The sequence below is a fragment of the Microvirga sp. P4_A5 genome (assembly GCF_056402495.1).
The window spans coordinates 1-57671 of record NZ_JBFUHH010000008.1 but is presented as its reverse complement, the minus strand read 5'-3'; the positions used below and the strand labels follow the sequence as shown (position 1 = coordinate 57671).

Below are 57671 nucleotides of genomic sequence, written 5' to 3'. Positions count from 1 at the left end.
AAGAAGGTCATCCGCTACGGGGTCGCAGTCGGCGACGAGGCCTATGGCTGGACCGGCGTGTCGCGGGTGGCGCGAAAGGCGGAATGGCCGGATTGGAACCCGCCTGCCGAGATGAAGGCGCGGTGGCCGCACGTGAAGCACACCAAGGGCGGCCCGGATAACCCGCTCGGCGCCCGCGCGCTTTATCTTTTCGAGGGCAACAAAGATACGCTGTATCGGATTCACGGCACCAACGAGCCGGAGAAGATCGGGCTGAGTGTATCGTCCGGCTGCATCCGGATGCGCAACATCGATGTGATCGATCTTTATAATCGGACCGAGACCGACGCGAAGGTCATCGTCCGCTAGCGCCTCGCGCCGAAGAGAATACGCAGATCCAACGAGCGCCCTTGCGGCGCTCGTTTTCGTTCGGCCTCAGTCCAGCATCGCGCTGATGCGCAGGAGAGTGGGGAAATCGACGGTGGTCTTGCGAGCCGGCTCGCGATAGGCGGGCCTGACGGCGGCGGTCAGGGCCGGCAGGGCGACGGGCTTGAAAGCGGGCAGAACGGCCCGCGGGCGGGCAGCGTCTTTCGGAGGGACTTGGCTCGACGATCGAACGTCGCGCTGGGCGAGGGTCATGGCGTAACTCCCAATGTTGGCCCCGATTCATCACGAAAGACGTGTCGGCTTCGGGGCCACTCTATGATCATTTGCTGGCTTTATGGGCAAATGACGGAGGCAAGCTTAATCCTGTATTAACAAGGTTGCAATTTCGGTTGTCCCGCCAAGCGTCAGGACGTCCGTGGCCTCATGGCGAGAATGGACACGAGCACGAGGGCGCCGACCATTCCCACATGCTCTCCGGCGGTGTGGAACGCCGCGAGCGCCCGCTCCCCTTCCAGGCGCCAGAAAGCGTGCACGATGGGGATGGTCAGAAGGGTGAAGATGCCGAGCGCTCCTGCAGCGAGCCAGGTCCGGCGGTTGAGGATGATGAGCGCGGACCCCCAAAGCTGAACCGCGACGGTCGCGGCATTGAAGAGCCAGGCAGGCTGCAGGCCGAATTGCGCCATCTCGGCCATGCCGCCCGGAAAATCGATCAGTTTCGAAAGGCCGCTTCCCCAGAACGGGAACGTCAGGACGGCCCGCGCGGCAACCTCCGTGAACCGGCTCGACAGGAAGGCGCGGATCCAGCGCGGCGTCATGCTTTATCCGCGCTCCGGGCCCGGAAGGCCTCCTCGGCATTCCTCGCCTTTTCGCGCCAGGCCAGCACGATGCGCTCGAGATCCATGAGGTCGGAGGTGGGCAGGGTGCCGAGGGTCGCCTGCACATAGGCCTTTTGCGCCGCGATCCCTCTTTCGGCGAGGGCGCGACCTTTCGGCGTGAGATGGAGGGCATTGGAGCGGCGGTCTCCGGGGATCGCGCGACGCTCGACCAACTCGGCCTCGACCATGCGGTCGAGCAGGCCCGACACATTGCCTTTCGTCACGTACAGCCGCTCGGCCAGTTCCTGCTGACTCAACCCTTCCTGCTCGGTCAGGGTGGACAGAAGGTCGAATTGCGGGATCGATAGGCCGATCGTCTTCAACACCCCCGCGATCGCGCTCGTCGCGCGCCGGTGAAGGCGGATGAAGCGGAACCAGACGCGGAGTGGATCGGCGTCGGGATCGACGATTTGAACGGGGGCAGGTGACGTCACCAACTCGGCTCCTTCAATCAGAAATAGTAGTTTACATCAGAACAAAGCCGCTCGTCACCTCCGCCCAGCCCCTAAATCCCGACCTCGGCGGGTTCTTTCCCCACAAAACGACATAATATTGCATTTTTATCACATCGTTAGCTTGAATTCCTAACGGAGCCCTGGATGCCGGCCGAACGGGAGTGGCGCGATCCCGAAGAGATTTGTATGACGTGCGCATGCGTCACCTGATCATTGAAGAACCTTTCTCCCGCCCGGCCAGATGGTCTCCGAGGGTGGCGTGGTTTTCGCTCGTCGTTTGCCTCATCGCCGCGCTGATGATCCGGTTCGGATTCATTGGCTATGACGAAGGTTTCGTGGTCCTGGCAGCCGGGATCGCCTTGGCAGCGCTGGCGGTGCTGTTTTCGCTGATCGCCTTCGTCCGGATCTGGCAGGAGGGGCGACAAGGCCTTGGTGGGGCCATCAAGGGGATGCTGATCGCCGCGCTGGTGCTGGCCTATCCGGCCCTCATGGGCTTCAAGGCCGCAACTCTGCCGGTGATCAACGACATTTCCACCGATACGGAGAATCCGCCGGCCTTCTCACGCTCGCGCGTCGCGCTGGAGGCGCGCGGGGGGCGCGTCCCGCCGGATGTTTCGCCTGACGTTCGGGAGGCCCAGCGGCAGGCCTATGTGCTGATCGCCCCCCTGACCCTCGATATCGGACCGGTGGAGGCTTTTGCGCTGGTGCAGAAAGCCGCCGCCGATCTCGGCTGGCAGGTCATCGAAGCGCTGCCGCCGGGCGGACGCCAGGGGGCAGGAAGGCTCGAAGCGATCGATCGGACCTTCGCGCTGAAACTCCCCGACGACATCACCGTCCGGATCCGCCCCCGGGCCGACGGCAGCCGGATCGATATCCGTTCGGCCTCGCGCCTAGGACGGCATGATTTGGGCGGCAACGCCCGGCGTATCCGCGCCTTCCTCGAGGAAACCTCGAACCTGGCGCTCGCCGGGGGATAAGGGGCCGCCGCGCGCCTTGACATGATCACCGTTCCGCCCGATACTTAACCCCATGGTTAAGTATCAAGAGCCCTCGCTGGATCGCACCTTCTCGGCGCTGGCCGACCCGACCCGACGCGCTTTGCTCGCTCGTCTCTCGGAGCGGGATGGCCTCTCGGTGAGCGAGTTGGCGCGGCCCTTTCCGGTGTCGCTTCCCGCCATCATGAAGCATCTCGATGTGCTGTCCGACGCGGGATTGATCAGCCGCGCCAAGACCGGCCGCATCGTTGCCTGCCAGTTGTCCGCAGGCCCCATGGAAGAGGCGCTCGAATGGCTCAATCGGTACCAGGGATTCTGGTCCGGCACCCTCGATCGTCTGGCGGCTTTTGTGGAGGAAGAGACATGCCCAACCGAACGCACCCGGTCCCCCTCGAAGGCTCGGGGCGAATCCTAGGCCGGGACGGAGGCGAGGTCGCGAGCAAAGCTGCGACGCAACCGAGCCTCATGCTCAAGCGTCGCCTGAACACGACACCCGCCCAAGCCTTCGCGGCCTGGACCGAGCCGACGAAGATCGCACGGTGGTTCGGACCTGAGAATTGCAACGTCCATCACGCCGAGAGCGATCCGCGGATCGGCGGTCGCTTCCGCGTCATCATGCGCGAGGATGCAGGCGAGGAACACGACGTCAGCGGCGTCTACCGTGAGATCGTCCCGAACGAGAAACTGGTCTTCTCCTGGGCGTGGCGCAGCACGCTCGAGCGTGAATCCCTCGTTACCGTGCTGCTGCGTCCCGACGGCGACGGCACGATGCTCACGCTCATTCACGAGCGCTTCTTCGACGAGGCCGCTCGCGATGGCCACAAGGATGGCTGGACCGGTACGCTCAATAAACTCGAGCGCTTCTTCGCGTAGCTCTGAAACCCCTTTGGCACGAAAGACAGAGGAGCCCAAACATGGATCAGTTCAAGCACAACGAGCACGACGTTCCCCTCGACCAGCACAAGGTCGTCTCGCCCGACGAATGGGTCGCGGCACGCAAGGCCTTGCTCGCCCGCGAGAAGATGCACACGCGGGCCGGCGACGAATTGAACCGCCAGCGGCGCGCGCTTCCGTGGGTGAGGATCGACAAGACCTATCTGTTCGATACGCCGAGCGGCAAGAAAACGCTCGCGGAACTCTTCGAAGGGCGCAGCCAGCTCATCGTCTATCACTTCATGTTCGGGCCCGGATGGGAAGAAGGCTGTGGTGGCTGCTCGTTCCTCTCCGACCACATCGACGGCGCAAACCTTCACCTGGCGCATCACGATGTGAAAATGCTCGCCGTCTCGCGCGCTCCGCTGGCGGAATTGCTGCCGTTCAAGAAGCGCATGGGCTGGGCGTTCGACTGGGTGTCGTCGTTCGGAAGCGATTTCAATTACGACTTCCACGTCTCTGCCACGCAGGACGAGATCGCCAATGGCAAGACCTACTACAATTACGAGATGACCGAAGGTGCGCCCGGCGGAGAACTGCCCGGCATCAGCGTGTTCTTCAAGAACAGCACAGGAGAGATCTTCCACACGTACTCATCCTACGGACGCGGCGGCGATATCCTCATCGGCGCGCATAATTACCTCGATCTCACGCCGAAAGGTCGCAACGAACACGAGATCATGGATTGGGTCAGACATCACGACCGCTACGAGGACCAGCCGAGCGTCGCAAAGCCCGACGAGACGCCGCTCCCGGGCGGGACCTGCTGCGGCTGATGCGGGACTTGTCGAGGGTGCGCGATCCCGGTCGCGCACCTCAACCCGGCACTGTCGCCCTGACTGCCCAGGCCCTCGTCTTCAGGTGGATTGACCCGTCGTCGCTGCGCGGCAGCGCTTCATGCAGTCTGTCTCTCAATCTCTGTCGGGCGTCAGGATCGAGACTTGCGCAATATCCCGGCGCCGGACCTCCACCGAGCGTGAAGGGGCGCCAATAATCCTCGAAATCCTTGAACACCGTCGGTACTTCGATCGCGATGGAATCGATCGAGGTCAGTCCCGCTCGCTTGGCGAGATCGGTCAAGCCATCCTGCGTGCAGAACGGAAAACGCCTGCCTTCCATGAGATCCATCGCGCCAGGGTCCAGCGCGGTCGCGGCATTCCAGAAGGCGCGCATGAATTCCACGCCTCCGCCTGGATAATCCCAGACATAGAACCCGACCCGCGCGGCGATCCTCCCGACCCGCTTCATCTCGGCGAGGGCCTTTTCCCGGTCGGGTACAAAATTCAACACGAGGGAGGACACGATCACGTCCATGCTGGCCGTGTCCGCCGGGAGAGCCTGGGCGTCGCCGACCTGAAAACGGGCGCGCGCGTCCGGCACGTTTTCGCGGGCCTTTTTCAGGAATCCTTCCGACGGATCGATGGCGAGCAGGCTTTTCGGTTCGCATTGCGCGAGAATGGCCGACGACAGAGCGCCGGTGCCGCAACCGATCTCCAGCCAATCGAGGCCAGCCGGGGCATCGAGCCAGTCGAGGAAGCGCGGCGCGATCTGCCGGCTCCAACGCCCCATGTAAAAATCATAGGGCTCGCCGGCCTGCCAGGCGTCGTGACGGGATGTCTCAGCCATCGGCCGCTCCTCGCGTTGTCGCGCGGAGCAGGATACTCCGGCGGCGGTCGGATTCACAGAAGCCAGTCAGGCAAGCCTGTACCGGCTCTCGAGCGAGGGCACGGTGTCGGCGATGACTTCGCCGCGCGTCACCAGATCCTCCAGATGCGCGAAGACCGAGAGGCCGGCTGCATTGATCAGGGCGGGTTTCAGGTTCTGATAGATGGCGGCCACAATGGCCGGAATGGTCGTATCGCCGGCCGCGAGACGGTTCAGAATCGAGGCCTCGCGCTGCCGGCGATGGTGAGCGAGCGCCCGGACGAAGCGCTGCGGATCGAGCACGGGCCCGCCATGGCCCGGCCAGTAGAGGGACTCGTCGCGCCCGCGAAGTTTGTCCAGCGACGCCATGTAGTCGCTCATGGCGCCATCCGGAGGCGCGACGACGGAGGTCGACCACGCCATCACGTGATCTCCCGAGAACAGGGCTGCTTCTTCGTCGAGGGTGAAGGCGAGGTGATTGGCCATGTGGCCGGGCGTCGTGAGTGCCCCGAGCGTCCAGCCGCGGCCCGCCACGGCATCGCCGTCCGTCATTTCCCAATCGGGCGCGTATTCCTTATCGGAACTGGCTTCGAGGAGATTGATTTCTCCGAGCGCAAGGACCCGCGCGCTACGATGCATTCCACACCCGACAAGGGTCGCGCCGGTGGCGGCCTTGACGGCCCGGGCGGCCGGCGAATGGTCCTTGTGCGTGTGGGTCACGAGAACATGCGTCACCGTCTCGCCGCGGACTGCGTGAAGGAGCGCGTCCACATGCTCCGGCAGATCGGGGCCCGGGTCGATGATCGCCACATGGCCGTTTCCCACAATGTAGCTGCAGGTGCCGGTGAAGGTGATCGGCCCGGCATTGTTTGCCACCACGCGCCGCACGAGCGGGCTCAGCCGCACGCATTCGCCCGAACGAGCCGGGGGGCTGACGTCGAAGGTGAGTTCATCTGACATCCGATATCCTCGCGGGTGGCGGAGTAAAAAACCAGCCCGCTCGATGCGGGGGGCATGAATTGCGAAAACCGCAGCGCTTTGGCGTGCGCAGGATCGACGATGAAAATGGCGCCCCCGGCAATGGCGCTGGGCACGACGCTTCCTGACGCCATGCCTGTACCGCGTGCGACGGCGGGATGGCGAAATTCGGGCGGCGGTTGCGGCTTGAGCCGTGCCGCGCGCGTCCCTATAAGGTCTGCCACTTCCCCGCCGACGGGGACGATCAACCTTCGGAGATTTCTCGATGTCGACAGGCGCTGCGGCACTCTCAACCCCATCAACCCTGGTGGGCCGTCTCTGGCCGGCCCGGAGCGATGTCCGTCTCGCGGCTCTTCGCGCCGTGATCCTGTTGGCCGTGGGCTCCGCCCTCCTGACCGTGTCGGCGAAAGTGCAGGTTCCGCTTCCTTTCGTGCCCATGACGATGCAGACCCTCGTGGTGTTGCTGATCGGCGCCACATACGGCTGGCGCCTCGGCAGCGCGACGGTGGCGCTGTACCTTCTGGAGGGTGCGCTGGGTCTGCCGGTTTTTGCCAATACCCCGCCGATGATCGCCGGTCCGGCCTATTTCGCCGGCCCGACGGGCGGCTTCCTGGTCGGCTTTCTCGCCGCGGCTTTCGTAATGGGTGTCATGGCGGAGCGCGGTTGGGACCGGTCGCTGCTGCGTGTCGCGGTGATGATGACCCTCGGACACGCGGTGATTCTCCTGGCGGGCTTTGGCTGGCTCTCCGTGCTGCTTCCAGTGGCGAAGGCGTGGAGCGTCGGCATCGCGCCGTTCATCGCCGCGACGGTCGTCAAGACCGCGCTTGCGGTTGCTTTGATGCAGGCGGCCTGGACGATCACGCGCCGGGGCAGCCCTTCCGCCTGAGCGCTTCCGAGCGATCTTGAAAAAAAAGCCGCCCGAGGGCGGCTTTTTGTTGTGAGGATAGGCCGTATCAGTGGGCGTGATGCTTGCGCAGATTGTCGAAACTCCACGCCCCGCCGCCGGCTGCTACCAGATACAAGAACACGAAGCAGAACAGAATCGCCGCGTCACCTCCGTTGAGCACCGGGAAAGCGCTTCGCGGGGCGTGGGCGATCCAGTAGGCGAAGGCCATCAGGCCGGACAGCACGAACGCGACCGGCCGCGTAAACAAGCCCACCGCGAGAAGCGCGCCGCCGACCAGCTCCAGAACCCCCGCGATCCACGGCATGGTGAGCATGGCCGGACCGCCATTGGGCGACGCAGGGAAGCCGAGGAGCTTTTGTGTTCCGTGGGCCATGAAGATCAGCGCCGAGACGGTCCTCAGCACACTGAGCAGGCGTGGCGCCCAGACCACATTGAGGTGAGCAGCATTCATCAGGTTGACTCCATTACGCATGGGAAAAATGAGGGATGAGGCGCAGGCACGAGCCGCGCCGGGCACCTCTAACGCGCGTGGAGGCCGGGAACCAGCGGTCCGGCCAATCGGGGCGGTCACGAATTGATTACTGCCGACCGGAATCAAACGCTCTTATGCATCGCGCGAAACCGCACGCCCGGGCCTTGTTCGCCGGAATCGAGAAGAATGACACCGGCCTCCTGAAGGGCCCTCACGACGGATTCCTCGGTGGTGCGGTGCAATTCGTGCCGCCGGCACTCGAAATCGCGCACGGTGCTGCGCGCCACGCCAGCCCGTTCGGCCAGTTGTTCCTGGGTCCAGTCGAGCAGCCCGCGGGCGGCCCGACATTGCTCCGGTAGCAGATTCACCGTCAAACCCCTTGCGTCGAGGGGGGTAAGTCAACCATAAAGGGTGACATTGCGCAATCGTCGGAGGCCGTGCGCCCGAACTTTCCGGAAGGTGAACCCAAAACGATGTCGAATGACATAATTCTGATTGTCATCATCGCAGCACCGTTTGCCGCAAGCCTCCTTGCGGCGTTTCTTCCGCTGAAGGCTCACAATTCCGCAGCGCTGTTGGCCGGCGCAACGGCGCTGGTCGGCGCCATCCTGTCGATCCTGCTCTATCCGGCGGTCGCCGGAGGCGAGGTGATCCGGCTCGTGGTGCCCTGGATGCCCAGCCTCGGGCTCGATTTCACACTCCGCCTGGACGGCTTCTCGTGGCTCTTCACCGTTCTGGTGACGGTGATCGGCTTCCTGGTCGTCCTCTACGCGCGCTACTACATGTCGCCGGACGATCCGGTTCCGCGCTTCTTCTCGTTCTTTCTGGCCTTCATGGGCGCGATGCTGGGCATCGTCTTGTCCGGCAATCTCATCCAGCTGGTGTTCTTCTGGGAACTCACCAGCCTGTTCTCGTTCCTGCTCATCGGCTATTGGCATCACAGCGGAACAGCGCGCGACGGTGCGCGCATGGCCCTCACGGTCACGGCCGCCGGTGGGCTGTGCCTGTTTTTCGGAATCCTGCTGCTCGGCCACATCGTCGGCAGCTACGACCTCGATCGCGTGCTCGCATCCGGCCGGGCGATCAGGACCAGCCCGCTCTATCTGCCGACACTGATTCTCATCCTCCTCGGCGCGCTGACGAAAAGCGCACAATTTCCGTTCCATTTCTGGCTTCCCCACGCCATGTCGGCGCCGACGCCGGTCTCCGCGTTCCTGCACTCGGCCACCATGGTGAAGGCGGGCGTATTTCTCCTCATCCGCTTGTGGCCGGTATTGGCGGGCACCGATGCGTGGTTCAATCTGGTGGTATCGGCGGGGGCGAGCACACTCCTTCTGGGCGCCTACGCGGCGATTTTTCAGCACGACCTCAAAGGGCTGCTTGCCTATTCGACCATCAGCCATCTGGGACTGATCACGTTGCTTCTCGGCCTCGGATCTCCACTCGCTGCGGTGGCGGCGATCTTCCACACCATCAACCACGCCACTTTCAAGGCGTCCTTGTTCATGGCGGCAGGAATCATCGATCACGAGGCCGGGACACGCGATATCCGGCGTCTCAGCGGGCTCTATCGTTTCATGCCCATCACCGCGACGCTCGCCATGGTGGCGGCCGCCGCCATGGCCGGCGTGCCGTTGCTCAACGGTTTTCTGTCGAAGGAAATGTTCTTCGCGGAGGCGGCCGAGAATCACGTCAACACGATTCTCGATCACTCACTCCCCTACATCGCAACGCTCGCGGGCATGTTCAGCGTGGCGTATTCGCTGCGCTTCATTCACGGTGTTTTTTTCGGGCCGCCGCCGAAGGACCTCCCCCGCACGCCCCACGAACCGCCGCACTGGATGCGCTTTCCGGTGGAGTTCCTGGTTCTCGCCTGCGTGGTGGTCGGCACAATTCCATCCTTGACGATCGGCCCGTTCCTGGCCTCCGCGGTGCGGGCCGTTCTGGGCCCGGAGACCCCGGCCTACAGCCTCGCGGTCTGGCACGGCTTCACCCTGCCGCTGCTGATGAGCGTGATCGCACTGATCGGCGGCGTCGTGCTTTATCACAGCCTGCAGACCTATCTTGCGAGCGGCGTCGAGGGTCCGCCTTTCGTCCGGCGCTTCAAGGGACAGCGCATCTTCGAGAACATCATCGTCACCCTGTCGTGGCGGTGGGCGAGGGCGCTCGAGCGCCGGCTCGGGACACAGCGCCTGCAGCCGCAATTGCGCCTGCTCGTGGGTGTGGCGCTGCTCGCCGCTTTCTGGCCGCTCTACAGCCAGGGACTCCTGGCGGGTTTGAAGCCAGCAAGTCCCTTCGACCTGACATTCCTGCTGCTCTGGATGATCGGTGGCGTGTGCGCCGTGGGCGCAGCCTATCAGGCAAAATATCAACGGCTTGCATCGCTGATCCTGATGAGCGGCGCCGGATTGATGACCTGCGTGACCTTCGTGTGGCTGTCCGCCCCCGACCTCGCCGCGACCCAGCTGCTGGTTGAGATCGTCACCACGGTGTTGATTCTTCTCGGTCTGCGATGGCTGCCCAAACGCGTGTTCGAAAGCGGCGACGCCGCTGTCATGACGTTCGATGCCAGGACGCGGCGCGTCCGCGATCTTTCTCTCGCGATCGCGGCGGGAAGCGGAATCGCGCTGGTGGTGTATGCGGTGATGACGCGGCCGCTGCCAGAAACGATCTCGCGCTTTTTCGTCGAGAAGGCCTATTCGGAAGGCGGCGGACGCAACGTGGTCAATGTCATCCTGGTGGATTTCCGGGGCTTCGACACCCTTGGCGAAATCGTCGTCCTGGCGATCGTGGCGCTCACCGTCTATGCCTTGCTGCGCCGGTTCCGCCCGGCACCCGAGAGCGTGGCCAAGCCCGAGCAGCAGCAGCTCCAGAACGCCTATGACGACGCGCGTCCCGAGCGCGAAACAGGCGATACGGTCTCGGATTATCTCTTCGTTCCGTCGGTGCTCATGACGTGGCTGTTTCCCGTCATCATCGTCTTTGCCGCCTATCTGTTCATGCGGGGACATGATCTTCCGGGCGGCGGATTCGTTGCCGGCGTCACCATGTCGATCGGCTTCATCCTGCAATACATGGCCGGCGGCACGCGGTGGGTCGAGGCGCATCTCGACATCCGGCCGATCCGCTGGATGAGTGTCGGCCTGCTTCTCGCCTCCGCGACCGGGATGGCCGCGTGGGCCTTCGGCTACCCGTTCCTCACGTCGCATTCACGCTATGTCGACCTGCCGGTGGTCGGGACCATACCTTTGGCCAGCGCGGTCCTGTTCGATTTCGGGGTCTTTTCGGTGGTCATGGGAGCGACGGTTCTGACCTTGATCGCGATTGCCCACCAATCCATCCGCCGGCCACGTCCGCCGCGACGGTCCGCTCCCGCATACGGGATCGAGACGAAGGGCATGGGCTGATGGAAATCGTTCTTGCCCTCGCCATCGGCGTCATGACGGGCTCGGGCGTCTGGCTGTTGCTGCGCCCGCGCACCTTTCAGGTGATCGTCGGCCTGTCGCTGCTCTCTTATGCGGTCAATCTCTTCATCTTCGCCATGGGCCGCCTGCGCACCAACGCCCCGCCAGTCCTTCAAGGAACCGGATTGCCCGATCCGTCCCTCTACACCGACCCGATTCCTCAAGCGCTGGTCCTCACGGCCATCGTCATCAGCTTTGCCATGACGGCGCTGTTTCTCGTCGTGCTTCTCGCCGCGCGCGGTTTGACCGGCACCGACCACGTGGATGGGCGTGAGGACAGCCGATGACCGGATGGATGGACCACCTGATCGTCATGCCGATCCTTCTCCCGCTCGTCGTCGGCATGGTGATGCTGCTGATCGAGGAGCGACACCGCGCCGTCAAGGCGACGATCAGCATGGCCACGACCTTCGCGCTGCTTCTCATCTCCGTGCTGTTGATGAGGATGGCCAACGCGCAGGCGCCTGCCGGAGCCGATGCCGTGGCGGTCTATCAGCTCGGCAACTGGCAGGCGCCTTTCGGGATCGTTCTCGTGGTGGACCGCCTGTCCGCGCTCATGCTCGCGGTCACGAGCCTGCTCGCCTGCGCGGCGCTGGCCTTCTCGCTCGCCCGCTGGCATCGGGTTGGCCAGCGCTTCCATGTGCTGTTTCAATTGCTCCTCGTGGGGCTGAACGGCGCCTTCCTGACGGGCGATCTGTTCAACCTGTTTGTCTTCTTCGAGGTGCTGCTCGCGGCGTCCTATGGTCTCGTCCTGTACGGTGCCGGAACCGTGCGGGTTAAGGCGGGCCTTGCCTATATCGCCATCAACCTCACGGCCTCGTCGCTGTTTCTCATCGGTGTGAGCCTCATCTATGGCGTGACGGGCACGCTCAACATGGCCGACCTTGCCATGCGAATTCCCAACGTCTCGGCGGATGACGGGATGCTGCTCGAGGCGGGCGCGGCACTTCTCGGGGTCGCCTTTCTGGTCAAGGCCGGCATGTGGCCTCTGGGCTTCTGGCTTCCCACGACCTATGCGGCCGCGGGCGCGCCGGTCGCAGCGATCTTCGGCGTGATGACGAAGATGGGCGTGTACGCGATCCTGCGTCTCTCGACCTTGCTGTTCGGCGAAAGCGCGGGCGCGTTCGCGTTGTTCGGCCGCGACTGGTTGCTGCTGGGGGGCATCGCCACGCTTGCCTTTGCAACCATCGGGGTCCTTGCCTCACAGAGCCTGTCGCGCCTTGCCGGCTACAGCGTCCTTGTGTCGGCCGGTACGCTGCTGGCGGCGATCGGCACGGGGCAAAATGTGGTGATGGGCGGCGCGCTGTTCTATCTGGTCAGTTCGACGCTCACCATCGGCGCCTTCTTCCTGTTGATCGAGCTGGTCGAGCGCCTGCGCGACCCGGGCGCGGACGTGCTGGCCGTCACCATGGAGGTGTATGGCGACATCGATGAGGACGACCTCGACGAAGAGCAGGAGGTCGGCATCGCCATTCCCGCGACGATCGCCATCCTGGGCGGGAGTTTCGTCGGCTGTGCGCTGCTGCTCGCCGGCCTGCCGCCCCTGTCCGGCTTCGTCGCAAAATTCGCCATGCTGGCCGGCATGCTCAATTCCGGACCCGCCTCCATGCCGGACATCGGAATCGCGCCCTCGGCCTGGGTTCTGGCGGCATTGCTCCTTCTGTCGGGGCTGGCGGCGCTGATTGCGCTGACTCGGTCGGGCATCACGACTTTTTGGGCCAGGATGGAAACGGCGATCCCCCGGGTGCGATTGATCGAGGTTCTGCCGATCGCGACGCTGCTGCTCTTTTGCCTCGGATTAAGCATTCTGGCCGGCCCTGCGATGCGCTACATGGAGGCGACCGTTCAGGCGCTCCAGAACCCGCCCATCTACGCGCATTCCGTGCTGGGCGTGCCACCGGTCCCCGAGCCGAAGGGGGAGGGCGCCTTATGAGCCGCTTCCTGCCCTTTCCATTGCTGTCGGCAGCGCTGCTGGTGCTGTGGCTGCTGCTGAACCAGAGCCTTTCGGCGGGCCATCTGATTCTTGGCGCCATCATCGCCGTCGGCGCCGCATGGACTCTCGCGGCTCTGCGGCCGCCGCCGCCTCGGATCCGCCGCCCGGCTGCGATTTTTAAGCTCGCGTCTTATGTGGTGGCGGACATCCTGCGGTCGAATGTGGCGGTCGCGTCGATCATCCTTTTTCGCCGCGAACCGGGGAAAAATGCCGGGTTCATGACGATTCCCCTCGACCTGCGCGACCGCTACGGACTGACGGTGCTGGCTTGCATCGTCACGTCGACGCCGGGGACGATCTGGGTGAATTACGACCCGGCGAAAGGCGTTCTGCTGATCCATGTCCTCGATCTCGTGGACGAAGAGGCCTGGGTTCGGACCATCAAGCATCGTTACGAACGGTTGCTGCTGGAGATCTTTCAATGAGCGCGAACATCCTCATCTGGAGCGTCGCCGTCGCGCAGGTGCTGCTGTGTCTCGCAGCGGGCTGCGCCATGGTTCGCCTCGTCAGGGGACCGCGCGCGCAAGACCGCGTGCTCGGACTGGACACGCTGTACGTCAACGCCATGCTGCTGCTGGTGACCTTCGGCATTCGCACCGGCAGCACTCTTTATTTCGAGGCGGCGCTCATCATCGCGCTGCTGGGTTTCGTCAGCACGGTGGCGATCGCCAAATTCCTCATGCGCGGAGAGGTGATCGAATGATGCACGCATCGGACCTGCCCGTCTGGGCTGCGCTCTTGACCGCTTTCTTCCTGCTTCTCGGCTCGGTCGTGACACTCATCGGCTCGGTCGGCCTGTTGCGGCTGGAAAGTTTCTACCATCGCGTCCACGCCCCGACGCTCGGCACGACCTTCGGCATGGTGGCGGTTCTCGCCGCCTCGATCACCTACTTTTCGGTGCTCGGTTCGCGCGTGGCGGTGCATGAGATCCTGATCGCCGTGTTCGTGACGCTGACGACGCCGGTGACGCTCATGCTTCTCGCCCGCGCGGCGCTTCATCGGGATCGGACGGAGGGGAGCGACGAAGTGCCGGTCGTGGACGCCATGTCGGATGTCAACGAGGGAAGGTCGACCTGAGAGCAACGCAGACCGCGTGGTGATAGATTTCCGAAATCGACTGAGATCAAAGTCTAGCGCTTTATGGCAAAGCACCCGAATTGAATCGTGTCTCTGTTGGGTTCGTGAGGGGTTTCACGAACAATCTCAAACCCGAGATTTTCGACCAGGCGGCGGAAGGCCGAGACATCACGAGTAATGTCCGTATGGCCGTGGTCATGCCCTTCAGTGTGGTAGATGTCGCTCCAGAGGAGAAGCGCGCAACCGGGCGCAGCATAGGAAGCGATGTTCGAAAGGATAAGATACGGCTCGGCGCAATGATCGAGGCAGTTCCTGCAGACGATTGCGCCATCGACAGCCCCTTTCAGGTCTTCATGAAAGACCTCCGCTGGGGTTGAAAATCGAGCGATTCCATCCCACCAACTTCTCCCGAACATGGCGGTGACCGCATCGTCATAGGCATCGGCCAACGGATCAATTACATTCCGTTTCCCGGCCCAAGGCCACATGGCGGGCATTGGAACAGGCCCACTGCCGACATCAAGAACGGATCGGTTCTCGAGGCTGCTTGCGAAGTCATTCCAGTTCTTCGCATCTCCACCAAAAAATTGTTTCAAAAGAAGCTCATGTACCTCACGAGCCGCCCCTGCGCCTTTGTCAACAAGGGGCCAGACCCAATCGGCGTTTTCTCGGACCCAGCGGAGCGTATGTTCCATTTCATATTTCTGAGCTTGCTGGTGGTCGAATTGCTGCGTGGCTCGCAGGGGATTACCAGCCGCCTTTTCGTCCCGCGAATTGAGAGACGCCGTCGCGGTGGCGAGTTCCACCTTAAGGGCGGCATTCTCCCTCAAAGCCCGATCTCGTTGCGTATGAAGAGCGTCAATTCTCCGCAGTAGCCGGGAGGAATATGGCAGACGCCGGGCAATCGAAATGACGAGTGGGTGGGTCATAAATAGGCACAATCGCGATTGGGGCGCGGAGCGCCGAATCATTACTTCTTCCCTAACGTAATTTCATAGACCGAACAATGCCCGCCAACGGTAGCGCTCGAGGGCTGAAGCCGCCAAGTTACTTGGCGGCGAACGCGCTGAGCGCAGCCGCCAATAAGTCTCTCACTCGTTCCTGGTGCCGTTTGGACAGGTCGACGCGCATCTTGCGTCGCTTTTTGAAAAATACGCTTACGGTCTCGCCTGTTCGAAACGCCTTGATATCGCTGTAGGCTGCGAAAGTAGCCGAAACGTCGACTTCGGTCTCCCTGTTCCAGATAATGAAGTGCTCGTCCCGCACATCGAAGTTCCACTGGTGGAACCCTTGGTAGTTCTCCGTCTCCGCTTCGTTCCGGTTGTGAACAAGGCCAAGTCGACCGCCCATTTTTGTCACCAGCAGCATTTCCTCGATTCCTCGCACAGGATCGAACGAGTGGTCGAGTGCGTTCTGGCAATGGACGATATCAAACGACTCGAGCGGGAAGTAAGCTGTCAGATCTTCCGCTGATCCTTGCTGGGTCTCAATAGGTCGCTTTACACGGTAGCGTTTGGCAAATTCGGCATAGAAAGGGGCAAGCGGGTCAACAGCGGTTATGTTGAGGGGCAGGCCCCGGTAGTAGGGTGCAAGGACAGAGATCGGCCCGGCGCCGACATCCAAAATTCTCAGCGACCAAGGCTTTGGAACACGGCCGAATAGACGGATCAGGACTCGAATCAGGCGTGGTGGGGCAGAACGAGGGTTAAGAAACCACGCTTCTGCCTCCCTGGTACGCTGAACCCGTCGCGCGTAATCCTCTGGCCATTCGCGGCCTTTGGTCCGAAACCAACTGTCCCAAAAATCGAGTTCGAAGGCTATACCCTTCAGCCACGAAGAGAATTGTCGGTCGAGTGCTGGCATAGTTTCCTCTCACGGCGGAGTCGCCAGCGGTGTAGCGACCTTTCAATCGCAATGAAAGGTCGCCGGTGCGCACCCGCCCCACCCGCAGTCGTCGTTATATATTTGCTTCGCGGTGTGCGCCTGGGCCCTTCTCGCGGAAGCTTATTCGGCGCTCCCGTGCGAAACGGATGCGGAGGCGCGTGACAATCGCCGGTTGCGTGAATGCGCTCCAAGGTCAAACGGGAGGGATTGGGAGGACGGACGTTTGGGCCGTATCTGTCGGCCGGCCCCTCTGGCATGGGGCTAAGTAATGGTCGGAGTGATAGGATTTGAACCTACGACCCCCACGTCCCGAACGTGGTGCGCTACCAGACTGCGCTACACTCCGACATTCTCAAATCATCGGGAAGGCCGGACTTATAACCGGCGGCGGGGTGCCCCGCAAGCACAGAATGGCGCATTCGGCGATATCGGATTGTCCCTCAGATGCCGGTTGCCAGCGGCGGTCGCGACGATTAAGAACAGCCGCACCGCGCAAGGCATTGGGGCGTCGCCAAGTGGTAAGGCAGCGGTTTTTGGTACCGCCATTCCCAGGTTCGAATCCTGGCGCCCCAGCCAGCATGACTGGCTTGAGAATTCTGGCCGACTGCGGCCTTCTCGAATGCCACTATCTCCTTTCATACGGCCCGAGGTTGCCCCTGAGCCCGTCGCGGATGCCCTGGAGGATGAGCCGGAATCGCGTCGCGCGCTCGCCGGCGAAGAGCGGGTACAGGAGCAGAAACCCAAGGCTGCGGCTGATAAAATATAGCCTCCACGCCCAGGGCGTGTAGCACCGCCGTGCGAGCCAAAGTGCATTTCTGACCCAGTAATAGTTGCGGATGGGTGCGTGGACAGCGATCCGCCGGAATCCCACATGGAGCGTACCGGCACCGAGGCGATGGTCGACCACGGCTCTCGGTGAGATGAAACTGCCGAATCCGGCCGCCCGCGCCCGAAAGCACCACTCCGTGTCGACGACGTCGACGAAAAGCGCCTCGTTGAAGTCCCCGACCTTGTCGAGGACGTCGAGGGGAAGCAACGACCCGGAAGCGATGATGAAGTCCGTCGCAACGGGATCGACCTGCTCTCCAAGGGGGATACGTCGGATGAGAATGCCGTCCGCCCGGTAGGCCCGCGTTCGCTTCTTGCTGTTGATCTCATGGTAGGCTGGGCCGATGGCGGCGGCCTTGTCGAGATTTTGGAGCTGTCGCGACAGATCGGCAACCACCGTTTGTCCCAGCACGGTGTCCTGGTCGAGGAGCAACACGTGCGAAAATCCCCCGCGGCGTGCGCGTCGGACCCCCTCGTTCTGCGCCGCGGCGATCCCCCGGTTGTGATCGTAACCGTGGAAATCGGCCCGCATCGCAGCAGTGAGGGTGGCGATCTCCTGGGCGTTGTCCGATCCGTTGTCCACGACAACAAGACCACCGACTTGGGGACGAACCGCGTTGAGGACGGTCGCGAGGAGGTCCATGTCCGGCTGGTAGGTGACCACGACGGCCAGGACAGGCATCTCACTTCTCCAAGCCGAATGCGGCGCCGATCCGGTCGACTAAAGCAATCCTTGGAAGCCGGCAAGCAATCGATCCGCGGGCGCGTCCAGCCATGCCGAGGCAGGACTGATCGGCAGCCTTGCATTCGCCGACGCGGAGAGTGCCAGAACGGAAATTGGCTCGTGGCTTCAACGGCTTGCGCCCCGATTTCGGGACCAGCCGCCATCCAGGATAAAGTTGTCGTAAGGGTTGCTGCACGCCGTCAGAGCGGGTATAGCGGCGGCCAGTCAGGTTCGCCGATTGCAAGCCGCCGTTCCAAGTCGGCCATCGCCTCGGAGATCAAACCCTGCACAACGTCTAGCTCATCCAGCGGAGACTGGGAACAGATCGGTCCAGGAAGGTCAGCCGGGATTTCCTATGAATCAAGATGCCCTTGTCAAAAAACTGAACGAGAAAACGGCTGTCATCGGGATCGTCGGGCTTGGCTATGTCGGGCTTCCCCTGTCGTTGCGGTATGCCGAGACCGGCTACAAGGTCATCGGGTTCGATGTCGACCAGAACAAGGTCGACCGGCTGAACAGGGGCCAGACCTATATTGAGCATATCGCGTCGGAGGGCATCGCCAAGGCTCTGGAGGGCGGCTTCGCAGCCACCTCCGATCTTTCCCAAGCCCGCGACGTCGACGCGCTGATCCTTTGCGTTCCGACCCCTCTTTCCAAGTATCGCGAGCCGGATCTCAGCTACGTGCTGAACACGGTCGACGCGTTGGTGCCGCATCTGCGCGCCGGTCAGATCATCTCGCTCGAAAGCACAACTTATCCCGGGACGACCGAGGAGGAGCTGAAACCCCGCATCGAGTCGGCCGGGTTCACTGTGGGCGAAGACATTTTTCTCGTCTTCTCGCCCGAGCGCGAGGATCCGGGCAATGCCAAGTTCAGCACCCGCACCATTCCCAAGGTCTGCGGCGGCGTCACGTCCGCCTGCCTCAGGGCCGGTATCGCGCTCTACGACCAGGTGATCGACACGGTCGTGCCAGTGAGTTCCACCCAAGCGGCCGAACTGACGAAGCTTCTGGAAAACATTCACCGGGCGGTCAATATCGGCCTCGTCAACGAGATGAAGATCATTGCCGACCGCATGGGGATCGACATCCACGAGGTCATCCGCGCCGCCGCCACAAAGCCGTTCGGCTTCGTGCCCTATTATCCCGGTCCCGGCCTTGGCGGGCACTGCATCCCGATTGATCCTTTCTACTTGACCTGGAAAGCCCGCGAATACGGCCTTCACACGCGATTCATCGAGCTCGCCGGCGAAATCAACAGCACGATGCCCGATTGGGTGATCCAGAAGATCACGGACGCTCTCAATGCCCGCGGGAAGTCGATCAAGGGCAGCCGCATCCTCGTTCTCGGAATTGCCTACAAGAAAAACGTCGATGACATGCGCGAATCCCCCTCCGTCGAGCTCATGAGTCTGCTTCGGGCCAAGGGCGCGGACGTCGCCTATAGCGATCCCCATGTCCCAAAATTTCCGAAGATGCGCCGCTACGCGTTCCATCTCGACAGTGTTGAACCCACCGAGAAGGAGCTTGCAGGCTACGATCTCGTGCTGCTCGCAACCGACCATGATCGCTTCGACTACGATGCAATCGAGAGGCACGCGAAGCTCATTGTCGATACACGCGGGCGATATCTCGGCGTGCGCAGCAATGTGGTGAAGGCATAGTCTGCAGACGTGACCATATTCAGGATGATGACTAGTCAATTGGTCCTCGGGAGTCGGCGCAAGATTAAAGCCGTTCCCTGTCTCGGATCGACAACTCAAGCTTGATGGAAGCAGGGAATCGAAGTTGAGAACCGACGGTTCGAAAATGTTGGACGTGCTGCGCGAGGTTCGTGACGGCTGGCGGTGGCGCGAACTGTGGATGACGCTTGGATGGCGGGACGTGCAAACGCGCCATCGTCGATCCCGCATCGGACCGTTCTGGAACACGCTCAGCCTGGCCTTTGTCGCAGCCTGCATCGGCAGCCTGTATGGCGGGATCATGGGACGCCCCATGTCGGATTACATCCCCCATCTGGTCACCGGCTACATGATCTGGACGCTACTGCAGGCACTGGTGATCGAAGGCAAAGACGCCTTCGTGAGCAATGCCTCTGCGATCCGCGAGATCGCCGTACCCGCGACGGTATACGTCTACAAACTGATCTGGAAAAACCTGATTATCCTTGGCTTCAACTCCCTCGTATATGTCGCCGTTCTTGTTCTCTTTCGGGTTTCGCCGTTCCCGAATGTCGTGCTGGTTCTCCCCGGCCTGGCGCTCGTGTTGCTGAACGGGATATGGGTTGGTCTCCTGCTGGGGTTGATCAACGTGCGCTATAGAGACCTGGGACAACTAATTCCCAACGCCATGCGCCTCGCCTTCTTTGTGACGCCGATCCTCTGGTATCCGGATAGTGTCAGCGGACTGCGCACGATCTTTGTAGATTTCAATCCCTTCTATTATTTCATAGAGCTGCTGCGCGCCCCGCTGCTGGGACAAGTTCCGAATTCATTGATCTGGTCAGTCACCTTGGCGATCACGCTGATTGGTTGGGGAATCACCGTGCCAGTATACGCTCATTGGCGTAGGCGGGTCGCGTTCTGGGTTTGAGGTGAACGATGGCGCTGATAAAGCTTGACAATGTTACGCTCGAATTTCCAGTTCGAGCCACAAAATCCGACAGGCCGCGCTCGGTGTCTCAGGACAAGCCCGTCGGGGGGCAGCTCTCTGCCGGACAAGCCGGCCAAATGGTCGTGCGGGCGCTCGACCAACTCACGCTGACGCTCGAACCGGGCGATCGGCTCGCTCTCTTGGGACATAACGGTGCTGGCAAGAGTACTCTTTTGCGTGTGATGGCCAACCTGTATGCTCCGACGCATGGCCGCGTCACCGTGCAAGGGCGCGTTGCGCCGCTCTTGAATCTTGGTTTTGGCCTCGACATGGACTCGACCGGCTACGACAACATTTTCATCCGGGGTCTTTTCCTGGGAATGAGCAAGGCCGAGTTGAAGAAAAAAGCCGATATCATCGCCGATTTCAGCGAACTTGGAGACTTCCTCGATCTGCCCATGCGGACCTATTCGTCCGGCATGCGCGCACGCTTGGCTTTCGCCATCTCGACCCATGTGGAGACCGATATTCTGCTGCTGGACGAGGTCGTGGCAACGGGCGATGCCCGATTCTTCAAAAAGGCCAACGAGAAGCTTGAGAACTTCGCGCAGGAATCCAAGCTTCTCGTGTTGGCGTCCCACTCGAACACGGTCCTGCGGTCGCTCTGCAACAAGGCTCTTCTGTTGGAGCACGGCCGTATTAAGGCGTTCGGCCCCCTCGACGACATCATCGAAAGCTACGCGGCGTCCACGGGCGGAGAGGCCAAGTAAGGTGGCGTGTTCCATATCAGTAGGATAGGCAGAAACCCCCATGGAACTGGCCCAAGCGTCTTGCCCTCGCGGGCTCACCGACTCAAGCCTTCCGTGGAAGCGCCGGTCTGTGCTGAGCGGGAAGGTCAGTGACAAATGACCCAGGATGATCTTCATTCACGGGACAAAGATTCTGGCGACGCGAGTTTCCTGAAGGAGCAACTTCGAAGACAAAAGGACGAGATCGCTGAATTGCGGGCCACGATCCGGGGCTTGCAAACAGAGATCAAGTCACTTCGCGGCTCCTTGTCCTGGACATTGACTGGGCCCTTACGCAGTATGGCCCGGCGAATCCCCGGAGTGGCTGCACGGGCGCAGCGCACTCTCGACCGTACGAAGGACCTGTTGGTGACAGGCCTGCCGAAGGCCGCTGCGCAAACCTTATTCGACAATCGCTGGCATATCAGGCCCGATGTGACAGAGCAGATCTCCGCGTACCGTGCCTCTCCCTCAACTGGCCGACGCATCGTCCATTACACGGCCATATTCGGTGAACACGATAACCTGCTTCTTCCGGATCGCATTGATCCCGAGGTAGATTATGTGTGCTTCACAGATCGTCCGCGAAACGATTACGGCGTCTGGGAAATGCGAACGTCCCCCTATTATCACCCTGACCCGACGAGGATTGCCCGCTGGGTCAAGATGCACCCGCACGATCTTTTCCCTACCCATGACACTGCTGTCTGGCTCGATGCCAACATCGTCCTGAAAGGGGATCTCCGCCCTTACGTCGACCGGGTCGAGCAACAAGACGCTGCCCTCGGTCTTATATCGCACCCGCATCGCGCCTGCTTCTATGACGAGGCAGAGGCCTGCAAGCGGCTCAAGAAGGATTCTCCGAAGCTCATCGACAAACAAGTTGAGCACTACAGAAAGGCCGGCCTGCCGCTCAAGCAACCGTTGTTCGAAACCGGCTTTATGATCGTTCCTCTCGGAAAGCGTGAGACAGCGGATGCCCTTCACCTCTGGTGGCAACAGATCGAAGGTTTTAGCCGCCGGGACCAACTCGGCTTGGCATGGGTCAATTATCGATATCCTGATCTCTTGGTGATACCGCTTCTGCCGCAGGGCGCCTCAGTCAGAGATCATCAGGATTTCGTGTATTTCAGGCATAGCTTAGCACGCGCCTTGCTGATTCCGGAGGACCTCCTCCGGCTTGGCACGCTCGCGAGTCCCTTGGCGGGGCGCTCCTTCGCCGATGTGAAGAGCGAGCGGCTTGAACCTCTGAGCGACGTTCCGGTCGATATCGTCGTGTGCGTTCACAACGCTTTGGAAGATGTCCGCCTCTGTCTCGACGCAGCATGGGCGAACCTGCTGCCGAGTCACAGGATTATCATCGTCGATGATTGCTCCGATGAGGAGACAGCCTCATATCTGCGGGGCTTAGCAGTCCGAGACCGGATTGTGCTGATCGAGAACGATGAAAACCTAGGCTACACCCGTTCGGCCAATCGCGGGCTTGCCGCCGCCGAAGCAGGCTTTCGCATTCTTCTCAACAGTGACACGATCGTAAGCCCGAACTGGGCCTTGAAGCTGCTCGATGCAGCCAGACGAAGCGACAGGATCGGCATTGTGGGCCCGCTCTCGAACGCGGCCGGCGCTCAGTCAATTCCTCAAATCAAAGGCACTGGAAAGAACACTGCGATCAACCCATTGCCGGTGGGCATGAGACTTGCGGATCTCGACATAGCCTGTGAGTCGTGGAGCGATGCGGATCTCCTTCCTCGCGTGCCGCTGATCCATGGCTTCTGCTTTGGGATCAAGAAAGAGGTCGTCGAAAGCATCGGCCTCTTCGACGAGGAAAATTTCAAGCTCTTCTACGGTGAAGAGAACGACTACTGCTTCCGGGCTCTTGCAGCCGGCTTCGAACTCGCCGTTGCGACCAACACTTTCGTTTATCATCGCAAGTCACGGAGCATCGACGAGGAAAAGCGCGTGGTCCACATGGCCGAGGCCTGGAAGCGGCTGCGGGAACTCTACGGCGCCGAAAGGATCCGAGGCGCCTACCGCCAAGTGGAGGAGCATCCCGCGCTGGGGCGGATACGCAAGGAGGCCGGGTGCTTGTTCCAATCGGCAGCGGTGAGGAGGAGATCGAGGGCCGCTACCTGAAGTTGAAACGCCACTTTGAGCGTGGCTTATCGCCCCTCGAGTCGGGAGGAGGCCGGAAGCCGTGGACGATATTACCGTGATAGGCTAGTACCCTGCACGTGATGCAGGAGCGGGGCGCCCTTGCTAGGCGAGGGCTTTGCCCAGCCCCTGGGGACAAAGGCGCGCAACGATGACGGCAAAGAGATATTTGGTCACCGGAGGCGTTGGGGTCATAGGATCGATCGTCGTCTGCAAGCTAGCGCAAGAGCATCGACGTCGTTTGCTCCATCTGTCAGCTTGTGGAAGAGGTGGCGCCGAGTCTCTCGATCCGGCGCGAAATGGAGATTTTCCACGTGTCCGCTCTGCCCGGTCACGATCGTCGGTCTCCCGATTCGAATGACGAGCTGCGAAGCCTAATTCTCGGGAGTGGCAATAGATTGAGGAGGGATGCTGTGCTGACAGTGGAGCCGACGGCGTTGCCGGATGTCAGGATCATCAATCCGCAGCGCATCGGCGATCAGCGCGGCTTTTTTTCCGAGATCTACAATCGGCAACGATTTGCCGAAGCGGGGATCGATTTGGAGTTTGTGCAGGACAATCACTCCTTCTCTGCCTCCGCTGGCACGGTCAGAGGCCTGCATTTCCAGAGCGAGCCGTTTGCACAGGCGAAGCTCATTCGCGTGATTCGCGGCCGGATCCTCGATATCGCCGTTGATCTTCGACACTCGTCGCCGACTTTCGGCAGGCATGTTGCGGTCGAACTATCCGCCGAGACTGGCCACCAACTCTTCGTGCCTGTGGGATTTGCCCATGGCTTCTGCACGCTCGAGCCCGATACCGAGATCCAATACAAGGTTTCGGCCTATTACTCCGCGGCTCATGATCACGGTCTGCGGTGGGACGATCCGGCTCTCGGTATCACGTGGCCCGTCGAACCATCCCGCGCTGTCTTGTCCGACAAGGATCGCCGCCACCCAACGCTGGCCAAGTTGCCAGCCCATTTTTCATAGCCAGCAATGTTGAACGAGGTACGATCATGAAGGGCATTATCCTCGCCGGAGGCAGCGGCACCCGGCTGCATCCGATGACCTATGTCACTTCGAAGCAATTGCTCCCGATCTACGACAAGCCGATGATCTATTACCCGCTGACAACGCTTATGCTCGCGGGCATCCGGGACATCCTGATCATCTCGACGCCGGAGGATCTGCCGAGATTTCGGCAACTTCTCGGCAGCGGCGATCAATGGGGGGTTCGTCTCTCCTATGCAGAGCAGCCGAAGCCGGAAGGGCTGGCCCAGGCGTACATCATCGGTGCGGAATTCGTCGCCGGCGGACCATCGGCTCTGATTCTGGGCGATAACATCTACTACGGACATGGCCTCACCGAGTTGCTGGGATCGGCAGCGAAGAAAAGTGAAGGCGCCACCGTTTTTGCTTATCACGTCACCGATCCGGAGCGTTACGGCGTCGTCGAGTTCGGCCGGGACGGGAACGCACTTTCCATCGAGGAAAAGCCGAAGGATCCTCGATCGAACTGGGCGATTACTGGGTTATATTTCTATGACCGACAGGTGGTCGATATCGCGGCTGGTTTGAAACCGTCAGCGCGGGGAGAACTCGAAATCACAGACGTGAACCGTGTGTATCTTGAGAAGGGTGAACTACAGGTCCAGGTCATGGGGCGCGGCTATGCTTGGCTCGACACGGGAACGCCGGACAGCCTCGTTGAGGCAGCTGAGTTCGTGCGTGCTCTCGTGAAGCGCCAAGGCTACCGGATCGCTTGCCCTGAGGAGATCGCCTACAGCGCACGCTGGATCGACCGGCAGCAACTCGTCGCCCTCGGTACCACCCTCGCTAAAAGCACCTACGGGCAATATCTGCTTCACATTGCGCGGGATGCCGAACAGACGCATCACGTCTAAGGAAAATGCAGGTCACCTCCCGCATGAAACGACTCGTTCGAAACGCTGCAGCGCAACTCAAAAAAAACGCCTTTGTGCGGGGCGCGGTCTTCCGGTTGAGAGCGATGTCGCCCGATCGCCAGACGGCAGCGTTGGGACGTGCGGGACAGTTGATGCAAGCCGGCAATTTCAACGCCGCAGCAGACTATCTGGCATCGCTCGAGGGAAAGCAGTTACGCGGCTGGAAAGCGCTGCTCAGCTGCTATTTCACGTCTCACCGGTTTGACGAACTGTCCGAGGCCTACAGGGCAATGCCGGTCGAGTTTAGTCGCGATTTGGTTTGCCGCTACGTCTATCTCATCGCGTCGGCGAATCTCAGGAACATGGACATTGTTAAAACGACAATCGAGAGCACGCTGAAGGAGCCCGAGAGGGACGGGGTGCCGGAATTTCTCTGCAGGGTGCACCCCATCGCGGAGGCGTTGGGTGGTGCCATAGGCCGCGCAACGGTCGAGCGCGTGGCTCACCATGCTTCGGCACTTGCTGCAAGCCACTTCGATGACCTTCTGAAATGTGCCCACTATCTCCGCGCGAGGGGTCGTGAGTCAGAGTCGCGAAGGATTGAGAACTCGCTCCGGAATGAGGCCCACGATGCCCGTACTGCGATGAAACTCGACATCTTTGACGCGCAGCTTCATTTTCTCGCCGGTCGCTTCAACCGGCAGTGCGAAGCGTTGAACAGGGTTCTCGCAAGTCAAGATCTCGGCTTGGTCGCGCTGAAGGATGATGCCGCGCCGCTCGCTTGCGAGAACCTGCGACCGGGTTGTCAACCTGCGGCGGAAGTGGAAGGGCCGCTCGTTTCGATCATTGTGCCATTTCATAACAGCGCCGGGACCATCGGATACGCGCTGGAATCCATCTGCAACCAGAGCTACCGAAATCTCGAAGTAATCGTCGTGGATGATGGCAGCTTCGACGGTAGCGCAGAGATTGCAGCGCGGTTCTGCGATGGAGACAGTCGCTTGCGCCTGATATCCATCGAGAAGAATTCGGGCGCGTTTGTTGCGAGAAATACCGCCCTCGCGACGGCGGCCGGAGCTTTCGTCACCAACCAAGATGCGGACGATTGGGCTCATCCGCAAAAGATAGCGAAAGCGGTTGCCGAGTTGCAGCGCGATCATGCGATTATCGCGACCTGGGTTGAACATATCCGCTGTTCCGCCCAACGCGGCTTTCGCGCGCTGAACGGCTATCTCAGGCCCGATGCTTCGTCCCTGATGTTCCGTCGACAACCGGTGATGGACAAGATCGGGTGGTATGATTCCGTCCGCGCTGCCGGCGACGGGGAGTTCCATTTGCGCCTGGAACGCGCATTCGGTCGACAGGGCATCCGAAAACTCGACAAGCTTCTCTCATTCGTCAGTTGGTCGGATGCCACGCTCTCAGGCAGCGGTGTTTTCGAGATCGATAGCGAACTCGGCCTCTTCAGCCCGGCGCGAAGCGCGTATCGCAGGGCGTTCGGACAATGGCATGAATCCAACTCGCGGCTCTTTATGCCGTTTCCACTGGAGCGGCGCCCATTTCCGGCTCCTGACGCGTTATTGCCTCAGCCGGTGATCGGTGCCACGAGCGCTTGAATGTCGAATGTCTCGATCGCGGTGGCGGCGTGACCGAACACGCGCAGCGCAGTGAGCTGCTGCTGTTCGGATATTTCCTTGCCCAGGACAAAAACACGCTTCGCGCGGACTTCCGCGAGAGGGGCGGGCGGAATGTCGAGCAGGTAAGCGCTCTCCACAACTACCGTCTCGCACGCAACGATCTCGCCAGGTACGATGTTCTCGAGGAGGTTCGCGGCGATTGCCGCGCGGATCGGCGACGCAATATTGGCCTCGGCCCGTCGAAAGGTTGGCCAGTGCAAGATGCCGAGCCTAAGGCCGGCATCCGACATTTTCTGCCAAGCGGCGATGTCCTGCTCAAACGAACGGTCGCGATCGGCGAAATTACCCACAAAAATCGCATCGATGTCCTCGATGACGCCCTTGAAGCCCAGCATCACGCGCGGCGCGGGGAAACGCCGATCCTCGGTCATCTTCAGGTTGGGCTCGGCCTTGCTCAATTCAGTCGCATGCCAGAACCGATAGGCTTCCTTGTACTGACGACGCGCGCCATAATTAACGGTGGCGAGACCTGCGGCCTTGGTTTGAGTGAGGGAGGTTCCGCTGAACAGGATCAGTGTTAGCGGAACGCCAGGAAACAGCTTGTTGGTTGGAAGATCGTGCTTGGCCTTCACGCGTTCATATAGTTCGGAATCCGCCCCCATGCGGGTCCTGTCCCATCCACCGAGATCGACCAGAATTTGACGCCTTAAGAGCAGCGAAGACGTATTCTCCATTAGCATTCCAGCCATGTTGGCCTTCACGTCGAACCTGAGATCTTGCGACACGCGAACGCCGATGGTGGTATTGAGGGTCAGCGGCTCCGCCATCGCGGCAATCATCTGCGCGGCGAATTTCTCCGGGTGCGACCAGTCGTCCGCATCGTGGACGGTGACGAACTCGCCGGTGGCGTTTGCGAGCGCAGTGTTCCTCGCCGCATAGGCACCCCCGTTGCGGTCGTGGCGAATGGGTATGATACGAGTGTCGAGGGCGGCAAAACCTTGTATGACGCGCCAGGTGTCATCCTGACTCTGATCGTCCACGACGACGACCTCGAGGTTGCGCCAGGTTTGATCGAGAATGCTCTGTAGTGCGATAGACAACGTGCCGGAGCAATTATAGGCGGGCATCAGGATGCTGAGCTTGACGGGGGAATCCGCGGGCCGGGGCTGAGCGGCCTCAATGTTGTCCAGGGCCAGCGCCGCCGCCTCGTTCTTTTTCCGAATGATCGAGAAGCCTGCTTCGGCGTAGGCTCGGTTGAGGAGATTCAAACGTGCGGAATCGGCGGCTACCGGGTTTCCTCCCTTGCTCGCGAGGGCATAAAGGATATTCGCTTCGGAGTAGTGGAGTTCGGCTTTTCCCTGCGTGCGTTTCGAAGCCCATTGCAGCCAGGTCTGCGCTTCTTGGGGTCGGTCGAGTTTGAGCAGGCAATCGACCACCATGAGTTGCGTGTAGACGCTCCGGCGGTACTTGGGGGAGGCCGTCGTCAGAAGGAGAAGATTGTCGAGTGCCCGGCGGTAATTTCCCTGGTGGGCATGCCACAGGGCAAGGGACCACGCGACGGGAGCGGTAACCCAGGATCGCCCGCGCGCAGAGAGCTTGAAATCTTCAAGCATATCAGCGGCCGCATCGCCGAAACCGCACCACATCTTGCTGGAGAGGGGGTGGGGCAGGGGCCTTGGGTTGAGCAGTCGCGGCCAGTTCCGGGCGTCCAGAACAAGCGGAATGAGATCGAGCCCAATCGCCAGTTGCTCGACGGTTTTGGGTATTTTTCTCTTTATGTAGACACGTGCCCCAGTCGGAACGACGTGCTTCATGTGCTTTGCAATTGACATCTATCAGGATCTGTCTGGCGTACGACCGGGCTCGGCGGTTCAGGGGAGACCCTATAGAGTCGCGATCCATATACGCAAGCGTAGCTCGCGCCCGAGTCGCCGGCAGGCTATCGGCCGTACGAATCCTCGATTCGCACGATATCGTCCTCACCCGTGTAGCTGCCTACCTGCACCTCGATGATCTCGAGTGGGATCAGACCCGGATTGACGAGGCGGTGTACTGCGCCGATGGGGATCTGGGCCGCCTCGTTCTCGTGGAGAACAAGGACTTTCGCGTCAACCGTCACTTCAGCGGTCCCTTTGACGATAATCCAATGCTCAGCCCGATGATGATGCTTTTGGAGCGACAGCCGGCCGCCGGGTTTGACGAAGATCCGCTTGACCTGGAAGCGAGGCCCGAGGTCGATCCGCTGATACCATCCCCAAGGACGATACATCCGAAGATGCTCGTCCGATTCGGGGCGCTTGCTGGCCCTCAACTGCGTGACGAGATCCTTGACCCGCTCGGATTTTTCCCGGCTCGTAACCAGCACTGCGTCCTGCTGGGCGATGACGACGATATTGTCCAACCCGACCACGGTCGCCAGGAGGTGTTCGCTGTGAACGTAGTTGTTCTTCGCATCCAGGAGTTCGACCTGACCATGGATCACGTTGCCGTCGACATCTTTATCCGAAGCTTCCCATAGGAGACCCCAGGTTCCGATGTCTGACCACGGAAACTCAACCGGAAGAACACCCGCTTTCGTGGTCTTCTCCATGACCGCATAGTCAATTGATTTCTTTGGAGCGCGTTGGAACGCGGTCTCATCGAGCCTCACGAAATCCAGATCCGAGACGGCTTGCTCAAGCGCCGACCGCGCGGCGTCAAGAATGGCCGGCGCGAACTGCTCCAGTTCGCCCAGCATCGTCAGCGCACGAAAGGCGAAGTAGCCGCTGTTCCAGAGAAAACCCTCCTCGATGTAACGCTCGGCAACCGCTGCGTCGGGTTTCTCGACGAACCGGTCCACGAGAAACGCACCGGTTTTGGCGATCTGCTCCCCCGGCTTGATATACCCATAACCGGTCGCCGGAAATGTTGGCCGGATACCCATCGTCATGATCTTGCCTGTTTGCGCTAGCCGTCCAACTGCTTGGCAGGCTTCAACAAAGGCGGCGTCGTCACCGATGATATGATCCGCCGCGAGAATCACCACGACGGCGTCCCCCTGCCGTTTGGCAGCCTGACAGGCCGCCACCGCAACGGCAGCCGCTGAATCGCGCCGGGTCGGTTCGAGAATGATGTCGGCGCTCAGGCCGATCTCGGCGAGCTGTTCGGCGACGATAAAGCGAACGTCGTTGCTGGCCAGGACGACCGGACGCTGGAACACGCCGGTCTCCGAGACGCGCCTTGCAGTCATCTGGAAGGTCGACAGGTCGCCCAGCAGTTTAAGGAACTGTTTGGGCAGACTCTCGCGGGAGGCCGGCCACAGTCGGGTACCGGAGCCACCGCACATGATGACGGGAACAATGTCGGCACTCGAGGCGGTCATATGGCGGATTCCCAGGGGCTGCCACCCGTACGGAAGGTGCCAGGCGACGTCGGATCATCGACCTTCTTAGCCAATTTCTCCGCGCCTGCAACTGCGTCCGAGGCCACCGAAACGACGCGAACGATATCGTCGTTAGGCAACCCGCAGGGAGGAGTGATGGTCGAGGAACCACGCATAGGTCTTTTCGAGCCCGTCCCGGAGTTGGTTCTTCGGCTCCCAGCCCAATGAACGCAGGCGTGTGATGTCGGTCACCTTCCGAGGGGTGCCATCAGGCTTGGAGCTGTCGAATTCAAAATCACCCTTGTAGCCGACCACTGTGGCGATCTCACCGGCAAGCTCGGCAATACTGACGTCGGTACCCGTACCGACGTTGATATGGAGCCGATCCGAATAGCGTTCCATCAGGAAAACGGCCGCATCCGCCAGATCGTCGACGTGCAGGAATTCCCGCCGTGGCGTGCCAGTCCCCCAGATCGTCACCACCTTGCTTCCAGCAGACTTCGCATCGTGGATCCGGCGCATCAGCGCGGGTAGCACATGACTGTTGGCGAGATCGAAATTGTCGTTAGGCCCGTAGAGGTTGGTCGGCATGGCGGAGATGAAATCCCGCCCGTGCTGCACACGATAGGATTCCGCGAGCTTGAGGCCTGCAATCTTGGCGATGGCATACCACTCGTTGGTCGGCTCGAGCGCGCCTGTCAGGAGCGCCTCTTCCTTGATCGGCTGCGCGGCGAATTTCGGATAGATGCAGGTGGAGCCGAGGAAAAGCAGTTTCTCGGTGCCAATCGCATGGGCGGCGTGGATGACGTTCGTCTCAATGGCAAGGTTGTCGTACAGGAAGTCGGCCGGATAGGTGGAATTGGCGAGGATTCCTCCGACCTTGGCCGCAGCGAGGATCACGGCCTGCGGCCGTTCCCGTGCCATCCAAGTCTCGACATCGCTCTGACGGCGCAGATCCACGGCATTGCGGTCCACCGTCAGGACGTGAACGCCTTTCAGCGACAATGCCCGCACGATTGCCGACCCCACCATTCCCCGGTGGCCGGCGACCCAGACGCGTTTATCCTTGAGCCGAAAGTCCGACATGTCGACTGCTCCAAATGTCGCCTGCGCGCTTGATAGAGACAGGCGGGGGTGAGTTCTACAGGCAGCGACGGTCTAAAAGCAAGGTAACGACAGGTGGCCGTTCAACGCCCCGCTGCCTGCGTCAACCAAACAAAGGATGTCTAGAACCGGGCGGCCATAGCGACTGCACGGGGTGGCGTTCGAAGCAACGACCCGACCAGCATGGCACTATTAGCTCCACGGATGCGCGGCCGCATTTTCGATTTAGTTCGACACCGAAAGGGTGATATCAGGCGTTTTTTCAAGCGAGAGTGACCCACCCTCATGCCCGATGCGCTCAATACCTACCTCTCCGTGTGGGATCGAAAGCCTGTACTAAGGATCGTCTACAACGATATTTTTGATCGTATTGCCCATCGCTGCGTCCCTGGAACCACGCTGGAGATCGGCGGGGGAATTGGAAATTTCAAGGACCGACTGCCGGACGTAATCTCCTCGGACATCCAGTTCGGCCCCTGGTTGGATGTCGTGGCTGATGCCCAACGACTTCCCTTCGCCGACGGCTCTCTCTCGAATATCGTGATGCTGGATGTGCTGCATCACATCGAATTCCCGCCGCTGTTCTTCCGAGAGGCGAGCCGAGCGTTACGTCCGGGGGGGCGCGTGGTTATGGTCGAGCCTGGCATTTCATGGGGAAGCAGCCTTTTCTTCCGCTTTATTCATCAAGAACCTGTCGTTATGTCAGCGGATCCGTTGCGCGTCGGAAAACCGGATCCGAATAAGGATCCCTATTTTTCAAATCAAGCGATACCAACGCTGATTGCCGGGAGGTATCGGGATCGCTTCCACAAGGCTTTTCCAGATTTGAGTATCATTGAGGACAGCTGGTTTGCGTTCGCGGTTTACCCGCTGAGCGGTGGCTTCAAGCCATGGTCGCTGATTCCGGAGCGTGCTGCCGCGCTTGGCTTGCGGCTGGAAAGAAAACTTGAGAGGGCTCTGGGTCGCCTGCTTGGCTTCCGGGTTCTGATCGTGATCGAGAAATCTACCTCCGGAACAGTGTCCATCTCTCGGGACGCCGTTTGAACCTCGACCCAATGGCGGCTAGGACTGCGTACCGAAAAACGCCATAGGCTGGTTGTGCCCATCATCGTTCTGCTGCCAAAGCTGGTTCCTTGCAGAAGCGGATTCTAGAAATGCTGAAAACTCTTACTCCCCCCGGCGCTGCTGCTGGAGCACCTGACTCTGTTGCGAGGTCACCGGCACGCGATGAAAGTCATTGGCTTCCGCTTGCGTTCATCGTCGTGTTGATGGCGCCGAGCGTCATATGGATATTTGCAGACCGTACGGTGTGGCCTTGGGACCAGGCGTGGTACGGCGAAGTCACCCTCGATCTGGCTTATGCCTGGACGCGCGGTCCGCTGGCGTGGGTTCAGGGGATGTCTACCGCGATTGGCTCAAAGCCACCGCTCCTGGTGTGGCTAGCRCAAATCCTGGTACCACTCTCGGGGCTGCTCGGTGGCGTCGAGCGGGCACTCTTGCTGGTGAACGTGGCGGCGAACGCGGGTACGTTGTGGATAATCTATGCAACGGCCCGGCAACTGGGCGCGTCCCGCGCCGCCGCCTTGGCAGGAATGTTGTTCTGCGGCGGTGCGTCTTTGTTTGTGGGGATGTCCCATCAATTCCTGGTCGAGCCACTTCAGAGCCTCGCGGTGGCGGGCCTCGTGTGGCTTGCGCTTCGCGCCGCCTCGGCCCCGTTGCTGCAGCTGCTCGGACTAGGCGTCATCCTGACTGCGATGAATTTAGCGGCGAAGACGTCCAGCGTCGCATTCGTCATGCCGATGCTTTTCTATATGACGCTCGTTCTGGCTGTAACCTGGCAAGCTGAACGACCCGCTGCAACCCGGGGTGACCGAATTGTTCTTTGTTTGGGAGCGGGTTTTGCGGTCTTTACCCTCTTCTGGTACGTCAGAAACTGGAATGCGGTGGTCAAGCATGTTATCGCCGCGACCGTCGGACCCGAGGTCTTGCTTTACGGCTCGCAAGGAGCGCTGGCGACCAAACTCTCGTTTTGGATCGCCGCATTGGCTCAGGCTGTTTCCCCTTGGTCAATTGCAGCGGCTGGAATGGCGTTGGTTGTTGCCGCAGCGATTGTGGTGGAGATCATCCGCGAGGTTCGACGGCCGCCACGGGATTGGGTCGGAAACGTAGTCTCCTCCCATCTTCTCTTTGTATTGGCATTGGCCGGGACGACCCTCGCGAGTATTTTGGCATATTCGCTGCAGATTAATGAAGAGACTCGCTTTCTCCTGCCAATCATTCCGATTCTTGCAGTCTTACTTTCTTGGTCACTTGAGAAATTTGATCGACCTGCATTGAACGTGGGCGTAATCGTTGCGCTCATAGCAGGCTACATTGTGGTGGAGAGCACCCTCTTCGGAGTGAACTGGGCAAGCGCTCGGGTCTCACCATGGCTGAAACCGTATCAGGCCGACGCCGCGCCTGCTGAGCGGTTGACGCAAGCCGTCCGGCAGACCTGCGCGCGCGCTTACGCCAACAGATATACCATCATCGGTGTCGAGCTTCCCCATCTGAATGCGAACTCCGCAGCCTTTTATTCAGCCAAGGCACGGCGAAACCTTGGTTACAGATGTTACTATACGTCACTCGGCTACGCAGAATCCGACACCGAAAAGGCATTTCGTCGCATCGGCGACATAAAAGCACGATTCGTGGTCACGATCTCGCCGGATCACCTTGCGTCGGAGGCCGACCCATTCAACCGAGTTGCGCGGCCAGTTTCGGAACGGCTCGCGTCTGATAGCGGGTTCGCCCCAGTGGCTGACCTGGGAGCCGGCCTCCTTGTCTACAAGCGAGTAAGCAGCGGAGCCATGTTGCATACCGGCCGGTGAGTTGAATGCGGGACTGTTTTCATATAGTCGGATGCCCATGATCGAAGAGGCAAATCCTGCGGCAAGGGTGTCGCGACGCGGCGCGGCGCTACCTCCTGAGGGAGGAGAAATCTCCAGCAGAAAGCAGTCCCGCCGGGTCCTGATAGCGGCCAAGATCGGCTTCACCGTTCTGGCATTCGTGCTGCTTGCGCGGGTGATCGATCCGTCTGCCCTTCTGGATCGGATCCGCCGAACCGAGCCCATTTATTTCCTGGCCGCCCTCTTGCTCGCAATTGTACAAATACCTTTCGTCGGAGTCCGGTGGCGTCTGATCGTTCAGACGATGAGCAAGGATGCTCGGACCATTCCCGGAATGGGTCAATTCCAACAGATCAACTATATTGCTCAGTTCTTTGCTCAGGTTCTTCCCTTCGTGGCGGGTGATGGGGTCAGGGTCCTTTTCCTCAGAGAAGCCGGGGCAACTCTGCGGGTGGCATTCAAGAGCACGCTTCTCGACCGGGGCATAGCCGCCCTCGTTTTGTTTGCCTTGACGCTCCCAGGCATCCTGTTTTCGCCGGTTCTTCAAGCAAACAATCGATTGTTGGCGCCCATTGCGGCTTTTGCCGGCGCGGGGCTGCTTGGCGCAATTCTCGTGATCGCTTTAGCACCGCACCTGGGACGAATTGCCGGGCGCTCCCGCGTCCTTGGCGCGATCATCGAAACCTTGCTCGATCTACGGGGCATTCTGCTGGGTTGGGGTTCCTCGGGCAGGATCGTGGGCCTTTGTATTCTCGTCCATGCGATCAGCATCGTCGTATTCTGGCTCCTTGCCAGAGGTCAGGATATGCCCATTCTCTTGGTGGACGCGGCGGCCGTGGTTCCTCTCATGCTCCTCGTTTCAATGATACCGGTCGCGATCGGCGGCTGGGGTGTTCGCGAGGGATTTCTCGTGGCGCTGCTTGGCGCTGCTGGGATCGGCCCAGAAAGCGCTCTCTTGCTGTCCGTTTCATTCGGAACAGTTTCATTTCTTGCTTCGCTGCCGGGCGTTGTCCTTCTTGGTCTTTCCGCCCGGACAAGCGCGAACGCCGCAACTTCCTCGGAGACTTGACAATATGCTGGATCTCACGCCAACCGCGAGGCTCGCGCCGCGCAAGCAGGCGACATGGGACAATTCGGAGCGAGAAGCTGCCCGGCGAGGAGACTGGCGCCGGAAAGCATCGTTTTTCCATGAGGAGGATTCCCGGTACCTGAAATTCCTGATCCCACCCGGCTTGCGCGTGCTCGAGCTTGGATGCGGTCGAGGCGATACTCTAGCTATGCTGAAGCCCTCTTTCGGGGTTGGGGTCGATTTTAGCCCGGCCATGATCGCTGAGGCAAAACAGACCTATCCGGATCTCGAGTTCAGGGTGGCTGACATCGAGGATTCGGATTTCCTGCCGGATCTCACGGAGCCCTTCGACGTCGTCCTCATTGTGGATACGCTCGGATCCGTGGAGGATTGTCAGGCATTGTTCGAGCGCCTGCATCGATTCTGCAGCCGTGAAACTCGACTGATTGCAGTTTATCACTCTCATCTCTGGTACCCCGTGCTCAAGCTCGCCGAGAAGGTGGGCTTACGCATGCCGCAGCCGCCGCAGAACGTGTTGTCTCCAGCGGATGTAGAGGCGCTTGCAGAACTTGGCGGGTTCGATTTCGTGAAGTCCGAGCGACGCCTCCTATCGCCGATTCGCATGCTTGGACTCGGGCGGCTCATCAACCGATTTCTGAGCCCAATGCCACTCCTTCGGCATTTGTCGCTCCGCCATTACGTCGTTTGCCGCTCTGCCCGAACCGTGGACGACGGGCTCAAATCTGCGACAGTTGTCGTACCGGCACGGAACGAGCGCGGAAACATCGAGGCTGCAGTCAAGAGGGTTCCGCGCTTCTGCGATGACATTGAATTCATCTTCATCGAGGGCCATAGCAAGGACGGCACCTACGAGGAGATGCAGCGCGTTCAGGCTGCCTATCCGGAGATGGATATCAAGATCATGCGGCAACCGGGCAAAGGGAAGGCCGACGCGGTCTTTACCGCGTTCGACGCTGCGCGGGGCGACGTCCTCATGATCCTTGACGCGGACCTTACAATGCCACCAGAGCAGCTCCCCAAATTCTGGGACGCCATTCGGTCAGGCAAGGGCGAATTCATCAACGGGTCTCGGCTTGTCTATCCGATGGAAGACGAGGCAATGCGGTTTTTAAACCTAATTGCCAACCGCATCTTTTCCATCCTCTTCAGTTGGCTCCTCAATCAACGCTTTACCGACACCCTGTGTGGGACCAAAGTCATGCGCCGCGAGGACTATCGCCGGTTGAAGGAAGGACGTTCGTATTTTGGCGATTTCGACCCATTTGGCGATTTCGATCTGATTTTCGGTGCGTCTAAGCTCAATCTCAAGGCCGTGGAAGTTCCTATTCGCTACGCGAACCGGACCTATGGCGAGACGCAGATCTCCCGCTTCAGCCATGGTTTCATGTTGTTGCAGATGGTTTCGTTCGCCTTTTTCAAGATCAAGGCGTTGTAACTCTTCCTCTCCAGTCCAGTGATCAGCGATGGGTCGCCGCTGCGGGTGCCATGTTGCTATCTTGTACGGCGGCGGTTATAGGCGCGAGTTGATCCGTGGCCGCAATGGGACCCGCGAACCCTCGGTCTTCCAATAGGCGAGCGACATGACGCAAAAGATTGCTCTTATCACCGGGACGACGGGACAGGACGGCGCTTATCTGGCCGAACTGCTGCTTGCAAAGGGTTATATCGTCCACGGGACTAAGCGGAGATCCTCTTCGTTCAACAGTGAGCGGATCGACCACCTGTATGCGGATCCGCATCAGTCGGGCGTGCGGTTTTTCCTGCATTACGGAGATATGACCGATTCCACGAACCTGATCCGTATCATTCAGGAGGTCCAGCCTGACGAGATCTATAATCTTGCGGCCCAAAGCCACGTCCAGGTCTCGTTCGAAACACCCGAATATACGGCGAACGCCGACGCTGTTGGTGCACTGCGGGTCCTGGAAGCCATTCGGATCCTGAAACTCGAAGACAAGACCCGCTTCTATCAGGCCTCAACCTCCGAACTATACGGCAAGGTCCAGGCCGTGCCGCAATCCGAGACAACGCCATTCTATCCGCGTTCTCCGTATGCCGTCGCCAAGCTCTACAGTTACTGGATCACCGTGAACTACCGCGAGGCCTATGGGATCCATGCCTCGAACGGGATCCTCTTCAATCACGAGAGCCCGCTGCGCGGTGAAACGTTCGTCACCCGCAAGATCACCCGAGCGGTTGCGGCGATCGAGCACGGCTTGCAGCAGAGTCTCTATCTTGGAAATCTCGATGCAAAGCGCGACTGGGGCCATGCGCGCGACTATGTAGAGGGCATGTGGCGCATCGTCCAGCATCCCGAACCTGACGATTATGTCCTCGCCACTGGGCAGACCTACGCCGTGCGCGAGTTCGTAGAGCGGGCATTCGCTTGCGTCGACCGCAACATCGAATGGACAGGCTCGGGCATCGATGAGAAAGGGATTGATCGAAAATCTGGAGAAGTCCTCGTGCAGATCGATCCACGATACTTCCGACCGACGGAGGTCGATCTCTTGATTGGTGATCCGTCCAAAGCCAAGCGAGTGCTTGGCTGGGAGCATCGGACAAGCTTTGCGGATCTGGTGCGAGAGATGATGGATGAGGATCTCAAAACGGTCCTGAGAGAGCGCGAGCGCAAGAACCGACACGATTAGGTTAATCCATCGGCGCGCGTGCCGGCACGTTGATAATCCATGCCTCCCGACGGGGTCAGGCTGCACCCGGGCGTGAGGCAGTCATTCGTTCGCGTCTTCCCCTTCTACATCCCGATCCGACGTCGCAGGCGTCGCAGGAAACGTGCGGGTACTGAATCACCCCTCACAAACCTGATATAGGATTCGGCGAATCGATGCGCCCTCGAACCCTCGATCCGTTTGCGAAGGTGATCAAGCTTTGCGTCCCTGCTGGCGATTTGCTCCTTCATGGCCACTAGCCGACGCTCCAAGCCGACGATGATCGTGGCTGCCTGTTCGCGTTCTATCGATGAGACCCGTCGAACCTCCATCGCCCGCGCCTCGGACAAATGCGCCAGCGAGCGCGCGCGCTCCGCCGCCTGCTGAAGACGCGCTCGATCCGCTCCAAGACTATCGAGTTCCAGCCAAGGCTCCACATAGGCACGGCGAGAGAGCGGCGCGTGCACCAGCGTGGTGGCGATCCTGCCATTCCAGATTCCCATGAAGAAAGAAGCAACGTCGGGAGAAACCCGCTGTGCCGACTGAGAAGGAATCCCGACCGCATGGGGAGTTGAAATCATCTCCAAACATTTTTCCATCGACTGATCCGAGTTCGTCAGGCGAGGATCACCCTCTTCATGGATGCCGACGCCCGTCAGTGGCGACGCGATCAGCCATTGCGAGGCCTCTCCAAGCGCTGATTGGGTGGTCTCCTTGAACTCGGCGAAGGAGTAAGTCCGAGAATGGAACGGGTTCACGATACCGCGCTCGGCTTCGAGGGCGTCGTTCGGGCAACTGATGACGATGGATCCGCCGGGAGCAAGGTTCCGTCGTAACTCGCGAAGAAAACGGTGGGGATCTTCAACGTGCTCGATGGTTTCAAAACTGACAATCGCATCGAATGGCCCGTCGTCGATAAGGAAAGAGAGGTCGAGCGCATCGCCGACGTCGAACTTTATGCCTTCCCCAGCGAATCGCGTGTTCGCAATCGAAATCGCTTCCTTCGAGAGATCGACGCCCCGAACGAAGGTCGCACCAGCCTTTTTGAGGAGAGCGGATCCGTAACCTTCACCGCATGCTATGTCCAGAACGCGCTTGCCCGCGCATAAATCCTGTAGGGCGAAATACCGCGCGATATGCTCAGCTGCCAGCATGGAATCGTAGGGCATGGCACTCGAAACGAGGCTGATTCTTTCGGCCATTGTGGTTTGATTCCTCTCGACGCACTCGCCATCCCAGTCGTAACAAGTTGCCGCAGACTGCCGAGTGYGGGTTGCTCGTACTCCTGATTCAGGAGTTCTCCTCGAACTGACTCAACAGCCGCGCATAGCCCTCTCGCATGGCGCTGCTGGTCATCCCTGAGGCTGCAAGGGATTCGACAGCAGCCGCACGCATCGTCGCTGTCCGATCATCGCGGATGGCCTCGTGGATCTTGTCTGCCAGTAACTCAACTTCATCGACTGGTGAAAGAAACCCGTTCTCACCATCGGTCACAATCCTGGCGATATCGCCCACACGGGTGCTGGCGACCGGCGTGCCGCACGCCAAGGCTTCGAGGGCAACGAGCGGCATGCCTTCAATCGTCGAAGTCATGATGAGGAAATCCAGGGCGGCATAGAAAGCTGGGAGGTCAGCACGCTCGACTTTTGGCCGGATGACAACCGGCAAGTCGCTGCCTTCGATTCTCTTCCGAAGCTGTGCTTCCTCACGGCCAGAGCCGATCATTGTCGCCTGGACAGGCATTGTGCGAGCAAGCTTCGCAACGACATCGAGAAACTTGTCGGGTCTCTTTTCGCCGCTCAACCGACCCACAAAACCAAGAACGACGTGGCTCGGGCTGGCGCCAAGCTTCCCACGCAGATTTTTGCGATCCTGGGATGCGGCAAAAACAGCGAGATCGACGCCGTTAGGTATCTCACATATGCGCCGGGTCGGAACTCCACGCTGGAGTAGAGACTCGCCAATCTTCCTGCTGATGGCCACATGTTTAGTGAATGCTGCGGAGTATTTGACTGCGCTGCCGAAATGACCCTGTTGAAGATCGTTATGGATGATGTCCACAAGGGAGACATTTGGAAGGCGTGCCACCAACTCGGATGCACGTTCATACATGAGAGCCGAGTTGCTGGTGAGAATGACGCGAGATTGCTTTCGAGCGGCTAGCCCGCCAATGATGCCTGCCACACGGTCTGGATCGAACATGTTGCCGAGATGGAAGATGTCCGGGGTAACTTGCGTGAACGCATCGTGCATGGCGTGAGTGTCCGGCAGCGTCGTCACGATGCTGAGGCGCCACCGCTCAGCGAGGCCTTGCAGTACCTCGAGCAATACGACCTCCGATCCCCCAACGGGGAGCCAAGAGACCACCACAAGGCAATGCGGGCGCTTGTCGTCGCAGGGTGGGGCGACATTTCCACCAACCGCCATCTCGAGGCGCTCCGCGCCGCGGATGGGATCAGCAGACCAAAGACCATGCTTCGGTCCGAGCGTTCGGGGCGTCGTGTGAGTGTCGCCAGCGCGCAGTGCGCCGTAAGAATACGTTGCAAGCGCTTCCCGCAGCAGCCGCATCCACTCGCGGATAGAGACGCCGTATTTCGGGCGCATTCCGGAGGGGAAGATCTCCGCCAGGCTGCTGCGTCTCACCACAAGTGTGCCGAACTCGGCAGCGTTGCTAGAGCACATTGCGTCGATACTCGATTCTGCCTGCATCAGAGCGATAACAAGGTCGAGGATAGCGCGATCGTCTCCAGGCGCGTCGGTTGTGAGGACGAGAAACTCTGCGGACGAGTCCTCGATCGCCTGCCCTGGATCCTGGCTCGGGTCGAATGTCTGGATCAGGTGGTTGGTTTCCTTTGCGCTGAAGCTACCAACCGCCGAAAGAGGGAAGGGCGTCGGTCGAGAGACCGGTGCCGGTTCGGTGTGCCCGGAGGAATTGCCTCCCTCAAGTGCTGTAGACGGCACCCGTCGCAGAAATCGATTGGCGATGCTTTTCACCGCCTGCTTTCCTCGTCCGAGCGCGTCCCGATACCTGTATTGATTCAAGRCCAGGATCATCGGCTCGATATGCGCCTTCGAAAGTTGCGATCCGGGCCCAAGGAGACGTCGCAGAACCCGAAGACCGAACAACAGACTCCGAGATGTCAGTCGATGAGGAATGCGGCCCGGCCCCTCGTTGTACGCGATGCGAAGTGCGGCCTCCGCTTTGATCTTCTTCTGTCGCTTCAGATCCTGAACCGATCGCGTTAGCCGCCTGTTTTGCTTCTCGGCGGCGGCCAGAGCGGTTGATACTTCCTCCAGCTGGGAGATGACCCGGCTCTTCTCCGAACTCGTTCGTATCAGCAATTCACCAAGATTGTTCCAGCGACTCCAAACATCCTTCAGTTCTTCGGCGGCATTAATCGCGATGCTTGCGTTGCGCCGCAGCATTACATCGCGCTGGCGCCGCGCTTCGTCGCTATATCCGAACGTTGCAGACGCACGCGCGAGACCCACTCCCTCGAACCGTGACCAGAATGGTTCGCTGCTCCAGGGGGCAAATGGTACGAATTTCGCAGTTTCGAAATCGGCCAGCGACGTCTGCTGTTCCTTTTGCGCGAGAATCGCCGCCATTCGCGAGAAGCTCGAGTTACAGACAGCAAGGTGCGCTGCCCGGCGCATAATCTCGAAATCGACAATTGTCGGTGAGAAAGTGTTCTCGATTCCGAAATCGTCCAAAGTCTTGATCCGGAAGCCAGCGAATGCCGGAAGAACTGCTTCGGGCGAATCGGTTGCGACGTAGATAACCGCATCGGGCGTGGCGGCAAGAACGCTCTCAAGCCATGTCACGTACCATTCCTCGGGAACGGGCCGGTACCAAGGTAGGCCCTCTCGATGTAGCGAGACATAATCCCCACGCCTGACATGAACGGCAACGAGCGGACGCTGTCCGCCCTCCGTCAGTCGGGAATAGAATACCGCGACATCGGACAAAAGTGGGTCACGAAGAAGGAACATCCTTCTTAGCAGACTCCTATGTGGCAGCAGCGCCCGGGGAAGCTCTTGAAAGTAGCCCCACAAGTTCGCCTCGAGCGGAGGATCTTCCATCCGCCAGAGCTCAAGGTCGTCATCATCAAAAGCGAAATAGCGGAGCTCTTTTGGAAGCGGTGTCACGGGACGGTGGCTTGGGACGCCGTAGATCGTCTCGCCGATCCATTCAGGAACCCCCATCCTGCATCCGAGGCGAAGGCTGTAGAACCTGACATAGGCGTATTGGAAAAGCTGGTTTGCGAAAGCACCATTGGCGCCAAGGCTCGACATGGTGATTTGGCCGCGAGTCTGTCCTCCCAGCCGCGACAGGTCCGTCACAAGATCGGAGCGCAAGAAAAGGTCGCCTTTCCCTTCATGCGCGACCGCCACGTATCCGGCGTCGAATGCGATCGGCCAGAAAGCCCAGACAGGTTCCTCGTTGAATTCCCGCCGCACCAGAATCGCGTCGACATTTTGCGCCGAAACCCCAAGGCGCGGGCACGACCCAAGCTCGTTTGCCTCAAGCACGATAATCGCTGCGGAAGAGTCGACGCCGTGGGCGGCGAGGCTACGAGAAACTTCTTCGTTCGTGACCATCGTTCTATCCGTGATCCCTTCTCAAGCGCGCTCGATTGGAAATGCTTGTCTGCTTGACCGCCGGCTTCCGCGTCGTGGATTTATCGCGTGCCGACGTTGCTTTCTGGCACCGTCCACGCCGTCTGATCGCATTCAAAAACCTCCGCAATCCTGGCGCGATAGACTGCGTTGGAGTGTCGGTCGCCAAACAGTCTTTCGATTCCTCGGAACAAACCGCGACGACATTCAGGTTGATTGTAGAATTGTGCGATAACAGCAACGTAGTCCGATAATGACGGCGCCGAATCGCCTGTGGAACTGGCAACAGCGAGGTGCTGTTCGGGGAGTTCTCGCATTGCATCGGTCGCGGGGCCGATCAGCGGATGACCCTGGCTTAGGAATGTCACCAGGTCGGCATAGGTCGCCTCGTCGGTCCCGCCGACAATCACCGCATCGTACGATGACGCATCGTCACCCTCGTGCATAAGGACGACCACATCCAGAGAAGTGTCTCTGCAGAGCCGTTCAAGGTTCCCCGCTTCGGCCTGGGAAAACCCGATCGCCAACACCTTTTGGTCGAGAGCATCGGGGTCGGGCAAATCGTGATTCAGTGTCATTGGCGAATAGATCTGGCGCCACGCCAGAGGGCGGCGATCGAGCCTCGCGCGATCATGCGCCTGTCCCGACCGAGAACTGTGAACGACGATATCCGCGTCGTCGAAAAATTCGGACAGGAAATCAAAAGGTGCGCCTTCAAGCATGAATCCTGAGGATGTCATGTACGAGCGGTCATCATCGCGGTAAAACACTTTTGGGCGGCCCTCCAGCAATCGGCCGTAGCGTCCAAGAAATTGGGCTGAGGTCGCGTCCGCCGCGAAATGAATGCGGGCGTCTGGTGCTGAAATTTCAATCAATCGAAAAGCCAGCAGGCTTCGTTGCTCCACAGATAATCCATTGCCGAGTAGCGCAAGGTTGATCACGGTTGCGTTGCGCAGAGGCTGCCCTGCGGAATCGTTTTGATCGGGATCGTCTATGAGGACCAGATTGTTAGAAACTTCGTTTATTTCAGAGAGAGCCGTCAGCGCGGCTATGGCCGACCTGCCGGTTCGGGCCGACCGCATCAAGGCGACTTCATTGTATTCTTGGCCGACGACGCGCCGACAGGCCTCAAAATAGGCGGCCCCTGTTGCGAAATCGCCGTTGCTCATGCACATCACCGTGCAATCATCAACTGTACTAAGCGTTATCGCGGGGTCGATCCGGTTGGCGCGGCGAACCTCATTCACATTCGCTTTGCTGCGAACGAAACGTGCTCTTTCGTCCTCAGGAGCACTTTGCTGCTGGCCGCTTCGTTTGAATTGGCGAGCGCTTGTTGCATTCATTGCGAGATAAATAGGGGGAGAGAAGAGCGGCGACGGCGGGATCAGCCGTGCCGATTGATTGGTCATGCTGGCTGAAAGACTGTTGGCCCGATGCCGATAGAAAAGAATCACACCTCGCGCGACCGCGAACCGGTATCCGGAAGCCAATGCGGTGGCGTTGAACCACCAGTCCTCGTAGGCATATCCGGGGCCCAGTCGAACGTCGATGTATTTGACCGTGTTGGCGATTTCGTGATGAACGAAGATCCGGGAGATATAGGGATGCTGCGCGAGGAAAGCCAACGGCGGTATGCGGTCGCTTCCCTCGTATACGGCCAAGAGATGAGTTGTACCAAATCCATACAAGTACTCGGGCACAACAATCGTGCGGGGGCCGTATTCCCTGGCAGTGTTAAAGCATCGGAGCGTTGTGTTGCTCGACACCAGGTCATCTTCGTCGCAGAACTGAACATAAGTGGCTCTTGCTGCTTCCAAGCCCATTTGCCTGGACAATCCCAACGACCCGTTGTCCAATTCTAGTACGCGAATGCGCTCGAACGCATCCGAGTCGTACGATGCAATCCATGATTGAGTTTCGGGCGGAGAGCGGTCGAGCGCGAGAAGCAACTCGACTTTCAGACCCGCCGCAGCGGCAACCCGGGCAGACGACTCAAGGGACGACATGGTCCGGCGTAGATAGCCGGCGCCCGCATGGATGTTGACCACCATGCAGACATCAACCGAAGGAAGGTCGTGATCATTCATTCCTAGCGATCTGCCATTCGTTTTCCATCGCGTTGAGGTCGTCTAGCGTCTCGATGAAAGTCAAGCAAGATGATATCACGGAGCCGCCCGCCGCCCGCGACGACACTAGTAATAAAGTCCTGTCTCGAGCTTGCTCTTCTTCCGCGTTTTGCTGGCAGTCCTCGAAGCGGGGGCCGGTGTCCCCAGCCGGGGCGGTCGCTCCCACTTGCGGCTTAATATGGTGGCTGATACGACGGGCCTTTTCGGGGGAAACAATTTGAACGGCGGTTACATCACAGCTGGAATAGCCTCCTGTCAGATCGCCCAGTCAGATCACTTGGAACGAGTGATCTTTTGACGATCTGTATCTATGGCGGCACTGGGTTTGTCGGGCGGCATCTGTGTCAGGCTTTCTCCGAGCGCGGGATTGCCGCGGCAAGTATCTCGCGGAACCCGGATAGAGCATTTCTGGCTCGGTTCGCCCCCAGCGTCGAAGGTATCGCCCTCAACGACTCGGCCTTGCCCGGCATTCTGCGGCGCGCGGAGGTCATCTTTTATCTCGCTTCGAGCACCCGCCCCGCGTCGAGCCCGCTAGACCCAACCCACGAGCTGGAAGAAGCGGTCGAGAGCGCAAAACTCGTCAACATGGTGCGCGAGCTGAACCCGACCTGCCATCTTGTCTTTACGTCAAGCGGCGGCCAGATTTATGGGCGCGGCCAGTCGGTTCCCATAACTGAGACGACGCCCCCTCTGCCGGCAACAGCCTACGCGTTCGGAAAGCTGGTGATGGAAAACCTACTTTCTTTCCACGCCCGCACGAGCGGACTCGGGTTGACCATCCTGCGACTCGCTAATCCGGTCGGGAGATGGCAGATGGGAAAAGGCCATGGCTTCGTCGCCGCGGCCATTTCATGCCTCCTCCAAGGCAGGCCCCTGACGATATTCGGCGACGGCGGCAACGTCAGAGACTATTTCGATGCCGACGAACTGGGCGAATTCCTCTCCCGTTTCCTTGACCCTACGTTTCGGCGAAACGGAATCTACAACATTGGGTCAGGGCATGGCCTGACGGAACTGGAGGTCATCACCACCCTCGAACGAATTACGGGCCGACATCCGACGGTTTCCCACGCGCCGGCGCGACCGTTCGACCTCCGCTACGCCGTTCTCGACATCGAGCGTGCCCGGGAGGAACTAGGGTGGAAACCAAAATGTGATCTGGCCGACACGGCAAGGAAAATGTTCAGCTCGCTTTCGTAGCAGAGAATCTGCGACGAGCGGCCGTCGTGCCGGGCCGCGGACGCTTCAGGGTGCCACGGCTCAGTTGGGCGCAGGCGAACAGAGCCCCGCTTGACACTCCGAGCCGTGGAATTCAATTGAGAATTCTGCGGCCCGGTTTCGCCTCTGGGCTGTGGTGGAGAATTTGCATGAAAGTCGTCATTCTCGCCGGCGGGCTTGGAACGCGCCTCATGGAGGAGACGCAAAGCCGGCCGAAACCCATGGTGGAAATCGGCGGAAGTCCGATTCTCTGGCACATCATGAGTCACTATTCCTCCTATGGGTTTCATGATTTCGTGATCTGCTTGGGATACAAAGGCTATATTATCAAAGAGTACTTTGCGAACTTCGTCCTCCATCGTTCCGATGTGACCGTCGATCTCGCGGCCAACACCCTTGCTTTCTCACGGAATGAATATGTTCCGCCATGGCGGGTTAGCCTGGTCGATACCGGCGCAGAGACCATGACGGGCGGTCGCCTGAAACGCATCCGGCATCTTCTCGACGATGAGCCGTTCATGATGACCTACGGTGATGGTCTTTCGGATGTGGACCTGCAGGCCCTCGCGCGTTTCCACAACAGTCACGGTCTCGATGCCACAGTGACCACGGTGCGCCCGCCCGGACGTTTTGGTGCCACCCAAATAGAGGATGAGCGGGTGGTTCGCTTTACTGAGAAACCCCTTGGGGATGGTGGATATATCAACGGTGGATTTTTTGTCCTTCAACCGCGCGTCATCGATCGGATTGAAGCCGATGAAACGGCATGGGAAGCCAAACCTCTCACGGGCCTTGCAGCCGACGGGCAACTCGCCGCCTTCACCCATGAGGGATTTTGGCAGGCGATGGACACCTTGCGCGACCGCCAGCAACTTGAGCGTATTTGGGCAGATGGTTCTGCCCCCTGGGCCAGACCCCTGCGGGACGGGGACGCCCCTCGATGATATCTCGCTCGTTCTGGAACGGTCGCCGGGTTCTCCTGACCGGACATACCGGCTTCAAGGGATCGTGGCTCGTCAAATGGCTTGAACATCTCAACGCAGAGGTGTTCGGCTTTGCCTTGGAGCCCGAGACCGACCCGAACCTCTTCGATACCCTGAAACCGTTCCCCAACCTCACCTCGGTGATTGGGGACCTGCGGGATTCTGCCGCGCTCGCACGGGTTGTGAAACAGGCAAAGCCATCGGTCGTCATCCACATGGGCGCTCAAGCGCTCGTCCGACGTTCCTACCGCAATCCCCGCGAGACCTTCGACGTCAATGTCACAGGCACGATGAATGTGCTCGAGGCGCTTCGAGCAAACGAACACGCGAAAGGCGATCTCGCGGCTGTCCTCGTTGTAACAACCGACAAGGTCTATCTGAATTCGGGAACCGGAAACGCCTTTCGCGAGGGGGACCCACTGGGAGGCCACGATCCATATTCGGCGTCGAAGGCCGCCGCAGAGATGGTAACGCACTCCTGGGCGAAAAGCTTCTTCGCCGCCTCGGGGACCCCCGTTGCAACGGCAAGGGCCGGAAACGTGGTGGGCGGCGGCGACTGGTCGGTTGATCGTCTGGTGCCGGATTTGTGGCGAGCCGCGCATGCGCGCGCGACGGTGACTCTCCGTAACCCGAGCGCGACACGCCCGTGGCAATTTGTGCTGGACCCGCTTGCAGGCTATCTGTCCTACATTGAGACGCTTGCCGGATCGCGCGGAACGGATGTGCCGACTGCGATGAATTTCGGTCCGGAAGCGAGCGATATCCTCACGGTCGCAGAGGCGTCGAAGATTTTTCTTTCGAGCCTGGGCAACCCATGCGAATGGCGACTCACCGAGGGCGCACAGCCACACGAGGCGGCGCTCCTGACCCTTGACGCGACGCTCGCCGAACGGACCCTGGGGTGGACCTCGAAGCTGAATGCGCGCGAGGCCCTTCGCTGGACGGCTGAATGGTACGAAGCGTGGTCCAGAGGGGAAAATATGCGACGGTTGACCTCCGAACAGATCGAACGCTACGAGGCGATCCGATGAACTGCTTCCCGCTCTGCCTGAGCTGCAAGGCGCCCCTGACCACCACACTGGTCGATCTTGGCCGTCAGCCTCTTGCTAATTCGTATCTCATCCCGGACTCGCCTGCGGATAAGGAGCCAAAATATCCGCTTCATGCCCGTGTGTGCGACAGGTGTCTTCTCGTTCAAGTCGAACATGTCGTTCCGCCCGAAGAGATTTTCGACGATTACGCCTATTTCTCGTCGTTCTCCGATTCATGGCTCGTTCACGTGAAAGCCTATGTCGACATGGTCATCGAGCGGTTTCACCTCGACGGCACCAGCAAGGTCGTCGAAATCGCAAGCAATGATGGCTATTTGCTCCAGCATGTTGTTCGCGCCGGAATTCCGTGTCTCGGTGTGGAACCTGCCGGCAATGTCGCAAGGGCCGCACAAGCAAAGGGAGTACGCACGGCGGTGGCGTTCTTTGGGCGCTCCGTCGCAGAGCGTCTGGTTGCCGAGGGCGAGGGGGCCGATCTTGTCGTTTGCAAGAATGTGCTCGCCCATGTCCCCAATATCGATGACTTCGTACAGGGTATCGTGGCACTGATGAAGCCGGAGGCGGTTCATACCGTCGAATTCCCGCATCTCCYCAATCTTATCGAGAAGACGCAGTTCGATACGATCTATCACGAGCACTTCTTTTATTTATCCCTCCTTGCCGTCGAGCGCTTGTTCGAACGGCATGGATTGCGCATCTTTGACGTGGAGCAGGTTCCGACCCACGGTGGTTCCTTAAGGATATTCGCGTGCAAGAACGAGGCGAGCCAAGCGTTGTCTCCGAGGGTGCAGCGCGTACGAGAGATGGAACTTGCGGCCGCCCTCGATAGGCCAGAGGGGTATTCAGACTTCGATGCCAGAGTTCGCAAAGTGCGAGACGAATTCCGCTCTTATCTGGACGCGAGCAAAGCGGAGCAGCGCGTTGTTGTCGGTTATGGCGCCGCCGCCAAGGGGAATACCTTGCTGAACTACTGCGACGTTTCTGCCGACGACCTCGCTTTCGTCGTGGATCGCAACCCCGCCAAGCAGAACAAGCTCCTTCCCGGCAGCAGAATTCCCGTCCGTTCACCGGAGGCGATCGAAGAGCTTAGACCCGACGACATCGTTATTCTGCCTTGGAACCTGCGTGAGGAGGTCGTCGGACAACTCGCCCATGTTCGTCAGTGGGGCGCCCGCTTCGTGACCGCGATCCCACGCCTGAGCATTTTGGAATGACGCAGGATCAACAAGCAATTCGTGGGCGTATGGCCGATTCGCCCGGACTTTTCGCGGGTGGTTCATAATGAGAATCGAGCCTCTTTCGCTTTCCGGTCTTCACCTTGTGCATCCCGACCGTCATGCGGATGACCGGGGCTCGTTTGCGCGCACATTTTGCCGAGCCACTTTTCTGCAACACGGATTGGCCGATTGCGGATTGGAATGTTCGCTCTCGCGCAACAGACTGCGCGGTACCTTGCGGGGAATGCATTGGCAGCGCCCCCCCCACGGAGAAGCGAAGCTTGTGCGCTGCTCGCGCGGCGCCATATTTGATGTCGCGGTCGATATCCGGCAGGGTTCTCCGTCGCGAGGGTCCTGGTGCGGCTTCGAACTGAGCGCAGAGAACGGTCGTGCCTTTTATATTCCGGCCGGCTTCGCCCATGGGTTTGTAACCCTGACCGACGATGCGGATGTGTTCTACCAGATCGCCGACCCCTACGTGCCGGAGGCTGCAACAGGTTTTCGATGGGACGACCCCGACGTCGACATCGACTGGCCAATCCCACCACTCCTCATGTCTGAACGAGATGCTTCGTTACCTCTGCTGAGGGAGCTCGTGATTGGATAGGGCAAGACACGTACTGGTGACCGGAGCACGGGGATTTATCGGACAGCACGTTTGCCGTGAACTGATTGCAGCGGGCTGTCAGGTCACGGTTATCGGCCGCCGGAGCAGTGGCGTTCCTTGCAACGCGCGCCTCACGTTTGCCGAGTGCGATCTGCTGGATGCCGCGGCACTTCGCACCGCATTGTCCGGCCGTAACCACGATACGCTGGTTCATCTGGCGTGGGAAACCCGTCATGGACAGTTCTGGCGAGCTCCGGACAATCTGGATTGGGTCGCTGCGAGCCTACAGCTTCTTCGCTTGTTCGCCGATCAAGGCGGACGACGGATCGTTGCTGCGGGCACGTGCGTCGAATATCGGCCCCCCGAGGTCGGTCCCTGCGTCGAAGGTTCAACGGAGGTCGCGCCGGTTCACCTCTACGGTGTGGCAAAAGATGCGTACCACCGATTGGTATCCGCGTTTTGCGCAGAGCGCGGAATCGACTACGCATGGGGGCGTGTTTTCATGTTGATCGGGCCTGGGGAGCATCCCGATCGTCTTGTTCCGAACGTGATACGCAGCCTATTGCGCGGCGAGGCCGCTCGCTGCAGTTCAGGCGTCCAGGTTCGCGACTTTATGGACGTGCGAGATTGCGGCTCCGCCTTTGCGACGTTGGCCCGTTCCGAACTATCCGGCCCAGTGAACGTCTGTTCGGGCAATCCGATTTCGATCGGCGACGTGGTGAATCACATCGGCCTATCCCTCAACCGGCCCGACCTTGTTTACTTGGGAGCTCTGCCTGACCGGCTGGGCGAAGCCAAGAATTTGTGGGGAGACGCAACCCGGCTTCTGCAGGAAACCCATTATAGACCCTGCTATTCGCTCGCCGCCTCGATCAACTCATCGATTGACTATTGGCGGCGGAGCGCCTTTGAAACTCGTGACGACACTCGGAGCGTCGAATGACCACCACAATTGATGAAACCAGAAACCTCATCGTGATTGAGTCTGCGGAAGGCCGCCGTGAAGTGCCTCTCTACTCCGAGGAGGGATTTCGCGAACTTGCGCGACTTTATGTGAAGGTCAACTGGAACCAGAAATATTCCTATACCTTCAGCTGGCTCGGCAGACCCATCATTCAGTTGCCGGATGACGTCTTGCGAATGCAGGAATTGATCGCTGCGGTCGAACCGGACGTGATTATCGAAACGGGCGTCGCGCACGGCGGGTCACTGATATTCTACGCCACTTTGTGCTGCGCCTTGGGCCGGGGGCGGGTGATCGGCATCGATATTGAAATTCGACCGCACAACAGAAAGGCCATCGAAGCACATCGCCTGAGTCCGTATATCGAGCTGATAGAGGGAAGCTCAACTGATGCTGCCACGCTGCAATCGGTCCGGGACAGGATCAAGCCCGGCGAGCGCACGCTCATTATCCTCGACAGCAACCACTCTTATGATCATGTGCTCAAGGAGTTGAACCTCTACAGCCCGCTCGTGTCTCAAGGATCCTTCATTGTTGCTACCGATGGAATTATGTCGGAGGTTGCCGACACGCCGGGCGGGAACCCGGAATGGCGACAGGACAATCCGACTCGCGCGGCGCAGGAATTCGTTGCAGCAAATCCAGCCTTCAAGGTCGAGCCGCCCAATCCACCTTTCAGCGAAGGGACAACAGTCGAAAATCTTACCTATTGGCCTTCGGCCTACATCCGCAGAGTAGAATGAATCCGATGACGTGTCCGGTCTGCTCGTCAGAGTCGTATCAACTGATCTTTCATCGTAAAAAGACGCCGGTCCTCCAGAACGCAGTTTATCGTTCGGAGCGGAGTGCTCGCGAGGCGCCGACGGGAGATTTGCGAATACTGAAGTGCGACCATTGCGGATTCGCGTGGAACGGATCGTTTGATCCGAAACTCATTGCTTATACGGAGGAATACGACAACAGCCAGACACACTCGGAAGCCTTCTCGCTGCATCTCGCTACCCGGGCGGCGCGGATTATCGGGACGATTCCGAAATCGGGTTCGGCGCATATCGTAGAGATTGGTTGTGGCCAGGGGGATTTCCTCAGGAGTCTCCTTGACCTGACCTCGGCAACTGACGCCATTCGCGCGACAGGTTTTGATCCTGCGTATCGTGGAATGGAACCTCATCGAACGAACCTTGATATATTCCCGGAGTATTTCACAGCGGAGTCGGCCGCTCGTCTTGTGAGCGAGCCTACGATCCTTCTCTCCCGCCATACCATCGAACACGTCCCGGACCCGATTGCTTTTCTCAAGGCAATTCGCGCCACGCTACCCGATGATAGTGATGCCAGATTATTCATCGAAACCCCGGACAACGGCTGGATCCTCCGCCACAATGCGTTCCAGGATTACTTCTATGAGCATTGCTCTCTTTTCGACTTCGGATCGATCAGCGTCGCCTTGCGTGATGCAGGTTTCTCGCCGCAGAAGGTTGAAACCTGCTTTTCGGGGCAGTACCTCTGGGTCGAGGCGCAAGCTTCGCCAGTAGCGGTTGAGACACCAGCGCCGAGCGAGCATTTCGACGCATTCCTTCGCTCGTGGAAGACGACCCTGAAGCATGCTCTCGCAAAGGGCCCGGTGGCATTGTGGGGAGCCGGCGCCAAAGGCGCAACATTTGCGCTGATGATGGATCCGGCCGGAGAGATACTTAAGGTCGTGGTCGACTCGAATCCGGGGAAGCAGGGTGGCTATATCCCGATCTCGGCTCACCCAATCGTCGCTCCCGAGCAGCTTTCCCAATACAACATCGCCTCTGTTGTTCTCATGAACCCCAATTACGAGGCAGAAATTCGCGCAAAACTTTCAATTCTTGGATTGAGTCTAGATGTGATTGTTCTGCGATGAAAGGGCCACGTCCGAGGTCAAAAAAACCTCTCCGGGCCTGGGGGCTGCTTTCACACCGTGGGAGGTGCGCCCTGAGATGGACGCCATGGTGCTGGGCGCTTCAGTTTGAAACGCCAGTACAGGACGTCATAAAGATAGCGGATGCGAACGGCAGCTTGCGTAAAAAGCTGATATGGCGTGCCGCGAGAGACGTCGATGATCGCGCCGTAATATCGACCAGCCCACTCCCACGGCACGATGTGCTGCCTGGGGTCCACCGGCAGAAAACCCACTTCCCGCGTCGCCAGCCGCTTGCTGAAGTATATGAGAGGGTCGACTTTGATGTTTGCCCTGCACAGGAACGCATACAGGAAAATCATGTCGAACCCCCAAACGGCAAAATAGCGTTGGGCCTTCTCGATTGCCGTAGCCAGCTTGGCACGACGAAAGACGCTGTAGAAAAGATTTGCCTTCCCCAAACATTCCGGATGAGCGACAAAGCGCGCTAGATCCACTGATTTCGAGCGCGAGGAGTTGAATCGCGCCAGGTTGGGTATCTCGCGGACTACCAATCCCGCCGGATCGATGACGTTGATGTGGCACATCCAGGCTGAGATCGAATCGTCGTGGTCGAGCGCCGCGACAGCCTTTTCGAGAAACGCATCGTTCCAGAGGTCGTCATCCGCCGCCCACMTGAATAGAGGGGCCGATGTCATGCGAAACACGGCAAGGAAGTTATCGGTCGCGCTCCGTTGCAAAGGTTGCCTGATGTACGTTATCCGGGGATCGCGCTCCGCCCATTGGGCACAAAGCTCGGCAACTTTGGGATCTGTCGAGCAATTGTCGGAGATGACCAATTCGAAATCCGCGAATGTCTGCCCCAATATCGAGTTCACTGCCTCACGCAACATGTCCGGGCGATTGAAGGTTGGTAACCCAACCGAGACAAGTGGGGGCCTGTCGGCGGGCGCAGCCTTGGTCGCAGCGCGGTCGGCTACCTCGTTGCGGACATACAAGCTGTTGATGTGATCCTTGAAGTAGATTTGATACCCCGCGTTTTCAATCGCGTGACGGATGGCGCTGACGGAATCCACGACGCGAGTGTTGTCGCGGAAATCGGGATGCTCATCTTCCAGTTCAATCAAAATCGCCTTCGGGCGCCATTTGTCGATATCGAACCCTTTGACGACCTTTTCCTCTGCGCCTTCGACATCGATGACAAGGACGTCGAATCCAACCGGTGCGTTCTGCTCTTCAAGAATCGTGTCGAGTCGCGCAGTCTGAACATCGCGGCTCTCGCCTTGGTGAAGCCCTTTGGCCCAATCGATCTTTTCATAGTCCGCAACCTGATCACCCACAAGTGTGGTCAAGGTGTCCCCGATAAAAATCCGGGCCGTACCAGCCGTGTCCGAAGCAGCACAGTTGAGGACGAAAACGCGCGGATTTCCCGCATGTCTCGCCCGGCACTTGTCGGAAAATTCCTGAATTGGCTCGATGTAAAGACCTGCCCAACCGGCATCGGCGAGGCAACTTGTGTTCGAGAAATTCTCACCATCGTAAGCGCCCACCTCGACGAAGTATCCCTCGGTTCTGCGCCCGAAAAGGGTCTCCCATACTTTTCCGAGTTCAGGTACTTGGCAGTTTGCTGGAGGAGAGTAGAACAGTTTGGTCATATCAAACTCATCTGCGCGCGCCAGAGGTCTCGCGGCTTCAAGGGCTGTGTCGTAATCAGGTTGGAGACACCCGACGGGTTGCGAATCGCTCTGTATCCGGTTTTCGCGGACGACCGTGGCGCAAAAGTCATCGGGGGTCCCTGGGTTATCATGGTGTCGAAAATCTCGCCCCTGCAACGCCGCGCCGAACAATTCCATGAACCGTTCGGTGAACGCAGACTGAAGAAGATGAATGGGCGCTCTTGAACCGCAGGTCTGGACCAATTTGAGGGTAATCAGGCACCGGGCTGAGAGCGGAAGGCCGCGACAAAGCAGGCTCATGTCGATGGTGACGACATTCGGCGGCAACCGACTCAACAGGGACGAATTCACGAATTCCTCTCCTAGGACCACCAGTACATCTTGGAACGGATCATCTCGGTATGTCTGTTCGAGGTGCGACAGGATCTCTTTACCCGCGGGATCGTCCAACAAGCGCGGAAGCAAGTATACGTGCGCGAACTGGCGCTCCCCAATGGCGTCGCAAATGGTGTGATAGGAAAGCCCAACGCGGAACGACCCAGGCTGGTTCGTCGAAATTAGCACGGGCGCGAATTTCTCTGGATCGATCAGGGGCTCGATGGCGTGAGCATCCTCGATCATCCGCATCACCTCGGGTGACTCGGACAACTTGGCCTTCGCAGGACGCTTGTTCCTCGTCTCGGAGTTTCTCAGCTTCTCGACGTATGGCTCCGAGACCTTTAGAAATGTCGCAGGCACAAAAAGGGGATTTGGGGGAATTTGACGCGTGGAAATCGCCTCCTTGGCGAGGACGAGGCTGCCTTCATGCCGTCGGTAGAACAGGATCGTGCTTGGCACGGTCCTGATGCCAATCCCGGCCGCCACGGCCTCAGCATTGAAATGCCAGTCTTCGAAAGCATAGCCGCTGGACAGCCGGAGGTCCGAGTACTTAACCTGCTGAAAGACATCCCGCCGGGCGCAGAAACGTGAAATATAGGGATGGGCGTCGATGAAAGAAAGTGGCGTTGAATCATCTAAGCCGACGTACTTTGTTGCGTAATACCGGTCGCCAAAGCCAAGCACATACTCGGGAAAAAAAAGCGTTGCGCGCTCCTCCCGCATTGCGACTTTCAAAATCTCCGAGATATAGTTTTCGGACAGGAGATCGTCGCCATCGGCCGTGAAGATGAACCGTCCGCCTGCAATCTCGATGCCTGAATCGCGCGAAAGTCCCAAGGACCCATTGTCGACGTGGATCACCTGCAGCCGATCATAGTTGCTCAAGTCGAATGATGTGACGGCGTTGTGCGTTTCATCGTCCGATCGATCGAGTACAACAACGAGTTCAAGTGTGTAACCGACTGACTTCGCAAAAACCGCGGCGTTCCGAAGCGACAGGAGCGTTCGCGGCAACACGCTCGCGCCCCGGTGGAGATTGAGGATGATCGACGCGTCGATATCTCGATCAACCATGATTCATATCCCTGGCCCGTGCGAGTACGATTACCATGTCCTCGGCCTCGCCATCGCTCGCGCAACCGAATATCTCGGTGGCGCCGTCGCCGTAGTACTCGACCGGCTCGAAGGTTGAGTAGGTGGACCAGCCATTCTGCTGCAGCCAATCGGTGAACCTTCGACCTCTGGATCGCCATCTCGCCGGCCGCCAGGTCGCAGGCGATGAATCCAGTGCGAAGAATTGCCGGCCGTCTGCCGTCAGCAAGGCATCGGCGCGCCGCAGCGCCTCGTGAGCGGAAGGCCCTCGGTTGAACCCATGAGCATGAACGCAGCAATCGATGACGCCTTGAAGTTCAGATGGCACCTGAGCGATGGTCTCCGCGAAGGTGACATGTTCCATTGTCTCAGACAAAAACTTCCGGACGACGCCTGAACCCAGCACCAAGACTTTGTCGGAGGATCCGTCGACGTTGGCATACACTGCGAGTGCCAACCGTCGCTGATGCGGTTTCGATCCACAACCGGAGYAGACCCCCGCTTTCTGTTGCGGCCCCGCCGGAAGTGACATGCCGCAGATGGGACATTGAGGTCTCGCGGGGACGTACCTTTCCTTGGCAAGACTCGTGCCGGACTTCTTCTGCGGAACGGGCGTAGTTGCCACAGCGCGCACCAGCCTCGCCGGCAACTGCTCCTTCAGGAGACGACGAAGCGATATTGGTGCGAGGTTCTTGATGGATCTGAATACGGTCACGAGATGAACTTCATTTCATCTGTGCGGGGGACGGCACAGATGGGGTTCATGTCCATCAATGCAGTCTCACCCGGCGCAAAGGGGTGGCCAGCATCCCGAAACGCCATCAGGCGGGAGATCGCAAGACAAGCCTCCGGGGAGGTGTCATTTCCCGCCGAAAGAAGCCTTGCCAGCCAGAAATCCGGCAAATCCTCGACTTTGGCTGTGTGCTCGTGCCTCTCGGCGAGGAAGATCTCGAGACCCGAGGACTGCGGCAGGGACGACGAAAGGTCATTAAAAGTCTTGCCCAAAAACGGCGCCTGGATGCCGATGTTGACGGCCGCCAAAAGCGCCGTGAGGCGAGCGAACAATTCCGCCTCCTCCCGCGTCAGATCATGGATCGGAAGCACAATACTGCCGACGCCAAGGTCTTCTGCGAAAAGGACGAGAGCCGCCATGGCAGGAACGATCCCGAGGAGTTGCCCGTGACCAGGGACGAACAAGCCGAAATTGGACGCGACTGTTACGTTGCGCGGTCCGATTGACGTCGTATAGGCGCTCTCGTTCACCCTGAAAACGAGGTCCGTCTCTTGGGCTCTGAGCAATGCCGCCGACCGGTATGACCCGTCGCAGAGAATGGCATGGCGCGTCCCCGATGGGATGCGGGCAGGCGACAACTCGACGCCTTCGATGATCACGTCGCGTGGCGCGAACAGCTCCCGCAACGGTCGGGCGACGTCCACACCGCAGCCGCCGTCAGGGCAAAGTCGTCCGGACACAAATGGCAGCAGCAGGAGCGCGTGTGCGGCGGCCGCACGATCCCGATTGTGCTCGACGATGCGACCGTCCAGCCACGCAGTTGGCGAGGGGGGAAACGCGTCATAATGCTCGGGCGTGAATCTGATTGTGATCACCCGTTCGGCGGGATCGATAGCTGTCTCAATCTGCAACACCGACCTCCAGTTCTGAACGAGCGTTAGTGTGGAAACGTCGTAATTTGGCGCGGACGAGCGCGCTGAGGGCCGGATGGAGGGGCGGCAATCGGAGGTCGTAGTGTGATTCACCTGTCGCAGACAGCAGGCAACTGCCGCAGTGCCTTTCCAGGACCCGCAACATATCCCCCACGTCGCCGCGGACGTTGAGCGTCCGGGGCTCGTCCTGCGCGATGCCCTGGAGATCGGTTTCCAGCATCGACGGGGTTGCATACGCCGCGGGCAAGACGACATCACTGGCGTGCGCAATCCTGGCAACGCTGGCAAAATCCGCCACGATATCTTCGCGTCTTCGGTTATCGCCGAACGCTCGGCTGACCGCCGTGATCCCCCTCGGGCCATCGACGCTGAATTCGATATCGATCTCGTCCTGCGCCGATATCGCGGAAGCGAGGTTCGCAAAGGAGG

General features: G+C 59.7%; 52 protein-coding genes and 2 tRNA genes (1 of these 54 running past the window's edge). 33 read left to right on the top strand and 21 right to left on the bottom strand.

Annotated elements, in window-relative coordinates; translation table 11 throughout:
• Positions 1 to 348: the 3' portion of a L,D-transpeptidase gene (locus tag AC1DVM_RS04570; protein WP_477252404.1), read on the top strand. The gene continues 240 nt to the left of window position 1, outside the view; 348 of the gene's 588 nt are visible here — the last part of the coding sequence; its start codon lies off the left edge, out of view; its stop codon occupies positions 346 to 348.
• A gap of 66 nt (positions 349 to 414) precedes the next feature.
• Here the strand turns inward: AC1DVM_RS04570 and AC1DVM_RS04565 are convergent, their stop codons facing one another.
• From AC1DVM_RS04565 to AC1DVM_RS04555, 3 genes are all read right to left on the bottom strand, one after another.
• Positions 415 to 618, bottom strand: coding sequence for a hypothetical protein (locus AC1DVM_RS04565; protein ID WP_477252402.1), 204 nt, complete (start codon positions 616 to 618; stop codon positions 415 to 417).
• 152 nt (positions 619 to 770) lie between these two features.
• A complete protein-coding gene (locus tag AC1DVM_RS04560) occupies positions 771 to 1181 on the bottom strand; it encodes a DoxX family protein (RefSeq protein ID WP_477252400.1) in 411 nt (136 codons plus the stop codon).
• Positions 1178 to 1675, bottom strand: coding sequence for a MarR family winged helix-turn-helix transcriptional regulator (locus AC1DVM_RS04555; protein ID WP_477252398.1), 498 nt, complete (start codon positions 1673 to 1675; stop codon positions 1178 to 1180). The genes AC1DVM_RS04560 and AC1DVM_RS04555 overlap by 4 nt, the downstream gene beginning before the upstream one ends.
• Positions 1676 to 1893: 218 nt before the next feature.
• Here AC1DVM_RS04555 and AC1DVM_RS04550 point away from each other — a divergent pair, with 218 nt between their 5' ends.
• The 4 genes from AC1DVM_RS04550 to AC1DVM_RS04535 are packed head-to-tail and all read left to right on the top strand — an operon-like array spanning position 1894 to position 4400.
• Entirely contained in the window at positions 1894 to 2673 is a 780-nt protein-coding gene (locus AC1DVM_RS04550; RefSeq protein ID WP_477252396.1) for a DUF1499 domain-containing protein, read from the top strand.
• Between the two features lie 52 nt (positions 2674 to 2725).
• Positions 2726 to 3106, top strand: coding sequence for an ArsR/SmtB family transcription factor (locus AC1DVM_RS04545; protein ID WP_477252394.1), 381 nt, complete (start codon positions 2726 to 2728; stop codon positions 3104 to 3106).
• Between the two features lie 50 nt (positions 3107 to 3156).
• Complete coding sequence (locus AC1DVM_RS04540) at positions 3157 to 3564, top strand: SRPBCC family protein (protein ID WP_477252392.1); 408 nt, start codon at positions 3157 to 3159, stop codon at positions 3562 to 3564.
• A gap of 41 nt (positions 3565 to 3605) precedes the next feature.
• Positions 3606 to 4400: a DUF899 domain-containing protein gene (locus AC1DVM_RS04535; RefSeq protein ID WP_477252391.1), complete on the top strand. Its 795-nt coding sequence runs from the start codon at positions 3606 to 3608 to the stop codon at positions 4398 to 4400.
• 40 nt (positions 4401 to 4440) lie between these two features.
• On the opposite strand, the gene AC1DVM_RS04530 is transcribed toward AC1DVM_RS04535, so the two are convergent.
• Both AC1DVM_RS04530 and AC1DVM_RS04525 read right to left on the bottom strand, forming a co-directional pair.
• The gene (locus AC1DVM_RS04530) at positions 4441 to 5250 is read right to left on the bottom strand and encodes a class I SAM-dependent methyltransferase (protein ID WP_477252389.1); all 810 of its coding nucleotides are present in this window, start codon (positions 5248 to 5250) and stop codon (positions 4441 to 4443) included.
• 66 nt (positions 5251 to 5316) lie between these two features.
• On the bottom strand, positions 5317 to 6228 hold the full coding sequence (locus AC1DVM_RS04525; RefSeq protein WP_477252388.1) for an MBL fold metallo-hydrolase: 912 nt from the start codon (positions 6226 to 6228) through the stop codon (positions 5317 to 5319).
• A gap of 283 nt (positions 6229 to 6511) precedes the next feature.
• On the opposite strand from AC1DVM_RS04525, the gene AC1DVM_RS04520 reads away from it, so the two are divergent.
• Complete coding sequence (locus AC1DVM_RS04520) at positions 6512 to 7132, top strand: biotin transporter BioY (RefSeq protein ID WP_477252386.1); 621 nt, start codon at positions 6512 to 6514, stop codon at positions 7130 to 7132.
• Positions 7133 to 7199: 67 nt separating this feature from the next.
• Here the strand turns inward: AC1DVM_RS04520 and AC1DVM_RS04515 are convergent, their stop codons facing one another.
• Both AC1DVM_RS04515 and AC1DVM_RS04510 read right to left on the bottom strand, forming a co-directional pair.
• Positions 7200 to 7604 (bottom strand): DoxX family protein, encoded by a 405-nt coding sequence (locus AC1DVM_RS04515; protein WP_477252385.1) that lies wholly within the window; start codon positions 7602 to 7604, stop codon positions 7200 to 7202.
• Between the two features lie 143 nt (positions 7605 to 7747).
• Complete coding sequence (locus tag AC1DVM_RS04510; protein ID WP_477252383.1) at positions 7748 to 7993, bottom strand: helix-turn-helix domain-containing protein; 246 nt, start codon at positions 7991 to 7993, stop codon at positions 7748 to 7750.
• Between the two features lie 105 nt (positions 7994 to 8098).
• On the opposite strand from AC1DVM_RS04510, the gene AC1DVM_RS04505 reads away from it, so the two are divergent.
• From AC1DVM_RS04505 to mnhG, 6 genes are read left to right on the top strand one after another with little or no spacing between them, the layout of a single operon-like run.
• Positions 8099 to 11032, top strand: a complete 2934-nt coding sequence (locus tag AC1DVM_RS04505; RefSeq protein WP_477252381.1) for a monovalent cation/H+ antiporter subunit A — start codon at positions 8099 to 8101, stop codon at positions 11030 to 11032.
• Positions 11032 to 11376 carry a Na+/H+ antiporter subunit C gene (locus AC1DVM_RS04500; protein WP_477252379.1) on the top strand — a complete coding sequence of 115 codons (345 nt, stop codon included), beginning with the start codon at positions 11032 to 11034 and terminating at the stop codon, positions 11374 to 11376. Before AC1DVM_RS04505 ends, AC1DVM_RS04500 begins: the two co-directional genes overlap by 1 nt.
• Positions 11373 to 13022, top strand: coding sequence for a monovalent cation/H+ antiporter subunit D (locus tag AC1DVM_RS04495; protein ID WP_477252378.1), 1650 nt, complete (start codon positions 11373 to 11375; stop codon positions 13020 to 13022). The genes AC1DVM_RS04500 and AC1DVM_RS04495 overlap by 4 nt, the downstream gene beginning before the upstream one ends.
• Positions 13019 to 13507, top strand: a complete 489-nt coding sequence (locus AC1DVM_RS04490) for a Na+/H+ antiporter subunit E (protein ID WP_477252376.1) — start codon at positions 13019 to 13021, stop codon at positions 13505 to 13507. The genes AC1DVM_RS04495 and AC1DVM_RS04490 overlap by 4 nt, the downstream gene beginning before the upstream one ends.
• Positions 13504 to 13785, top strand: coding sequence for a K+/H+ antiporter subunit F (locus AC1DVM_RS04485; protein ID WP_477252375.1), 282 nt, complete (start codon positions 13504 to 13506; stop codon positions 13783 to 13785). The genes AC1DVM_RS04490 and AC1DVM_RS04485 overlap by 4 nt, the downstream gene beginning before the upstream one ends.
• Positions 13782 to 14159, top strand: coding sequence for a monovalent cation/H(+) antiporter subunit G (gene mnhG, locus AC1DVM_RS04480; RefSeq protein ID WP_477252374.1), 378 nt, complete (start codon positions 13782 to 13784; stop codon positions 14157 to 14159). Before AC1DVM_RS04485 ends, mnhG begins: the two co-directional genes overlap by 4 nt.
• Positions 14160 to 14212: 53 nt before the next feature.
• On the opposite strand, the gene AC1DVM_RS04475 is transcribed toward mnhG, so the two are convergent.
• The 3 genes from AC1DVM_RS04475 to AC1DVM_RS04465 all read right to left on the bottom strand — a co-directional run bounded on the left by AC1DVM_RS04475 (position 14213) and on the right by AC1DVM_RS04465 (position 16389).
• Positions 14213 to 14965, bottom strand: coding sequence for a hypothetical protein (locus AC1DVM_RS04475; protein ID WP_477252373.1), 753 nt, complete (start codon positions 14963 to 14965; stop codon positions 14213 to 14215).
• 241 nt (positions 14966 to 15206) lie between these two features.
• Positions 15207 to 16022 (bottom strand): class I SAM-dependent methyltransferase, encoded by an 816-nt coding sequence (locus AC1DVM_RS04470; protein ID WP_477252372.1) that lies wholly within the window; start codon positions 16020 to 16022, stop codon positions 15207 to 15209.
• Between the two features lie 290 nt (positions 16023 to 16312).
• Positions 16313 to 16389: transfer RNA gene (locus AC1DVM_RS04465), tRNA-Pro, on the bottom strand.
• Between the two features lie 155 nt (positions 16390 to 16544).
• Here AC1DVM_RS04465 and AC1DVM_RS04460 point away from each other — a divergent pair.
• Positions 16545 to 16619, top strand: a tRNA-Gln gene (locus AC1DVM_RS04460).
• Between the two features lie 49 nt (positions 16620 to 16668).
• On the opposite strand, the gene AC1DVM_RS04455 is transcribed toward AC1DVM_RS04460, so the two are convergent.
• A complete protein-coding gene (locus tag AC1DVM_RS04455) occupies positions 16669 to 17553 on the bottom strand; it encodes a glycosyltransferase family 2 protein (protein ID WP_477252371.1) in 885 nt (294 codons plus the stop codon).
• A gap of 397 nt (positions 17554 to 17950) precedes the next feature.
• Between AC1DVM_RS04455 and AC1DVM_RS04450 the strand changes: the two genes are divergently transcribed.
• The 7 genes from AC1DVM_RS04450 (at position 17951) to AC1DVM_RS04420 (ending at position 26626) form a co-directional block, all read left to right on the top strand.
• Positions 17951 to 19258 carry a nucleotide sugar dehydrogenase gene (locus tag AC1DVM_RS04450; protein WP_477252370.1) on the top strand — a complete coding sequence of 436 codons (1308 nt, stop codon included), beginning with the start codon at positions 17951 to 17953 and terminating at the stop codon, positions 19256 to 19258.
• A 145-nt stretch (positions 19259 to 19403) separates the two neighbouring features.
• Positions 19404 to 20186, top strand: coding sequence for an ABC transporter permease (locus AC1DVM_RS04445; protein ID WP_477252368.1), 783 nt, complete (start codon positions 19404 to 19406; stop codon positions 20184 to 20186).
• 83 nt (positions 20187 to 20269) lie between these two features.
• A complete protein-coding gene (locus tag AC1DVM_RS04440; protein WP_477252366.1) occupies positions 20270 to 20956 on the top strand; it encodes an ABC transporter ATP-binding protein in 687 nt (228 codons plus the stop codon).
• Positions 20957 to 21091: 135 nt separating this feature from the next.
• Positions 21092 to 23107 carry a glycosyltransferase gene (locus tag AC1DVM_RS04435; protein WP_477252364.1) on the top strand — a complete coding sequence of 672 codons (2016 nt, stop codon included), beginning with the start codon at positions 21092 to 21094 and terminating at the stop codon, positions 23105 to 23107.
• A 431-nt stretch (positions 23108 to 23538) separates the two neighbouring features.
• On the top strand, positions 23539 to 24096 hold the full coding sequence (rfbC, locus tag AC1DVM_RS04430) for a dTDP-4-dehydrorhamnose 3,5-epimerase (protein WP_477252362.1): 558 nt from the start codon (positions 23539 to 23541) through the stop codon (positions 24094 to 24096).
• A 26-nt stretch (positions 24097 to 24122) separates the two neighbouring features.
• The gene (gene rfbA, locus AC1DVM_RS04425; RefSeq protein WP_477252360.1) at positions 24123 to 25010 is read left to right on the top strand and encodes a glucose-1-phosphate thymidylyltransferase RfbA; all 888 of its coding nucleotides are present in this window, start codon (positions 24123 to 24125) and stop codon (positions 25008 to 25010) included.
• A gap of 23 nt (positions 25011 to 25033) precedes the next feature.
• A complete protein-coding gene (locus tag AC1DVM_RS04420) occupies positions 25034 to 26626 on the top strand; it encodes a glycosyltransferase family 2 protein (RefSeq protein ID WP_477252358.1) in 1593 nt (530 codons plus the stop codon).
• On the opposite strand, the gene AC1DVM_RS04415 is transcribed toward AC1DVM_RS04420, so the two are convergent.
• From AC1DVM_RS04415 to fcl, 3 genes are all read right to left on the bottom strand, one after another.
• Complete coding sequence (locus AC1DVM_RS04415) at positions 26596 to 28479, bottom strand: glycosyltransferase family 2 protein (protein ID WP_477252357.1); 1884 nt, start codon at positions 28477 to 28479, stop codon at positions 26596 to 26598. The two genes, AC1DVM_RS04420 and AC1DVM_RS04415, sit on opposite strands and share 31 nt — an antisense overlap.
• Before the next feature lie 107 nt (positions 28480 to 28586).
• Positions 28587 to 30008, bottom strand: coding sequence for a mannose-1-phosphate guanylyltransferase/mannose-6-phosphate isomerase (locus AC1DVM_RS04410; protein ID WP_477252356.1), 1422 nt, complete (start codon positions 30006 to 30008; stop codon positions 28587 to 28589).
• 132 nt (positions 30009 to 30140) lie between these two features.
• Positions 30141 to 31094, bottom strand: a complete 954-nt coding sequence (gene fcl / locus AC1DVM_RS04405) for a GDP-L-fucose synthase (protein ID WP_477252354.1) — start codon at positions 31092 to 31094, stop codon at positions 30141 to 30143.
• Positions 31095 to 31397: 303 nt separating this feature from the next.
• On the opposite strand from fcl, the gene AC1DVM_RS04400 reads away from it, so the two are divergent.
• The 5 genes from AC1DVM_RS04400 (at position 31398) to gmd (ending at position 37741) form a co-directional block, all read left to right on the top strand.
• On the top strand, positions 31398 to 32156 hold the full coding sequence (locus tag AC1DVM_RS04400; protein ID WP_477252353.1) for a class I SAM-dependent methyltransferase: 759 nt from the start codon (positions 31398 to 31400) through the stop codon (positions 32154 to 32156).
• Positions 32157 to 32266: 110 nt separating this feature from the next.
• Complete coding sequence (locus AC1DVM_RS04395) at positions 32267 to 33982, top strand: ArnT family glycosyltransferase (RefSeq protein ID WP_477252352.1); 1716 nt, start codon at positions 32267 to 32269, stop codon at positions 33980 to 33982.
• 1 nt (position 33983) lies between these two features.
• The gene (locus AC1DVM_RS04390) at positions 33984 to 35069 is read left to right on the top strand and encodes a lysylphosphatidylglycerol synthase transmembrane domain-containing protein (RefSeq protein WP_477252350.1); all 1086 of its coding nucleotides are present in this window, start codon (positions 33984 to 33986) and stop codon (positions 35067 to 35069) included.
• A 4-nt stretch (positions 35070 to 35073) separates the two neighbouring features.
• Positions 35074 to 36525 (top strand): glycosyltransferase, encoded by a 1452-nt coding sequence (locus AC1DVM_RS04385; RefSeq protein ID WP_477252348.1) that lies wholly within the window; start codon positions 35074 to 35076, stop codon positions 36523 to 36525.
• A 145-nt stretch (positions 36526 to 36670) separates the two neighbouring features.
• Positions 36671 to 37741: a GDP-mannose 4,6-dehydratase gene (gene gmd / locus AC1DVM_RS04380; RefSeq protein WP_477252346.1), complete on the top strand. Its 1071-nt coding sequence runs from the start codon at positions 36671 to 36673 to the stop codon at positions 37739 to 37741.
• Between the two features lie 104 nt (positions 37742 to 37845).
• Here the strand turns inward: gmd and AC1DVM_RS04375 are convergent, their stop codons facing one another.
• From AC1DVM_RS04375 to AC1DVM_RS04365, 3 genes are all read right to left on the bottom strand, one after another.
• Complete coding sequence (locus AC1DVM_RS04375) at positions 37846 to 38928, bottom strand: class I SAM-dependent methyltransferase (RefSeq protein ID WP_477252344.1); 1083 nt, start codon at positions 38926 to 38928, stop codon at positions 37846 to 37848.
• Positions 38929 to 39049: 121 nt separating this feature from the next.
• Positions 39050 to 42361 (bottom strand): glycosyltransferase, encoded by a 3312-nt coding sequence (locus tag AC1DVM_RS04370; protein WP_477252343.1) that lies wholly within the window; start codon positions 42359 to 42361, stop codon positions 39050 to 39052.
• An 80-nt stretch (positions 42362 to 42441) separates the two neighbouring features.
• On the bottom strand, positions 42442 to 44466 hold the full coding sequence (locus AC1DVM_RS04365) for a glycosyltransferase (RefSeq protein WP_477252341.1): 2025 nt from the start codon (positions 44464 to 44466) through the stop codon (positions 42442 to 42444).
• 333 nt (positions 44467 to 44799) lie between these two features.
• On the opposite strand from AC1DVM_RS04365, the gene AC1DVM_RS04360 reads away from it, so the two are divergent.
• The 8 genes from AC1DVM_RS04360 (at position 44800) to AC1DVM_RS04325 (ending at position 52434) form a co-directional block, all read left to right on the top strand.
• The gene (locus AC1DVM_RS04360; protein ID WP_477252339.1) at positions 44800 to 45705 is read left to right on the top strand and encodes an NAD-dependent epimerase/dehydratase family protein; all 906 of its coding nucleotides are present in this window, start codon (positions 44800 to 44802) and stop codon (positions 45703 to 45705) included.
• Positions 45706 to 45872: 167 nt separating this feature from the next.
• Positions 45873 to 46667 carry a glucose-1-phosphate cytidylyltransferase gene (gene rfbF, locus AC1DVM_RS04355; protein ID WP_477252337.1) on the top strand — a complete coding sequence of 265 codons (795 nt, stop codon included), beginning with the start codon at positions 45873 to 45875 and terminating at the stop codon, positions 46665 to 46667.
• Positions 46664 to 47737, top strand: a complete 1074-nt coding sequence (gene rfbG, locus AC1DVM_RS04350; protein ID WP_477252336.1) for a CDP-glucose 4,6-dehydratase — start codon at positions 46664 to 46666, stop codon at positions 47735 to 47737. Before rfbF ends, rfbG begins: the two co-directional genes overlap by 4 nt.
• Positions 47734 to 48969, top strand: a complete 1236-nt coding sequence (locus tag AC1DVM_RS04345) for a methyltransferase domain-containing protein (RefSeq protein WP_477252334.1) — start codon at positions 47734 to 47736, stop codon at positions 48967 to 48969. Before rfbG ends, AC1DVM_RS04345 begins: the two co-directional genes overlap by 4 nt.
• A 67-nt stretch (positions 48970 to 49036) precedes the next feature.
• Positions 49037 to 49579, top strand: coding sequence for a dTDP-4-dehydrorhamnose 3,5-epimerase (gene rfbC / locus AC1DVM_RS04340; protein WP_477252333.1), 543 nt, complete (start codon positions 49037 to 49039; stop codon positions 49577 to 49579).
• 16 nt (positions 49580 to 49595) lie between these two features.
• Entirely contained in the window at positions 49596 to 50522 is a 927-nt protein-coding gene (locus AC1DVM_RS04335) for an NAD-dependent epimerase/dehydratase family protein (protein ID WP_477252331.1), read from the top strand.
• Positions 50519 to 51286, top strand: a complete 768-nt coding sequence (locus AC1DVM_RS04330; protein ID WP_477252329.1) for a cephalosporin hydroxylase family protein — start codon at positions 50519 to 50521, stop codon at positions 51284 to 51286. Before AC1DVM_RS04335 ends, AC1DVM_RS04330 begins: the two co-directional genes overlap by 4 nt.
• Positions 51283 to 52434: a class I SAM-dependent methyltransferase gene (locus tag AC1DVM_RS04325; protein ID WP_477252327.1), complete on the top strand. Its 1152-nt coding sequence runs from the start codon at positions 51283 to 51285 to the stop codon at positions 52432 to 52434. The genes AC1DVM_RS04330 and AC1DVM_RS04325 overlap by 4 nt, the downstream gene beginning before the upstream one ends.
• Before the next feature lie 50 nt (positions 52435 to 52484).
• On the opposite strand, the gene AC1DVM_RS04320 is transcribed toward AC1DVM_RS04325, so the two are convergent.
• The 4 genes from AC1DVM_RS04320 to AC1DVM_RS04305 all read right to left on the bottom strand — a co-directional run.
• Positions 52485 to 55559, bottom strand: coding sequence for an FkbM family methyltransferase (locus tag AC1DVM_RS04320; RefSeq protein WP_477252325.1), 3075 nt, complete (start codon positions 55557 to 55559; stop codon positions 52485 to 52487).
• Entirely contained in the window at positions 55552 to 56022 is a 471-nt protein-coding gene (locus AC1DVM_RS04315; RefSeq protein ID WP_477252323.1) for a hypothetical protein, read from the bottom strand. The genes AC1DVM_RS04320 and AC1DVM_RS04315 overlap by 8 nt, the downstream gene beginning before the upstream one ends.
• 266 nt (positions 56023 to 56288) lie before the next feature.
• On the bottom strand, positions 56289 to 57221 hold the full coding sequence (locus AC1DVM_RS04310; RefSeq protein WP_477252322.1) for a hypothetical protein: 933 nt from the start codon (positions 57219 to 57221) through the stop codon (positions 56289 to 56291).
• Positions 57211 to 57671, bottom strand: a 461-nt coding sequence (locus AC1DVM_RS04305; RefSeq protein ID WP_477252320.1) for a hypothetical protein, incomplete at its 5' end; no start/stop codon positions are given. The genes AC1DVM_RS04305 and AC1DVM_RS04310, both read right to left, overlap by 11 nt.

Bases quoted from the DNA above. Each gene is read 5' to 3' on its own strand.
- AC1DVM_RS04565 (WP_477252402.1), bottom strand. From the start codon at position 618: ATGACCCTCGCCCAGCGCGACGTTCGATCGTCGAGCCAAGTCCCTCCG.
- AC1DVM_RS04560 (WP_477252400.1), bottom strand. From the start codon at position 1,181: ATGACGCCGCGCTGGATCCGCGCCTTCCTGTCGAGCCGGTTCACGGAG.
- AC1DVM_RS04550 (WP_477252396.1), top strand. From the start codon at position 1,894: ATGCGTCACCTGATCATTGAAGAACCTTTCTCCCGCCCGGCCAGATGG.
- AC1DVM_RS04545 (WP_477252394.1), top strand. From the start codon at position 2,726: ATGGTTAAGTATCAAGAGCCCTCGCTGGATCGCACCTTCTCGGCGCTG.
- AC1DVM_RS04540 (WP_477252392.1), top strand. From the start codon at position 3,157: ATGCTCAAGCGTCGCCTGAACACGACACCCGCCCAAGCCTTCGCGGCC.
- AC1DVM_RS04535 (WP_477252391.1), top strand. From the start codon at position 3,606: ATGGATCAGTTCAAGCACAACGAGCACGACGTTCCCCTCGACCAGCAC.
- AC1DVM_RS04530 (WP_477252389.1), bottom strand. From the start codon at position 5,250: ATGGCTGAGACATCCCGTCACGACGCCTGGCAGGCCGGCGAGCCCTAT.
- AC1DVM_RS04525 (WP_477252388.1), bottom strand. From the start codon at position 6,228: ATGTCAGATGAACTCACCTTCGACGTCAGCCCCCCGGCTCGTTCGGGC.
- AC1DVM_RS04520 (WP_477252386.1), top strand. From the start codon at position 6,512: ATGTCGACAGGCGCTGCGGCACTCTCAACCCCATCAACCCTGGTGGGC.
- AC1DVM_RS04515 (WP_477252385.1), bottom strand. From the start codon at position 7,604: ATGAATGCTGCTCACCTCAATGTGGTCTGGGCGCCACGCCTGCTCAGT.
- AC1DVM_RS04505 (WP_477252381.1), top strand. From the start codon at position 8,099: ATGTCGAATGACATAATTCTGATTGTCATCATCGCAGCACCGTTTGCC.
- AC1DVM_RS04500 (WP_477252379.1), top strand. From the start codon at position 11,032: ATGGAAATCGTTCTTGCCCTCGCCATCGGCGTCATGACGGGCTCGGGC.
- AC1DVM_RS04495 (WP_477252378.1), top strand. From the start codon at position 11,373: ATGACCGGATGGATGGACCACCTGATCGTCATGCCGATCCTTCTCCCG.
- AC1DVM_RS04490 (WP_477252376.1), top strand. From the start codon at position 13,019: ATGAGCCGCTTCCTGCCCTTTCCATTGCTGTCGGCAGCGCTGCTGGTG.
- AC1DVM_RS04485 (WP_477252375.1), top strand. From the start codon at position 13,504: ATGAGCGCGAACATCCTCATCTGGAGCGTCGCCGTCGCGCAGGTGCTG.
- mnhG (WP_477252374.1), top strand. From the start codon at position 13,782: ATGATGCACGCATCGGACCTGCCCGTCTGGGCTGCGCTCTTGACCGCT.
- AC1DVM_RS04470 (WP_477252372.1), bottom strand. From the start codon at position 16,022: ATGCCAGCACTCGACCGACAATTCTCTTCGTGGCTGAAGGGTATAGCC.
- AC1DVM_RS04455 (WP_477252371.1), bottom strand. From the start codon at position 17,553: ATGCCTGTCCTGGCCGTCGTGGTCACCTACCAGCCGGACATGGACCTC.
- AC1DVM_RS04450 (WP_477252370.1), top strand. From the start codon at position 17,951: ATGAATCAAGATGCCCTTGTCAAAAAACTGAACGAGAAAACGGCTGTC.
- AC1DVM_RS04445 (WP_477252368.1), top strand. From the start codon at position 19,404: ATGTTGGACGTGCTGCGCGAGGTTCGTGACGGCTGGCGGTGGCGCGAA.
- AC1DVM_RS04435 (WP_477252364.1), top strand. From the start codon at position 21,092: ATGACCCAGGATGATCTTCATTCACGGGACAAAGATTCTGGCGACGCG.
- rfbA (WP_477252360.1), top strand. From the start codon at position 24,123: ATGAAGGGCATTATCCTCGCCGGAGGCAGCGGCACCCGGCTGCATCCG.
- AC1DVM_RS04420 (WP_477252358.1), top strand. From the start codon at position 25,034: ATGAAACGACTCGTTCGAAACGCTGCAGCGCAACTCAAAAAAAACGCC.
- AC1DVM_RS04415 (WP_477252357.1), bottom strand. From the start codon at position 28,479: ATGTCAATTGCAAAGCACATGAAGCACGTCGTTCCGACTGGGGCACGT.
- AC1DVM_RS04410 (WP_477252356.1), bottom strand. From the start codon at position 30,008: ATGACCGCCTCGAGTGCCGACATTGTTCCCGTCATCATGTGCGGTGGC.
- fcl (WP_477252354.1), bottom strand. From the start codon at position 31,094: ATGTCGGACTTTCGGCTCAAGGATAAACGCGTCTGGGTCGCCGGCCAC.
- AC1DVM_RS04400 (WP_477252353.1), top strand. From the start codon at position 31,398: ATGCCCGATGCGCTCAATACCTACCTCTCCGTGTGGGATCGAAAGCCT.
- AC1DVM_RS04385 (WP_477252348.1), top strand. From the start codon at position 35,074: ATGCTGGATCTCACGCCAACCGCGAGGCTCGCGCCGCGCAAGCAGGCG.
- gmd (WP_477252346.1), top strand. From the start codon at position 36,671: ATGACGCAAAAGATTGCTCTTATCACCGGGACGACGGGACAGGACGGC.
- AC1DVM_RS04375 (WP_477252344.1), bottom strand. From the start codon at position 38,928: ATGCCCTACGATTCCATGCTGGCAGCTGAGCATATCGCGCGGTATTTC.
- AC1DVM_RS04365 (WP_477252341.1), bottom strand. From the start codon at position 44,466: ATGAATGATCACGACCTTCCTTCGGTTGATGTCTGCATGGTGGTCAAC.
- rfbF (WP_477252337.1), top strand. From the start codon at position 45,873: ATGAAAGTCGTCATTCTCGCCGGCGGGCTTGGAACGCGCCTCATGGAG.
- rfbG (WP_477252336.1), top strand. From the start codon at position 46,664: ATGATATCTCGCTCGTTCTGGAACGGTCGCCGGGTTCTCCTGACCGGA.
- rfbC (WP_477252333.1), top strand. From the start codon at position 49,037: ATGAGAATCGAGCCTCTTTCGCTTTCCGGTCTTCACCTTGTGCATCCC.
- AC1DVM_RS04330 (WP_477252329.1), top strand. From the start codon at position 50,519: ATGACCACCACAATTGATGAAACCAGAAACCTCATCGTGATTGAGTCT.
- AC1DVM_RS04325 (WP_477252327.1), top strand. From the start codon at position 51,283: ATGAATCCGATGACGTGTCCGGTCTGCTCGTCAGAGTCGTATCAACTG.